Genomic DNA, 57,142 nt, shown 5'->3' with positions numbered 1-57,142 from the left:
GCGACCGCCAGCGGGCCGGTAAACTCCAGCGCGACGGCAATCCCCAGCGGGATGGTCTGGATGGAGAGGTAGAACATATAGTTCATTGCCCCGAGGGACAGACCATAAAAAAGCAGGGGAAGACGTTGCTCTTTTTTGAAGCGCAGACGCCAGGGTTTGAAGATGACGACCAGTATCGCCGTTCCCAGCACGATACGCAGGGCTGTTACCCCGGGCGCACCCACCAGTGGAAAAAGCGATTTTGCCAGCGAAGCACCGCTTTGGATGGACAACATGGCAATAAGTATGACGGCTACCGGCAACCAGACCGACGACGTGCGGGATAACCCAGGCATCCTTTCTCCTGTCAGCTAATGTCAAGTGGAGTAAAGGTTGCAGTGTAAAGGAAATATACAGCTACGGTTGAGACTACGTTGAAAAAAAAGACCCATGAAATCCGTAAAATGGTTAAGCGCTGGTGGATTTATCACCTGAAAGATTAGGAATAATCTGGATGAATGTAACGGCGCAGACGCGCAATATGGGCGTTTAGTAGGAAAAATAGCATGTGATTTGAAAGAGTTAGCTGAGGTTGGAAACGTTCTGTTACAGGAAAGGCCTCATTAGACATCACGAATCACAAAGAGTTTCGCAAAATTTTTTGATATATTTAAAACTTACGGACTTACTTGAAGCACATTTGAGGTGGTTATGAAAAAAATTGCATGTCTTTCAGCACTGGCCGCTGTACTGGCTGTTTCCGCAGGTACCGCTGTAGCTGCTACTTCTACTGTAACTGGTGGTTACGCTCAGAGCGATATGCAGGGCGTGATGAACAAAACCAACGGTTTCAACCTGAAGTATCGTTACGAGCAGGATAACAACCCGCTGGGCGTGATCGGTTCTTTCACCTACACCGAGAAAGATCGTACTGAAAACGGCGCATACAACAAAGGCCAGTACTACGGTATCACTGCTGGTCCAGCTTACCGTCTGAACGACTGGGCGAGCATCTACGGTGTTGTAGGTGTTGGCTACGGTAAATTCCAGCAGACCGAAAACCAGGGTCTGAACCGCACTGCAAGCAACAGCGACTACGGCTTCTCCTATGGCGCAGGCCTGCAGTTCAACCCAATCCAGGACGTGGCTCTGGACTTCTCCTATGAGCAGAGCCGTATCCGCAACGTTGACGTTGGCACCTGGATCGCGGGCGTAGGTTACCGCTTCTAATCACTTCGGTGAGCTAATAAAAAATCCGCCCAATGTGGCGGATTTTTTTTTAGCTTTTTCCCTCTCCTTGTGGGAGAGGGCCAGGGTGAGGGCATCAGACCGCACGAGATCGCACAGCTTACTTACTCTTAATATCAAAAATATCGGTACCCAGATGGTTATAGTCAACTTTCTGTAACTTGAAGTTGGTAACGTACACTGGGGGCGCTTTCTTGCTGGAGATAAACGGGTAATCATTTTTTATCTCTTTGGCCTTAATCCCCGTCCACTGCGAGAAGAACTGCAGGAAATCATTCGCCGAGCGCCGCGCTTTGATAACGCGATGCGTTTTATCATCACTCGACAGCACCATAAACGGTACCTGGAAATTCTGCTGGAACTGGTCGTCGTGCGCCAGATACTGCACTTCTTTGCCACGCTCTTTAAACGCCAGCCCGTGATCCGAGAAATAGACCACAGAGAAGCTTTCGCCCGTATTGCGCAGCTGATCGTAAAGCTTGCTGAGCAGCTCGTCGGTTTGCGTCATGGTATAGAGATAGCAAGAGGTCTCTTTCGACTGCACAAACTCCGCGTATTTACCGCCAGTGCGATCGCAGGCCTGCGGGTGCGATCCCATCAGGTGCAGAACAATCAGCTGCGGCTGGGTGCGCTGGGTAGCAAAGACCTGCGCCGTCATCTTCAGCAGCGCCTCGTCTTTGGTGTTTTTGTCGGCTTCAAAATCACCGCTCTTCAGGAACTGCACTTCGTCAGCACGCTTAGCAATACTGGCGATGGCGGTGTCGTATTCGCCAATTTGCCCCTGATTGGAGAACCACCAGGTCTGAAAACCGGCGCGGTTGGCCAGCGTGACAAAATTATCCTGAAACTGAGGTTTGCCATCCACCACGCGGTTCAGCGTCAGGCCGAGCGATTTCTGCGTCGAGCCGCTGGCCGCCACATAATCGGTAAACAGGGTGCCGTTGACAGAGCTGGCAAACGGTGTGTTATTCCAGTGCCCGCCGAATGCGCCCAGCGCGTCGCGACGTGCGCTCTCGCCAATCACCACCACATAGGTATGGTATTTCGGCTTAACCGCCAGCACGTTCCAGGTGTCTTTCATATTGGAAAGTTCAGCCATGCGCGCCTGCTCGTCGAGAACCTCTTTATTGTTCACGACGACGTCTTTAACGAAACGGAACACCGGATAGCCCGTATCTTTTAGCTTGAACACGCCGCCCCAGGCCAGGTTTTGCACCGGCGCAACGAAAAACGTCCCCACGCTAAACGCCAGGCACAGAGACTCCATTTTTCCCCATGATCTCTTCGCGTCTGCTTTGCGACGAACCGCGATGACGCCAAGCGCAAAGATAAAAAGGCCGACGACGTAGCTGTACCACGGGAAGATCGTCAGGATCTCCGTCGACTCTTCCATATTGGTGGAGTGCAGCGCCAGCAGGGTGTTGAAGTTTGGCGCGCCGTAGGCCTGGCCAAACGGGAAATACATCGCAGCAATCAGCGAACAGACCCCTACCAACGCTTTCTGCACGCGCGGGGCCGCTCGCCACAGCACATGCAGGATGCAGGTGAAAGCCACTGCATAAAGCAGGCTGAAGGGATAGCCGAGCGCAAAGTTAATCAGCAGCGACTGCAAAAAGTAAAATCCCGTCCACGGGCTTAAGGCCCGGCTGCGGGTAACGATGGTATCTATCAGGGTTACATTCATAGGTCACTATCACAAAAACGCCATGTGCTCACCCTGGCGCCAAGGGTCAAAGCCTGCCGGACAGTGCGTGGAAAGGGAATGAGAGGTCCGCTTCAGCGAGCCGCAAATTGTGCAGGGCTGCAAGAAGATAGTGCGAGCGTGAATTAAGGTCAACAGTTGCTAAACAGATGTTTTGCGAAGTGGGCTGCAAATCCGCAAAAATTATCGGGAATTGGTCAGTTTACAACGGAAGTGTGACAGAAAAATGAAGCGGCGTACCGCAACGCCGCTTAGTGGGAAGGTTTGTCGTCCTGATGCGGTTTGTTGTTAAACATATCGCACAGCATGTTCAACAGCATTAAGCGCACTTTAAAAGGAGAGTGGGTAAACACGGTCATGCACCTCTTGAATTCGTTCATGAGACCTCCTGATGTTTGATCCCTTCGATCCGTGAAGGGTGACTGCATTACATACAGATATAGCACAGGCTATATTGTATAGCTATGGCTATTTCGTTAATTTTTTGTGCTTGTGGAGGGATGGTTTACAATGTGCGCTCTCGATACCGGGCGCTGGAAGCGTCATCCCAATGAGGAAGTACAATGAACCGTCGCGCAGGTAAGCCAACCATTAAAAAAACGACGCAACTGGTGAATGTTGAAGAACATGTCGAAGGTTTTCGCCAGGTCCGTGAAGCGCACCGGCGTGAACTGATTGATGATTATGTTGAACTGATTTCCGATCTGATCCGCGAGGTTGGGGAAGCGCGTCAGGTCGATATGGCCGCCAGGCTCGGGGTTTCGCAGCCGACGGTCGCTAAAATGTTAAAACGTCTGGCCTCGGTAGGCCTGATCGAAATGATCCCCTGGCGCGGCGTGTTTCTGACGCCGGAAGGGGAGAAGCTTGCGCAGGAGAGCCGCGAGCGCCATCAGCTTGTCGAGAACTTTTTGCTGGTGCTGGGCGTCAGCCCGGAAATTGCCCGTCGGGATGCGGAAGGAATGGAGCATCACGTTAGCGAAGAGACGCTGGTGAAGTTTCGCGAATTTACCCTTAAATATGGTCCCTCTGCTGAATGAAAATCCCTGGACTGCAGGCCCTCTCACGTGATCGTTTCTTCCATCTCTTATTAATCATTGGCGCCGGGTTAAGCCTGTTTGTGCCGTTTGCGCCACAGGCCTGGTCTGCGGCGATTGACTGGCGCACCATCATCACCCTGAGCGGGTTAATGATGCTGACCAAAGGGGTCGAGCTGAGCGGCTATTTTGACGTCCTGGGGCGTAAAATGGTGCGCCGTTTTGCCACCGAGCGCAGGCTGGCCCTGTTTATGGTGTTCTCCGCCGCGGTGCTGTCGACGTTTCTGACCAACGATGTGGCGCTGTTTATCATCGTACCCCTCACGCTCACCCTGCGTAAGCTTTGCGAGATCCCGGTCAGCAGACTGATCATCTTTGAAGCGCTCGCCGTTAACGCCGGTTCTCTGTTGACGCCCATCGGCAACCCGCAAAATATTCTTCTCTGGGGACGTTCCGGTCTGTCATTCGCCGCCTTTACCTGGCAGATGGCGCCTCTGGCGCTGGTGATGATGTTGTCGCTGCTGGCGGTCTGCTGGTTCGCGTTTCCGGATAAAAAGCTGCAATACCATAGCGGGACCACGGGCCCGCAGTGGCAGCCGCGGCTGGTCTGGAGCTGCCTCGGGCTGTATATCGTCTTTCTGTTCGCCCTGGAGCTGAGGTATGAGCTGGCGGGCGTCTTGCTCGTCGCCGCGGGCTTTGTCGTGCTGGCGCGGCGCGTGCTGGTGAGCGTGGACTGGACGCTGCTGCTGGTCTTTATGGCGATGTTCATCGACGTGCATCTGCTTATTCAGCTTCCCGTGCTGCAAAACGTTCTGCACAGCGTCAGCACGCTGTCGCAGCCGGGACTGTGGCTGACGGCGATTGGCCTGTCGCAGTTTATCAGCAACGTGCCTGCCACCATTCTGCTGCTCAACTACGTTCCGCCGGACACGCTGCTGGCCTGGGCGGTGAACATCGGTGGGTTTGGGCTGCTGCCCGGCTCCCTGGCAAACCTGATCGCCCTGCGCATGGCCAACGACCGTCGCATCTGGTGGCGCTTCCACCTCTGGTCGATCCCGATGCTGCTCTGGGCTGCGGCGATCGGTTTCGGACTATTCCTTCTCATATAGTGCGCAATTTGTCAGTTTTTCCTGGCAAATGTATAGCAACGTCCTAGCTTTAGTGAACGGCATAGTGTGATGCCGCTCACTGACAGGACCGTTGCTGAATTATGGCAGAAGAACAAAATCCACCTGCTGACGAGCAGGATAAAAACAATAACGAGCGTAAACGCCCGGGCAAAAAACCGTTAATTATCCTTGGCATCGTGGTCATCGTGATGGTGATCGTGGCGCTGGTCTGGTGGTTTTTAACCCGCAACGAAGAGACCACCGACGACGCCTTTACCGACGGCGACGTGGTGACCATTGCCCCCAAAACGGCGGGCTACGTTACCGAGCTACGCGTGCGGGATAACCAGCGCGTGAAGAAAGGGGATGTGCTGGTGGTGATCGATCCGCGTGATACCACCGCCCAGCGCGATCAGGCTCAGGCTCAGCTTGGGCTGGCTATCGCGCAGCTGCATCAGGCCCAGGCGCAGCTGGCGCTCTCAAAAGTGCAGTATCCCGCCCAGCGTGACGAAGCCAAAGCGCAGGTGTTGAAAGCGCAGGCCGATCTGGCGAACGCGCAGGCAGAGTACCGGCGCCAGCGCGGCGTCGACCCGCGCGCGACCACCCAGCAAAGTATTGATTCTGCGAACGCTCAGCTGCGCAGTGCCCAGGCTGGCCTTGCCAGCGCACAGGCGCAGCTGGAAGTGGCGGAGCAGGTACAGCTGCAAATCCGCCAGCAGGAGACCAACGTCGAAGCCCGCGAGCGTCAGGTCGAACAGGCCAAAGCGCAGCTGGAAACCGCGAATCTGAACCTCTCTTACACCGAAGTCCGCGCCCCGTTCGACGGTTTTGTCACCAAACGCAACGTGCAGCCCGGCACGCTGGTTCAGGCGGGCACCGCGCTGTTCTCGCTGGTCTCCCCGAACGTGTGGGTGGTGGCGAACTTTAAAGAGTCCCAGCTTGAGCGCATGAAGCCCGGCGATAAGGTTAGCGTCTCCGTGGATGCCTGGCCTGATATGGAGCTTGAAGGCCATATCGACAGCATCCAGCAGGGCAGCGGCTCGCGCTTCTCCGCCTTCCCGTCGGAAAACGCCACCGGTAACTTCGTGAAGATTGTTCAGCGCGTACCGGTAAAAATCGTCATTGATAAAGGTCTGGATCCGAACAAGCCGCTGCCGCTGGGGCTGTCGGTTGAACCGAAGGTCACCGTGGAATGACGGATCATAGCCACGATAACTGGAAGCCCGCCAGTAACCCGTGGGCGGTGGCGATTGTCGTCACCCTGGCGGTGTTCATGGAAATTCTGGACACCACCATCGTCAACGTCGCGCTGCCGCACGTGGCGGGGTCGCTCTCGGCCAGCTACGACGAATCCACCTGGGTACTGACAAGCTACCTGGTGGCGAACGGCATCGTGCTGCCCATCTCGGCGTTCCTGAGCCGGCTGTTTGGCCGCAAGCAGTTCTTCCTCATTTGCATCGTGATGTTCACCATCTGCTCGTTTCTGTGCGGCATTGCCACCGAGCTGTGGCAAATCATCCTGTTCCGCGTAATGCAGGGCTTCTTTGGCGGCGGGTTGCAGCCCACCCAGCAGTCGGTGCTGCTCGACTACTTCAAGCCGGAGGACAGGGGCAAAGCGTTTGGGCTTTCCTCCATTGCGATTATCGTCGCGCCGGTGCTCGGCCCGACGCTGGGGGGCTGGATCACCGACAACTACTCCTGGCGCTGGGTGTTCTTTATCAACATCCCGGTGGGGATTGTGACGGTGCTGGCGATCTACCAGCTGCTGGAAGATCCGCCGTGGGAGAGCAAATCAAAAGAGAAGCTGACCATCGACTGGACGGGGATCGGCCTGATCGCCCTCGGTCTGGGTTGTTTGCAGGTGATGCTCGACCGGGGCGAGGATGACGACTGGTTCTACTCGAACTTTATCCGCACCTTCGCGGTGCTGACGCTGGTCGGCATTATCGGCGCAATCTACTGGCTGATGTATGCCAAAAAGCCGGTGGTGGATCTGCACTGCATGAAGGACCGCAACTTCGCGATCTCCAGCCTGCTGATGGCGGGGATGGCGATGATCCTCTACGGCAGCTCGGTGGTGATCCCGCAGCTGGCGCAGCAGGATCTGGGCTATACCGCCACCTGGTCCGGGCTGGTGCTCTCGCCCGGCGCGGTGCTGATCGTGCTGACCATCCCGCTGGTGCTGAAGCTGATGCCGGTGGTGCAGACGCGCTGGATCATCGCCTTTGGCTTTACCTGCCTGGCGGTGTCGTTCTTCTGGTCGCGCACGCTGACGCCGGATATTGACTTCGAAACCCTGGTGCTGTTCCGCAGCGCCCAGTCGATTGGTCTGGGGTTCCTGTTTGTGCCGCTCACTACCATCGCCTTCATCTCGATACCGAGACGGCTCAACGCCGATGCGGCGGCACTGTTTACCATGTTCCGCAACGTGGCGGGATCCATCGGGATTTCGCTCTCGACGGCGGCCATCACCGAGCGCGCGCAGGCGCACAGCGCGCACCTTGCCTACCACGCCTCGCCGTTTAACGAGCAGTTCCAGCTGGCGATTCGCGAAAGCGCCCAGGCGATCCAGAACTTCACCACCCAGGTGGGCGATCCGACCGGGATTGCCACCGGGCGGATGTACCAGACGATGATCGAGCAGTCCCGCTTCCTGGCCTACATCGACGTCTTCACCATTCTGAGCGCGGTGGCCTTGTTACTGATTCCGTTTTGTTTGTTGCTCTCGCCGGTTAAGAGCGAGGGGAGTGCAGGAGCACACTGATGATACACAGACGTTTACACCCCCTGATGATAATGATGCTGCTGGTGGGCTGCGCCGTCGGGCCGGACTACCAGCAGCCTGCGCCACCCGCCGTTACGCACTGGAACGATAAGGGCGACAGCGCGGTAAAATCGCAAACCACCTCCGCCGCGACCAATCCGCGCTGGTGGAAAACCTTCGGCTCGCCGCAGCTCGACAGTCTGGTTGAACGCGCCATCGCCGGAAACCTGACGTTGCAGCAAACGGTACTGCGCATTGCCGGGGCGCGTGAACAGATTAACCAGGCGGGCGGGGCATTTTTCCCGTCGGTGAACGGCAATCTGCAGGCGACGCGCCAGCAGCTCGGGCTGGAAGGGGAGCTAAAATCCCACGGCGTGTACGACCAGCTGGATAATGTCAACCCTGAACTCAGAGGCGCGCTGGGACCGCTGACACAGCCGATTAACCTTTATCAGGGCAGCTTCGACGCCCAGTGGGAAATCGACCTCTGGGGCAAGGTGCGCCGTCAGGTGGAAGCCGCCGAGGCGCAGCAGAAGGCCGCCATCGAACAGCGTAACGATGCGCTGGTGTCGCTGGAGGCCGAAGTGGCGCGGGCGTGGCTACAGCTGCGCGGGGCGCAGAGCATCATCGCCACGCTCAATACGCAAATTGAGAGCGCGCAGCAGACGCTGGATCTGACCGAAAGCCGCCAGCGCGGCGGGCTGTCGCCGCAGATGGACGTGGAAAATGCCCGGGCGCAGCTGGGTAATCTTGAAGCCCAGCTGCCGCAGTATCAGGCCCAGGAACGCCAGGCGATGAACGGGCTGGCTATTCTGCTCGGCAAGCCGCCGGGGGCGCTGGATAGCGAGCTGCAATCCGCACAGCCAATGCCCGCGCTGCCGGATATCGTGCAGACTGGTATACCGTCCACGCTGGCGCGCCGCCGTCCGGACGTGCGCGAAGCGGAGGCCAACCTTCATGCCGCCACGGCGCAGATTGGCGTCTCGGTGGCCGAGCTGTTCCCGAGCTTTACCCTCTCCGGACAGTTTGGCCTGCGCAACAGCGAATCCGGCTGGCTGACCGACTGGAGCAGCCACTTCTACAGCTTCGGCCCGCAGGTCTCCATCCCCATCTTCCAGGGCGGTCGACTCGTCTCCAGTGTGAAGCTGGCGCGCGCGCAGCAGGGGGCGGCGGTGCTGGACTATCGTCAAACGGTGCTCACCGCGCTCGGCGATGTCGAAAATGCCCTGGTGAGCTATCGCACCGACCAGCAGCGTGAGGCGGGCCTGGCGAAAACCATTGATGCCCTGCAAAACGCCTTTGATTTAGCCAGCGACAGCTACCGCCAGGGGATCGCCAGCTTTATCGACGTGCTGGACGCCCAGCGTCAGCTGGCGCAGGCCGAGCAGCAGCGCGCGCAGGCGCAGGTACAAAGCGCTCTCGATCTGGTGGCGCTCTACAAGGCGCTCGGCGGCGGCTGGGAGCCGTATCAGCAGGTGCAGCTCCCGGACTACAGCGTCTTTGGCGACGCCCCGCGCGGATAAATATTCAGAGGATTGGGCAAGAAACGGACAGGAACGCCACATTCGCGATGGCTGAGGGGCGGGTATAACTATCGGGTACCCAATCGACATGCGAGGATTATCTTATGCGTTATCAAAAACTGGGCAACACCGGTCTGTTCGTTTCTGAACTGTGCCTCGGCACCATGACCTTCGGCGGAGAAGGCGGCATGTGGGGCAAGATTGGTCAGCTCCAGCAGAGCGAAGCAGAACAGCTGGTGGGCCGCGCGCTGGACGCGGGTATCAACTTTATCGATACCGCGGACGTTTACTCGGAAGGGCGCTCGGAGGCGATCCTCGGCCAGGCGCTGAAAAACCTCAACGTCCCGCGCGAGAATGTGGTGGTTGCCACCAAGGTGTTCGGCGAAACGGGCACTGCGGGGGTGAACTCGCGCGGCAGCTCGCGCTATCACATCATCAGCAGCGTGAAGGAGAGCCTGCGCCGCCTGCAGCTGGATCATATCGATCTCTATCAGCTTCACGGTTTCGATCCGGCCACGCCGATTGAGGAGACGCTGTATGCGCTGGATAACCTGGTGCAGCACGGCCACGTGCGCTACATCGGCGTCTCGAACTGGGCGGCGTGGCAGATAGCCAAAGCGCTGGGCATTTCCGAGCGACTCGGGCTGGCGCGTTTTGCGTCCCTCCAGGCGTATTACACCATCGCCGGGCGCGATCTTGAGCGCGAGCTGGTGCCGATGATGCAGAGCGAAGGCGTCGGGCTGATGGTCTGGAGCCCGCTGGCGGGCGGCCTGCTGAGCGGAAAATATGGCCGCGACGGGCAGAGCGAAGCCGGTAGCCGCCGTCTGGCGTTCGACTTCCCGCCGGTGGACAAAGATCGCGCCTTTGACTGCGTGGACGTGATGCGCGTGATTGCCGAAAGTAAGGGCGTATCCGTGGCGCAAATCGCGCTGGCGTGGCTGCTGCACCAGAAGGCGGTGACCAGCGTCATCATTGGCGCGAAGCGCGTCGATCAGCTTGACGATAACATTGCTGCCACCGGGATCCGCTTAAGCGAAGACGAGCTTAAACAGCTGGATGCCGTCAGCGCGCTGCCGCGTGAATATCCGGGCTGGATGCTGGAGCGTCAGGGGGAGTATCGTCGCAATCAGCTTGCGCAACAATAACGCTCCTCATCCCCGGCGGCGCTTCGCCTGCCGGGGATGATATCGAAGAAATGACGATAAGCTGCTTTTGCCGATTCAACGATGTGCTGTGGCGGTAATCAGCAGCCGTCTTTGCAGGTTGCGGCTGGGTTTTGCTCAAGGACTCTTACCAGCAGGGCTCGGGGCTCTCTGACCACATCTGTTCCAATTGCCAGTACTTTGCCGTCCCGTTCTGCTGAATACTTCGCGACAACATCACCGAAAGCATTTCGCTGCAGGGCGACCTCTTGTCCTGCTTTTACCGTGTCGCCGGGTTTAACGAAAACTTCCGCAAACCCACCCGTAGTTGCTCGTATGGAACTGATCGCATTACCAATATACGTTTTATTGCTGCTGGCGGTTGCGCCGATTTTGCCTTCAATCACCTTGTAATGGATCAGTACATTGAGGGCACCCTCTAAACCCCGGGCAATCATATCCTGCTGGTAAATCCTCGGCTCTCCCGTCTCGGCCGTTATTGCCGGGATACCATTTTGAATAAAGGTGGTTTCCATTGAGCCGGCTTCGCCGGGGTCTTTCTTAATTTGATCTGCCGGAAAAAGTTCCGCAATTGTCCGGGCATCCGCATTGCGGTAGTCGGCATAAATGAACAGCGGATAAGCCGTTCCGGTAGACTGGGTGTGATAGTCAATCGCCAGGTCGACATTCCCCTTGTAAACCTTGTTCCACATCATCCATGCCTGACGCTCAGCAGGGTTACCCGTTTCTTTTCCTGGATGGACGCGATTGTAGTCGATCGTTTCACCCCCATCGGTTGAAACAGACCATGTCCGGGAGACTCTCTCAAGGCCAGAACGGTTTGGGCCAATGATGCCAATAACGCTGCCGTTCATTTTTTCGGGGGCCAGTTGTTCCATCACTTTTTGTACGATGCGCACGCCGTTTAGCTCATCCCCGTGGACGCCCGCCTGCAGAAGGACTTTCTTCCCGTCCGTTTTCCCTTTTGCCACCATTATGGGTACATACCAGCGCTGTCCCGTTCCTGTCTCAACCCCCTCGAACATCAAGCGATGTTGTCCGGCTGGCAGGTCTGATACATCCAGCGTAGAGATAACCGGCACTCCCTGCACTTTATCACCCGTATACACCGTTGCCGCGTGAGTCATTGAGCCGGGCAACGCTAAGCTAAGAGCGAATGCGATACGGCGAGTAGATATCTTCATGAGCGTCATTTTCCATTTGATAGGGTTGAGATTTTTATGTTCCGGCCTGAGCCGTGGTTCGTGCGCATTAAGTTAATAATGATTTTATGAGGCCAGCCAGTGGCACGTTCGGGAAATGTGATTCTGCATAGGCTAACGCTCAGGCCTAAATAACAAGAATTCGCTATTCATTTTTCCTGCTCAGCGCTTCTTTCCGACATTCCTCACAAAAAACGATCCTCCCCTTTGATCGAAATTTCATCTTCGCCTATATGACTAGTCATAAGAATTTAAATGACTAGTCATATAGGGAGAGAGCATGAACAATTCACTGCCGGCCAACTTTTTATGGGGCAACTCGGTGTCCAGCATGCAGACGGAAGGGGCCTGGAACGAGGGTGGGAAGGGGATGTCGGTGTACGACATTCGTGAAGCCGGAGAAAACGTCTCCGACTGGAAGGTGGCGACCGACTCCTACCATCGCTACCGGGAAGATTTCGACCTGATGCAGGATCTGGGCATGAACTGCTACCGCTTCCAGATCTCCTGGAGCCGCGTCTGCCCGCAGGGCGACGGCGCGTTCAACGACGAGGGCATCGCCTTTTACGACCGCTTTATTGACGATCTCATCGCCCGCGGCATCGAGCCGATGGTCTGCCTCTACCACTTCGACATGCCGCTGGCGCTGGCGCAGGAGTACAACGGCTTCAACGATCGCCGCGTGGTGGAGGCTTTTATCCGCTACGGAAAAAAGATGATCGACTGCTTCGGCGACCGGGTAAAGTACTGGCTGACCTTTAACGAGCAGAACATCTTCCATATGCCGGAAGCGTTCCGCATTTCCGGCTATATGAAAGGCGAGAAAACCCTGCGCGAGCTGTATGAGCTTCAGCACCATGCGATGGTGGCGCACATGTCGCTGACCGAATACCTGCACCAGACGAAACCGGGTCAGCTAATGGGCGGCATGCTGGCGCACCAGCTGATCTATCCGGCCACCTGCAAGCCGCGCGATATCTTCTGCGCCCAGCAGTATGACGAATTCCTCAACCAGAACCTGCTGCGCGTCTTTGCCGGCCAGGGCTACAGCCCGGCGGTGATGGCGGTGGTAGAGCAGGAGGGCTTCGGTGATATCTATCGCGCCGACGATCTCGCTCTGTTTGCCCGCACGAAAAATGACTTTATGGCCTTCAGCTACTACGCCAGCAAAACGCTGGACAGCGACGCGATCCCGAAAGGCACGCCGGTCAACTATTACCTGCTGCACGGTGAGAAAAATAACCCCTACCTGAAGGCCACCGAGTGGAACTGGCAGATCGATCCGCTGGGCTTTCGCACCATCATCACTCGCTATGCCAACGACTGGCGCCTGCCGGTCTTCCCGATTGAAAACGGTATTGGGGTAATTGAGTCCTGGGACGGGGTTAACCCGATTGAGGACACCTACCGCATCGACTACCACCGGGCGCATATCGAGGCCATGAAGGAAGCCATATTCGAGGATGGCGCAGAGGTCATTGGCTATCTCGGCTGGGGGTTAATTGACATTCTCAGCTCGCAGGGGGACATGCGTAAGCGCTACGGCGTGGTCTACGTCAACCGAGAGAATCACGACCTGAAAGACCTTAAGCGCGTGCCGAAGAAGAGCTACGCGTGGTTAAAACAGGTTATCCATACCAACGGACGCGAGATGTAAGCCGTACGCTGCCGGGCCGTTTTTGTGACTGATTGATGGGAACACTCCGCTATGTCTGAAACAAAAATCACACCGCACATGCAGTCCTTTGTCGATAAATTTGTTGAGTTCTCGGCGCGCCTGGCAAACCAGGTGCACCTGCGCTCCCTGCGCGACGCCTTCGCCACGGTGATGCCGATTTTCATCCTCGCCGGTCTGGCGGTGCTGGTGAACAACGTGGTGTTCCCGTGGATTTTTGAGGGCGACACGCTCACACAGTTTAAGGTGTGGGGCGAGGCGATTATTAACGGCACGCTGAACATCGCCGCGCTGCTGCTGGCGCCGATGATTGCCTGGTCGCTGGCGCGCAACAAAGATTTCGACAATCCGGTCTCGGCAGTGGTTATCGCCGTCAGCAGCTTTATCATCATGATGCCGATGCGCTTACAGGTTACGCCCGTTGGCAGCGACGCTTCGGTCAGCGTGACGCAGGTGCTGACGTTCGCCAATATCGGCTCCACCGGGATTTTCGCCGGGGTGCTGATTGGCCTGCTTTCCACCGAGCTGTTCATCGCCATTTCGCGGCTGAAGGCGCTGCACATTTCGCTGGGGGAAAACGTGCCCCCGGCGGTGAGCAAATCCTTTACCGCGCTGATCCCAACCATTCTTACCTTGTCGGTGTTCGCCGTGCTGGCGGCGCTGCTGGCGAACGTGCTGCATACGGATCTGATCCATCTCATTACGACCTTTATCCAGCAGCCGCTGCGGCTGATCAACACCAGCCTGCCGGGGACGATTTTCATCTACAGCTTCGGCAACTTCCTGTTCACGCTCGGCATTCATCAGTCGGTGGTCAACAGCGTGGTGCTTGAGCCATTCCTGCTGATTAATACCAACGAGAACATGCTGGCCTTCGCCAACGGACAGCCCATCCCGCACATCATCAACAATATTTTCGTGCCGACGTTTGGCATGGTGGGCGGCACGGGCAGCACGATCTCGCTGCTGATCGCCATCTTTATCTTCTCGCGGCAACAATCGGCGAAGCAGATGGCGCGTCTGTCGCTGGCGCCGGGCTTATTCAACATCAACGAGCCGGTGATTTTCGGCCTGCCGATCGTCTTTAACCTGCCGCTGATGATCCCGTTTGTGCTGCTGCCCGCCATCGGCATTTACTTCGCCTGGCTCTGCACCACGCTGGGGTTAATGTCCCGCTGCGTGGTGATGATCCCCTGGACCACGCCGCCGATCCTCAGCGCCTGGCTGGCGACGGCGGGGGACTGGCGCGCCGTGGTGGTCCAGTTGGCAATCATCGTATTTGGTGTATTCTTCTACCTGCCTTTCCTCAAAATTGCCGAGCGAGTGGCCTTGAAAAACAGCGGGATAGAAAACTAACAGAAAGGAAGGACGATGGCGGCGAAGTACATCACCATAGCGCGGGAAATTAAGAAACGCATTATCAGCCAGCAGTACGCCGCCAACGAACCCCTGCCGGATCAGTTTGCACTGGCGGCGGAGTTCAGTACCAGCCGGATGACTATTCAGCAGGCGATGCGCCAGCTGATCGTCGAAGGGCTGGTCTACACCCGCCAGGGGCAGGGGACGTTCATCCGCAAAAACTTCCTCCAGCTCTCGCAGTGGGATCTCTCCGGCAGCGACTACTTTGGCGCGACCAAAACCTGGGCGCATCTGGGTACGGTCACGAGCCAGGTGGTGCATTTCGAACTGCGCTTCCCGAACGAAAAAGAGCAGGCGTCGCTGATGATTAACGCCGATGCGCCGATCTACGACTTCATTCGCCTGCGTTTACTGAACGGCGAACCCATGTCGCTGGATTCCACAGTGATGCCGATGAATCTGGTGCCGGGCCTGACGAAAAACCACCTTGAAGGTTCGGTGTTTCAGTACGTTCAGGAAACCCTGGGGCTGAAAATTATGGGGTCATACCGGGTCGTGCGGGCTCTAAAGCCCAGCGCGCTGGACAGAGAGCATCTGGTCTGTGAGGAAACCGATCCGGTGCTGGAGGTGGAGCAGGTCATTTATCTGGAAGATGGCACGCCGCTGGAGTATGCCCACTGCCACTATCGCTACGACCACGGCGGGATTGTGATTGTGAATAACGGATAAAAAAAAGCGGGCCTTGAAGCCCGCTTTTTTGATGCGCGTGATCAGTTCAGACGCACCGGCATACCGGAACGGTTCTGAATCGCTTGGTCGACGATGGTGGTTTCCACGTCTGGCTGAGAGGTCACTGACTGCACCGCGCTGTTCAGCGTAATCGGCACGATCTCGTTGTTATTGATCTGGTCTTCGCTGGTGGAGAGCGGGTTGTGCACTTCGATGTAGCGGCTGCCGTCTGGCTCAGACGTCGCTTTCACCGGTTCGTTGATGAACTGCACGCGCGTACCGACCGGCACGTTTTCGAAAAGGAACTTGATGTCGTCGTTACGCAGGCGCACGCAGCCGTGGCTCACGCGCAGGCCGATACCGAAGTTGGCGTTGGTGCCGTGGATGGCGTACAGACGACCAATGTACAGCGCGTACAGGCCCATCGGGTTATCCGGGCCGGCTGGCACAACGGCGGGCAGCGGCTCGCCCGCAGCGATGTATTCCGCGTGCATTTTGGCGGTAGGGGTCCAGGTTGGGCCCGCTTTCTTACGCTCTACTTTGGTGGTCCAGTTCAGCGGGGTGTCTTTACCCAACTGGCCGATACCGATTGGCAGCACGATAACGGTGTTAGTGCCTTTCGGGTAGTAATACAGGCGCATTTCGGCGCTGTTAATCACGATGCCTTCATGAACGGTATCCGGCAGGATCAGCTGCTGAGGAATATTCAGCACGGTACCTGCTTTTGGCAGATACGGGTCAACGCCCGGGTTCGCTTCCAGCATGTTGGACAGGCCCAGCTGGTACTGCGCGGCGAAATACTCCAGCGGCTGAGAGTTACCCTCAGGCACCGTCACCACCTGGTTTTGACCCACCAGACGGCTTCCGTCTGTCGGCAGGGGATACGTCACCGCAGACGCGGTCTTACAAAAACCTACTACGGCTAACGCCGCCGCAAAAAGCGTTGTTAATTTCATGTTCATGTTGTGCGAGGTATCTAAGCCATTCAGGCGATGAGTTGATAAGTCTGAATCTGTGATGGGAGCGCATTATATGTGCATTCCCGCTAACAGGGAATTCAGATGTGTACGAAATCACATTTTTTTCGATTTTGTTAAAGTTTAGTGGATTGCCGCAACACGGGATCTCAATTCGGAATTGTGGCATAATGCCGTGTTTATCACACTTTTCGCAGGAATCTCTCCGTGTTAGTTACCAGCAACGTCACTATGCAGTTTGGCAGTAAGCCGCTGTTCGAAAACATTTCCGTCAAATTTGGCGGCGGCAACCGTTACGGCCTGATTGGTGCCAACGGTAGCGGAAAATCCACCTTTATGAAGATCCTCGGCGGCGATTTAGAGCCGACGCTGGGCAACGTGTCGCTCGATCCGAACGAGCGTATCGGTAAGCTGCGTCAGGATCAGTTCGCCTTCGAAGAGTTCACCGTGCTCGACACCGTGATCATGGGGCACGCGGAGCTGTGGGAAGTGAAGCAGGAGCGCGATCGTATCTACGGTCTCGCCGAAATGAGCGAAGAAGACGGCTATAAAGTGGCCGATCTGGAAACCCAGTACGGCGAAATGGACGGCTACTCTGCGGAAGCCCGCGCGGGCGAGCTTCTGCTGGGCGTGGGTATTCCGGTTGAACAGCATTACGGCCCGATGAGCGAAGTCGCGCCAGGCTGGAAGCTGCGCGTGCTGCTGGCACAGGCGCTGTTCTCTAACCCGGACATCCTGCTGCTCGACGAACCAACGAACAACCTGGATATCGACACCATCCGCTGGCTGGAGCAGACGCTGAACGACCGCGACAGCACCATGATCATCATCTCGCACGACCGTCACTTCCTGAACATGGTCTGTACGCACATGGCGGATCTAGACTACGGCGAGCTGCGCGTTTATCCGGGCAACTACGACGAGTACATGACGGCAGCCACCCAGGCGCGCGAGCGTCTGCTGGCAGATAACGCCAAGAAGAAAGCGCAGATTGCGGACCTGCAGTCCTTCGTGAGCCGCTTCAGCGCTAACGCCTCTAAATCCCGTCAGGCAACATCGCGTGCCCGTCAGATCGACAAAATTAAGCTGGAAGAAGTGAAGGCCTCCAGCCGTCAGAACCCGTTCATTCGCTTTGAGCAGGACAAGAAGCTGTTCCGTAACGCGCTGGAAGTTGAGGCGCTTACCAAAGGCTTTGATGAAGGCCCGCTGTTTAAAAACTTCAACCTGCTGCTGGAAGTGGGCGAGAAAATTGCCATTCTGGGCGCCAACGGTGTGGGTAAATCTACCCTGCTGAAAACCCTGGTGGGTGAACTGCAGCCGGACAACGGCACCGTGAAGTGGTCTGAAAACGCGCAGATTGGTTACTACGCGCAGGACCACGAATATGAGTTCGAAAACGACCTGACCGTCTTCGACTGGATGAGCCAGTGGAAGCAGGAAGGTGACGACGAGCAGGCGGTGCGCAGCATTCTGGGTCGTCTGCTGTTCAGCCAGGACGACATCAAAAAGCCGGCCAAAGTGCTCTCCGGTGGTGAAAAAGGCCGCATGCTCTTCGGCAAGCTGATGATGGAAAAACCGAACATTCTGGTGATGGACGAACCGACCAACCACCTGGACATGGAATCGATCGAATCGCTGAACATGGCGCTGGAGATGTATCAGGGCACCCTGATCTTCGTCTCTCACGACCGTGAGTTCGTCAGCTCACTGGCGACCCGCGTGATCGAAATTACGCCAGAGCGCGTGGTGGACTTCAGCGGTAACTACGAAGATTACCTGCGCAGCAAAGGTATCGACGGCTAAAAAAAAGCCGGGTGGCGGCTTCGCCTTACCCGGCCTACGTTCTATTCCCTCTCCCACAGGGAGAGGGCTAGGGTGAGGGCATCAGGCCGTACTACACCACCCATTCGCTCCCTTCAACCCCGTTCACCCGCAGCGTACGTTTTTCCCCTACAGGTAATGACACCTTCAGCGCCTTCCACGCCGGACGATAATCCCCGCGCGCGTTGACCTTCAGGTTGATGGTTGCACCATCACACTCCATTTCCCATTCCACCCACAGCGCATTGCCCTTCTGATAGCCCCAGCTTTCACCGTCGTCTTCAAATAGCAGCCCCGTGGTTGTGCCGACGCCTTTAACCGGGAACAGCTTCAGCTCGCGGGTCGTATCTTTTTCAGCACTAACATGCGTGATGCGCTCGCTAAGCGGCAGACCGGCTCCGGCGCGCACCAGCAGCGGCAGTTTTTCCAGCGGCGCGTCGAGAACGATCGACTGGCCGCCGGCGAACCACGCATGGGTGTAAAAATCGTACCAGCCCGTTTCGTTATCTGGCAGCCAGACGCGGCGCTCGCGCTGCCCGGCTTCGACGACGCTGGCCACCAGCAGGTCGCGGCCCAGCAGGAAGTCATCGCACTCTTCGAAGGTCTGCGCGTCGTGCTCGTGGTCGAGGAAGGTCGGACGCAGCATCGGCTCGTCGTCGGCGTGCGCCTGCCAGAGCAGGGTGTAGAGATACGGCAGCAGGCGGTAGCGCAGCTCAATCGCGCCGCGAATGGCAGGCGTGACGCCCGGATACATCCACGGCTCGTTCACCGTATGGTCATCGTTCCACGAGTGAATGGTAAAGCGCGGATGCATCACGCCGTTCTGCACCCAGCGCACGAACAGCTCGGCGTCCGGCTTGTCGCCGGAGAAACCGCCCACGTCGTGACCGACGTTGAATAATCCGGACAGGCTCATGCCCAGCCCCATGCGGATGTTATAGCGCAGGGTGTCCCAGTTAGTGCGGTTGTCGCCGCTCCAGGTCTGAACGTAGCGCTGCATCCCGGCGCAGCCGGAGCGGGAGATGAGATACGGGCGTTTTTCCGGCGCAAAGCGCTGCTGCGCTTCCAGCGAGGCGCGCATCATCAGCAGCGGCATCACCGGGCGAATGTGCTTGATGGCGATCTCCTTGCCGAAGCCAAAGCAGCGGGCTTCACCGTCCCACACTTCATACTCGTTGTTATCGTTCCAGGTGGAGTCGATGCCCATCTCCAGCAGCTGCGTGGTCACGCCGTTCTGCCACCACTGCACCGTCTGCGGGTTGGTGAAGTCGAGGTGCGAGCCTTCGTCATCCCAGAAGCTGGAACGTTCAGGCGCATCGGTTTCTGAATCACGGATGAACAGGCCGCTCTCCGCCACTTCGTTATAGCGGGGATGATCCTGCAGCAGGCACGGCTTGATATTGGCCGCAAGCTTCAATCCCGCGTCGTGGAAGGCCTGGCTCATCGCCTTCGGCTGCGGCACTTTGTCGTAGTTCCAGTTGAAGACGTAGCGCTTGCCGTTGATGGAGGTATAGCCGGACGAGAGCTGGAACGAATCGCACGGAATGGCGTGCTCTTCGCACAGGCGGATGAAGTTCATCAGCTGGTTTTGCGCGTCCGGTGCGTCGGTGTAGTGCATGGTCGAGCCGCTGTAGCCCAGGCTCCACTTCGGCCCAAACAGCGTTTTCCCGGTCAGGCGCACGAAGGCTTTGGTGACGTCCAGCGCGCGCGCGCCGGTAAAGAGGTAGTAATCAATATCGCCCGCTTCCGCCTGCCAGCGGCGATAGGCGGTGTGATAGTTGTCGATCTCGTTGCCCAGATCCAGCCAGCAGCTGCTCAGGTTGTCGTAGAACAGGCCGTAGCTCACGTCATCGCGGCGGGTGAGGGTAAACGGAATGTGCTTATAAAGCGGATCGGTGCTGGCGGCGTTATAGCCCATGGCGTCCAGGTTGCGCATCTCGTAACGTTTGCCGTTGCGCTGCAGATCGCCCGCTTTCTCACCCAGGCCGTAGAAACGCTCGTCCTTGCGACGGCTCAGATAGTGCGCCACGCCGTCGCCGTGGGCGTTCAGCAGGTAGGCGCTGGTCGGGCGATCCTGGACCAGCGGCTGCCATTCGCCCGCATCATTGCGGTAGTGCCACTCCAGCCACAGGGGCTGGTGGACGGTGACGCGCAGCTGCTCGGTTGCCACCGTCACTGCGTCATCCTGCTGCGTCAGGGTCCAGGCCGGGCAGGAGAAACCGCTCAAGTCGTCACGACGACGGCCTTCCCATGGCACGTCTTGTTCCGGCGCGATGCTCCAGGTGCGGTCCAGCGCCAGCTCGCCTTTGCGCTTAATCAGCACGCGGAACAGGTTCTGTTCCAGCACGTACAGGCACAGGCGGTGCTGATTATCGACCAGCAGCTCCAGATGATTTGCAGACTGCTTATCAACGGTCCAGTTTTTCAGGGTTTTCATATGCAATACATCCACTATCAGGCGCGCTTGGCGCGACGTTCAGCAATAAATGCCACCAGGAAGAGAGCGCCAATCAGGTCAAAGAAGCCCATGGCAATAAAGAGCGGGTTGAAGCCGATTTTGTCGGCGGTCACCCCGATTAATAGCGAGAACAGGAAGCTGGCGATCCACGCCGCCGAGCCGCGCATGCCGTTGACGGTCGCCATCTGGCCTTTGTCGAAGGACTCCACCACCAGCGCGCTCAGCATGCAGGAGATAATCTGGTGCCCGAAGCCGCCGATGGAGATCAGCACGATGGTGATATACGGGTCGCGAGTCACGGCCACGACGGCCAGCGAAATCATCAGAAACGCGCCGGTGACGGAGCTTGCCACCACCGAGTTCACGCGGGAGCAGCCGAACCAGCGGGTGTACAGGCGCGTCAGGTAGCCGCTTGCCACGCTGCCGAGGTCGGCGGCCAGGAAGGGCAGCCAGGCAAACATCGCGATCTGCTTCAAATCCATGCCGTGCTCTTTGGCGAGGTACAGGGGTACCCAGAAGCTCAGCACCGCCCAGGCGGGTTCTGCCATAAAGGCCGGGATGGCGATACCGTAGAAACGTTTGTTTTTTGAGACGGTTTTCAGCGCGGTCAGGAAGGGGAGCTTAACAGCAGGCGGTTCGTTATCCTGCTTGATAAACGCCAGCTCGTCGCGGCTCAGGTTCGGGTGCTGTTCCGGGTTGTGGTAGAACGCCCACCAGAGGATCACCCACAGCAGCGCCAGCACGCCGGTAAACATAAACGCGCCCTGCCAGCCGAACGAGGCGTGAGCAAAGTAGATGATAGGCGGGGCCAGCATCGCGCCGATGGAGAAGCCCACGCCTGCCCAGCCGGCGGCAACGGGACGCTCTGATTTCGGGAACCATTCGCCGATGGTTTTGGCATTCGCTGGCGTGGCGGCAGCTTCGGAAGCACCCATAAAGAAGCGCAGAATCGCCAGGTGCAGCCAGCTTCCGGCGCCCGCGTGGAAGATACACATCAGCGCCCAGATCCCGGCGCAGACCATAAAGCCAATCTTCAGGCCGATAACGTCGATCAGCCAGCCGCACAGGGGCTGGAAAATGGTGTAGGCGATCTGAAACGCGCCGACTATCCAGGAGTACTGCTCGGTGGTGATCCCGAGGCTCTCTTTCAGTTCCGGGGCGAGGATCCCCAGTGAGTTACGGGTGATGTAGTTAACGGTGACGCCAAGTAAAAACAGCACCAGCACGTACCAGCGCAAATTCTTAATGACGCGACGGCTTTTGCTTGTCGCAACGGTGTTATTGATGTCCTGACTCATTTTACTCTCCACAAGACGGACGGTAAGGGGACGGAGGTTCAGGTGTCACACAGATTGTTATGCCTTTGATTTCTATCCGCTTAGAATGCTTAAGTTGCTATACAACTAGTATGGAAGCTGTGTGACAAGTTCACCTTAGGGAAGAAAATGAAAGGGCAAAAGTGGATTTTGTGCAAAATTTCTCATAACTGACGTAAACCCTCTGGCATGATGGTCTTTATGTCAGTTATTGCCTGATGAACACGCTATGAAAATTTTTTCATTTCGCAAGTGGAGCCAGATCACAAAATGGACAAAAGGCTAAAAATCACCGAAATCGCCGCCCGTACCCAGCTCTCCATCAGTACGGTTTCCCGTGTGCTGGCAGGCAAAGCGAATACCAGCGAAAAGGCGCGGGCTAAGGTGCTGGCGTGCGCGCGGGAGCTGGGGGTAATGGACGGCATGGCGGCGGGGCGTCTGCTGCTTAACAGCCTGGTGGTTTTTGCCCCTCAGCGTGCCTTCGACGAGCGGTCCGACATCTTTTACTACCGCGTGATCCAGAGCGTGAGCAAAGGGCTTGCCTCGCACGAGGTTCGGCTGCGCTACTGCGCGCTGGAGGAGAACGACAGCGACGCCCAGATTTTTCTGGCACGCATGAACGAGCCGGATACCCAGGCGGCCATTCTGCTCGGTATCGACGATCCGCATATCCACGATCTGGCGGTGGATGTGGGGAAACCCTGCATGCTGATTAACTGCCGGGACCGCCGCATGCGCCTGCCTGCCGTTGCCCCGGATCACCGTGCGATTGGCGAGCGGGCGGCGGAGTACCTGTTCGAGATGGGGCACCGCGAGGTGATGAACGTGCTGTGCCTGCGTCGCTACACCATGGAGCTGCGCCTGGCGGGGATCCGCGACGCGTGGCAGTCCCACAACCTGGCGTTCAAGGACAAGCGCGATCTGCTGGTGGTGCCAAGCTTCAGCGCCAGAGAGACGGAGCAACTGGTGAGCGAGTGGCTTAACCAACAGAAGGGAAAAGACCTGCCGACGGCGTTCCTGGTAGGCGGGGACTTTATGGCGGCAGGCACCATCAGCGCGCTGCAAAATCACGGTCTGCGCGTGCCGCAGGACGTCTCGGTGATGAGCATTGACGGCTTTAATCTGGCGGCGATTCAGGATGTGCCCTTAACGGCGGTGCATGTTCCCCGCGACGAGCTGGGAACGGAAGCGGTGCATATGCTCCAGCAGCGGCTGATGCGCCCGGATGCCCCGGTAGGAACATTGCTGCTGAACGGTACGCTGGCCGTGCGGGAATCGGTACGGCGGATACGTCAGGGGAAACGACGCACCGCCGTGGAGCGGGAAGGGCTGTACGACAGTTAAGCCATGCCCAGCGCGCGCTTACCGTGGATGTTGAGATCGTTCACGGTAAAACGGTCCTGCCAGCTTTTTTCATAATCCTCGCGCGGGAAGTCTCCCGGCGACGCGCCGGTTTCCAGCGCTTCCTTGACCTTTTTCGCATAGGCGAGGTTCTTCTCGCACATTGGCGCGGCGGGGATGTACATCACGTTGCCCCAGCCCTGCTGATTTTCCACCGGCGCGACGGAGTGGATCACGTCGCAGTGCCACCACACGGAATCACCGGCCTCCAGCGCCGGAATGCTGGTCAATGCTTCGACAAGCAGCGGGTGCCACTTCTCGGAAATCGGCAGCACGCGCCCCGGCGCCACGCCGCAGAGTTCGTCTTCCGGCACGTCGTCCAGCAGAGGACGCAGCAGAATGTAGGCCATTGCTTCCGGGATCGGCACCACGTGCAGCAGCCCCTGGCCGGGGATCATGTCCGACAGCGCCGTCCAGCCCTGGAAGGTGCGGAACACCGAGCACTTGGTGGTGTTATCCACGGTGTATTCTTCCACTTCGGTACGGTGCGCGGCGTTCCACGGATCGTATTTCTCGACGTTGCCGTCAAACACGCGGGCAAACACCTGCTGGTAAGCCGGCAGCAGCCAGCGCTCCAGCGCGCCGGAATCGGTATGCGCCCCCAGCCCTTTGGAGGTGGTTCCCGGCGGACGGCGGCGAATGCGGTCCGGATAAATCACGCTGACGTCAGGGTTAAACCACTGCTTGCCGTTGCTCTCGAATGTCCATAAACGGTTCAGGAACGACTGCACCTGCGCCATCTCTTCACTCTGGCGCGCCTGCATTTGCGCCTGGGACCAGTAGATCGGGTAAATCTCCGGACGGGAGGCGGTTAAGGTGCCGAAAAAGTTGTCGCCCGGCCCTTTGTATACCTCGTCAAACTTGTTCAGATCGAGGTAGTCGAGCATCGACCGATCCCACGCCAGCGCCTGCTCGCGGGGGAAATGACCTTTAATCACCGCGCAGCCGCGGCGCTTAACGGCCTCGCGCTGAGCGTCGGTAATCGTGCCGTTTTTCACATCTGCAAACGGAATCACCGGCCAGACGGATTCGCCTTTATTTTTCAGGGCGTTGATCTCCGCCACGCGGGTGGCGATTTTATCGCTGAGCTTGTCGAACACCGCCTGCACGTCGCCGATCTGCGCGCGTAACTCACGTTTTAACTGACGGATTGCCGCTTTGTGGTCCGCTGGCAAGGTTTCACTGGTAAAGGTCATAACTGCCTCGCATCTTTCATTCGAAAGTAAAAATGTCTACAAGTGATACTTTAAGTTAAAAATAAGTTAATGCAAGTTTAAAAACTTGACGCGAGCCACAGGTCGGAAAAAGAGTGAGAGGCCGGAGCGGGGCTCCGGCGAGGAAAGGATCAGACGTCGAAAGGAGAGTGGTTGTCGAGCACGGCCTGAATGACGTTCAGCGCGCCCTGATGGTTGTTATCGTCGGTGCTGTAGCGGCTAATGTCTTTAATGCTCTGCGCCGCGTTGCCCATCGCAAAAGAGTATTTCACCAGCTTCAGCATCTCGGCATCGTTGCCGCTGTCGCCAATGCCGACGCACTCCTGCGGGGAGATTTTCCAGCGTTTCAGCAGGCGGCTAATGCCGTTGGCTTTGTGCAGGCCGGGGATAATCAAATCGACAAAACCGAAACCGCTGGTGACCGGCTTCATGATGCCGTCCAGGGAGACGTGCAGTTTATCGACAAGGTTCGGGATATCGCTGTCCGGCAGGTTCAGGGAGAACTTAAACAGCACGTCGTCGATTTCGCGGTAATCGCTGATGCGTTTTAAGCGGTGATAGTGCTTTGACATCAGCGCCACGAAGGCGTCCGGGGCTTTGTCGCTGACGTAGGCGCTCTCCAGACCGCAGGCTACAAAGTTCAGCCCTTCGTCTTTCAGCAGTTCGCCAATAACGATCTGCGACTCATGGCGGGTCAGCTCGCCGTGGAAAACCTGTTCGCCGTGGTCAAACACCAGCGCGCCGTTCTCCGCCACGAAGGAGATCTGCTCTTTCAGCTCGGGGAAGAAGGAGATGAGCTGGTAATACTGGTTGCCGCTGGCGACAACAAATTCAATATCGCGGGATTTAAGCTGTTCAAACTGTGCCTGGAAGCGGTCACGATCGTACTGCTTGGCATCATCAAGGAAAGTTCCGTCCATATCGGTGACGATAACTTTAACGGTCATACTGTGCTCCTGGGTCACTGCGTTTTGAAACATTCTAATAACAAGGTGACGGGGAGCACAAATTTAATTTCGAATGAAAGTCAGAATGCCCGGTAAGCGCAGCGCCACCGGGCGTTTTCTTACAGCGTATGCTCAGTACGGGCGATAATATCGTCCTGCGCATCCGGCGACAGGGCGGTGAAGAACGCCGAGTAACCCGCAACGCGTACCACCAGGTCACGATACTGGTCAGGGTGTTTCTTCGCTTCCAGCAGCGTTTCGCGCGAAACGATGTTGTACTGAATATGCCAGCCCTTGTGCACCTCGAAGAAGGTACGCAGCAGTACCATCAGCTTCTGGCGATCGCTGTCGTTTTCCAGCGTCGACGGGTTCAGCTTCTGGTTAAGCAGCACGCCGCCCAGGATCGCCTCGGTAGGCAGTTTACCCACGGAACCGATGACCGCCGTTGGACCAAGGTGGTCGGTACCGGAAGCCGGGCTGGCCCCTTCCGCCAGTGGGGTATGCGCCTTACGTCCGTCCGGCGTCGCCATCGTCGCCGCGCCGAACGGCACGTTAGCGGAGATAGACGACGTGCCCGCGTAGTAGTTACCGCCAATCGGGCCGCGGCCGTAGCGCGGGTTGTGGTACTGCCTCAGCTCCTCAATGTAGGTCTGATAGGCTCGGGTCAGCAGCATGTCCACGCTGTCGTCGTCGTTGCCGTACTTCGGCGCGCCGTTGATCAGGCGCTGGCGCAGCTGCTCGTGGGTCAGCCCGTCGAAGTCATCTGCCAGCGCCGCCGCCAGCTGCTGCTGACCGATAGCGCCCTGCTCAAAGACCAGCTTCTTCACCGCCGCCAGGCTGTTGCCGAGGTTGGCGATACCCACCTGCAGGCCGGAGACCCAGTCATATTTCGCGCCGCCCTGCTTAATGCTTTTCGCGCGTTCGATGCAGTCGTCCACCAGCGCCGAGCAGAGAATGTCGTGGACGTTCTCTTCCAGCATGGTATCCACCACGTACTCGATCTCGATGGATTTGCGGGTGTAGTAGCGGATCTGGGTATCCCACGCTGCCATCACCTCCTCGAAATTGTCGAAGTTGCCGGCTGAGAGCGCTTTTTCCTGCGGCAGGAACACCTTGCCGCTGGTGGCGTCGCGGCCGCCTTCCAGCGCCGCCAGCATGACGCGGGCGAAGTTGATAAAGCTCATGCCGGTGCAGCGGTAGCCCCACTTGCCGCCTACCGCGGTTTCGATACAGCCGATGGCCGCGTAGTCATACGCATCGTCGCGCTCCACGCCAAGCTTGATAAATTCCGGGATCACAATTTCATCGTTGTTAAATGCCGGCATCCCGAAGCCGCAGCGGATCACCTGCACGCAGGCGTCGAGGAAGTCGTTGCTCATGCCCGCGTGATAGCGCACGCTCAGGTTCGGCTGGGTGGAGCGCAGGCGACCGCAGGATTCCAGAATCGCGTAGGAGAGCGGGTTCACCGCGTCCATCGGCTCGCCGTTGACCAGCTTCTGACCACCAATGGTGACGTTCTGGTACAGCGGGCTGCCGGCAGAGGCTTTGGAGTGCGAGCCGGAGCGGATTTTATTCACTTCCAGCAGCTTCAGCCAGCAGCTGTGCAGCAGCTCGATGGCGTGCTCGCGGTCCAGACTCTGGTCCAGCTCCACGTCGCGGCGGTAGTACGGATAGAGATACTGGTCCATACGCGCGAAGGAAACGGAGTGGCCGTTGGACTCAATCTGCAGGATCAGCTGAATGAAGTAGCACAGCTGCAGCGCCTGCCAGAAGGTTTTTGGCGGCTCGTGGGCAATCACGTCGCAGTTTTCCGCCATCGCCAGCAGCTCGTCGCGGCGGCTTTCGCGGGTTTCCGTAGACGCCATCTCACGCGCCAGGTCGGCGAAGCGTTTGATGTGCAGGCTGACGGCTTCCAGCACGATATCAATTGCCTTCAGGAACTGATCGCCGCGCAGGTCTTCCAGCACCGTCAGGTTGATGCGCGAGCGGCGCTCGTCCACTTTGGCGCGCAGGCCGTCGAGACCTTTCTCCAGCACCAGCGGGAAGTTTACCGCCAGGTGCGCGTCGCCGGAGGTCATGTTGCCTTCGGCTTTGATGATGCCGGTTTCCAGCAGGCCTTTCTGCTCGTCGGTGAACATGCCATAGCAGCGATCCTGCACCGTCTGGCCGCGCCACCACGGGCAGATTTCATGCAGCACACGCTTGTTTTCTTCACTCACCGCGAAGCCCGCACCCGGACGGTCCGCCAGATCGTCAATCTCTTTCTCAATCCAGGAGACGGTATATTCCGGGAAGATCGGCGCGGCGCGCACTTCGCTTGCCTGGTTGCCGATAATCAGCTCGTCGTGCTTGATCCAGATGGTGCGTTCCGCCAGGTGATGTGCCAGTGCCAGGGCGCGACGCACCGGGATCGGCTTGTCCATGTGCTGCTGGTACATTTCGGTGTAATGCTGCGCGCGCTCGGTACAGACCGGCGGCTTGACGATATGCACCAGCGCCATTTTATGCGCTTTAATACGTTCGCTGAGGGTGTTGAGATTCAGGGTGGTCATAGGTTTATCCTCGTAAGGTCGCGGTTAACCCTTTCTGGCAGGCGTACTGCTGCGCGAAATCCAGCAGGGCAGGGTTATCCAGCGGTTTGTCAGGGGCAGAGTAAGGTTGGCTGAGCAGGGTGTATTTGTTCATGCCCAGCGTGTGATACGGCAAAAAATGAATATCATCGACGCCGAGTTCGTCGGCGGCGAAGTTGGTAATGGCTGTGATGGACGCTTCATCGGCGTTAAAGCCCTGGATCAGCGGCACGCGGATGGTGATCTTTTTCCCGGCAGCGGCGAGGCGCTTCAGGTTGTCCAGGATCCGTTTGGCCGAACCGTCGGTCCACTGTTTGAACACCGCTCCATCGACGTGCTTAAGGTCGGCAAGGAACAGATCGACGTACGGTAATGACGGCTCGATATAGTGCCACGGCACGTGAAGGCAGGTTTCGACGGCGGTGTGGATACCCTGTTCGTGGCTGGCCTTGAACAGGGCGTGCGCCAGCTCCGGGTTCATAAACGGCTCGCCGCCGGAGAGGGTGATCCCGCCGCCGCTGCGGTCATAAAAAGGTTTGTCGCGCAGCACGGTGGCCATGATCTCGTCCACCTGCTTCTCTTCACCGCAGACGGTAAGCGCCTGCGTTGGACAGCAGTCGGTGAGGGCGTTAAGCGTCTCTTCACTCAGCTTTTCGCGGTGGATGACCAGGCCATTGAGCGCGCGTTCGATACAGCCCGGTGCCGCCAGCTGACACAGGTCGCAGCCTTCCAGACACAGGCGCGCGTCAAACAGCACGTCCCGGCTGCGCGAGCGGCTTTCCGGGTTCTGACACCAGCGACAGCCCAGCGAGCAGCCTTTCAGGAACACCACGGTTCGAATACCGGGGCCGTCGTGGGTGGAATAACGCTGAATATTGAAGATCATATTTTTGCCCTCAAGTTGCATATGAAGATTAAATGACTTTCGAATGAAAGTTATCTTGATTCAGGTCAACTCTTGAGCAGGTTTTATCGTGATAGGGTAAGTGCAGGCTAATTTTTGAGGGTGACATCATGGAACTTTATCTCGACACATCTGACGTTGCGGCAGTCAAAAAGCTGGCGAGTATCTTCCCGCTGGCGGGCGTGACCACCAACCCAAGCATTGTGGCGGCAGGAAAAACGCCGCTAGATGAGCTGCTGCCCGCGCTGCACGACGCGTTGGGCGGTAAGGGCCGTCTGTTTGCGCAGATAATGGCAACCACCGCCGAAGGAATGGTGGAAGACGCGCGCAAGCTGCGCGCTATCATTAACGACCTGGTGGTGAAGGTGCCGGTGACCGCGGAAGGGCTGGCGGCCATTAAGATGCTGAAAGCGGAAGGGATCCCGACGCTGGGCACGGCGGTGTATGGCGCCGCGCAGGGGATGCTGTCCGCCCTGGCCGGAGCAGAGTATGTGGCCCCTTACGTTAACCGCGTGGACGCGCAGGGCGGGGACGGGATTCAGACCGTAATTGAACTGCAGCAGCTGTTGGCGCTGCACGCGCCGCAGTCAAAGGTGCTGGCCGCGAGCTTTAAAACCCCGCGTCAGGCGCTGGACTGCCTGCTGGCAGGGTGCGAGTCCATCACGCTGCCGCTGGACGTCGCGCAGCAGTTTATTACTTCCCCTGCGGTGGATGCGGCGATCGTGAAGTTTGAGCAGGACTGGCAGGGAGCGTTTGGACGGACGTCTATCTGACGGGTGCGGCCTGATGCCCTCACCCCAACCCTCTCCCACAGGGAGAGGGAGCAAACACTAAAACGGCAACCTGAAGGTTGCCGTTTGCTTTAACCTCCGCAAACCTCACACCCCGGATTGCGTATCAGCTTCATCTCGCGGAACTGGCAGGTCATCGCGTCATACATCACGATTTTCCCCGCGGCAGGCGTGCCGTAGTGTGCCAGCACTTTGATCGCTTCCATTGCCTGCAATGAGCCAATCACGCCGACCAACGGCGCCATCACGCCCGCCTCGACGCAGGTCAGCGCATTCTCGCCAAACAGACGGCTCAGGCAGCGGTAGCAGGGTTCACCATCCGCGTACGTGAAGACGCTGATTTGCCCCTCCATGCGGATTGCCGCGCCGGAGACCAGTGGGGTTTTGTGGGCAAAACAGCCCGCGTTCAGCTGGTTACGGACGGCGACGTTATCGGTGCAGTCGAGCACCAGATCGTGCTGCGCAATCTGCGCGAACAGCGCGTCGTCATCCAGCATCGCGTCAATCAGGGTGAACTGAACGTTGGGGTTGATGCGCGCCAGCGCCGTGCGGGCAGAGCCCACTTTCGGCTGGCCAACCGTCGCGTCGCTGTGCAGCGTCTGGCGCTGCAGGTTGGACACCGAGACGGTATCGAAATCCAACAGCGTCATCCTGCCCACGCCCGCTGCCGCAAGATACTGCGCGGCGGCGCAGCCCAGCCCGCCGAGACCGACGACCAGCACATTGGCTGCCTTAAGCGCTTCCTGGCCCTCGAAGTCAAACCCGCGCAGCACGATCTGGCGGTTGTAGCGCATCATCTCCTGGTCGCTCAGCTCCACCGTCATGTCAGCCTCCGAACAGGTGGTTAAAGCGCTCAACCTCAACCCATTCGCCGGCTTCCACGTTGCCGCGCTCGCGCTCCAGCACGATGAAGCAGTTACCCAGACTGAAGGAGCTGAAAATGTGCGAGCCCTGATGTCCGGTGGTGCTCACTTCGAGCTCACCGTCCGCGCCGCGTGCCAGAATGCCGCGCTGGAAATCGAGACGACCCGGCGATTTTTTCAGCCGCGTAGCGGCACGCACGCGCAGGCGTTCCGGCAGCGGGCTGGCTTTGTTGCCGGAAAGCTTCGCCAGCAGCGGGATCGCCAGCTGGTAGAAGGTGAGTGCCGCAGAGACCGGGTTACCCGGCAGGCCGCAGAACCAGCTGTGCGGAAGCTTGCCAAACGCGAACGGTTTGCCCGGCTTAATCGCCAGCTTCCAGAAGGCGATTTCGCCCAGCTCTTCAAGAAGGGTTTTGGTGTAATCCGCTTCGCCCACGGAGACGCCGCCGGAGCTGATGACCACGTCGGAGGATTTGTCCGCCTCGATAAACGCCGCGCGCAGTTTTTCCGGGTCGTCTGGAATGATGCCGAGGTTAATCACCTCGCAGCCCAACTGCTCCAGCATCAGGTGTACCGCCAGGCGGTTGGTGTCATAAATCTGGCCGTCCTGCAGCGGCTGGCCCGGAAGCTGCAGCTCGTCGCCGGTGGAGAAGACCGCTACGCGCACCTTGCGGACAACGTCAACTTCCGCGATGCCGAGCGACGCCAGCACCGGCAGTTCACCTACCGTCAATTTCTGCCCGGCGGCAAAAACGGTCGCGCCGAGGGTGATGTCTTCGCCCGTGCGGCGGATGTTCTGGCCCGCTTTAACGTTCGCGGTAAAACGCACCCCGTCGTCGGTCTGCTCGGTCTCTTCCTGCATCACCACGGCGTCGCAGCCCTGCGGAACCGGCGCGCCAGTCATGATGCGCACGCAGGTGCCCGCAGGCCATTCGCCGACAAACGGCTGGCCCGCAAAGGCTTTACCCGCCACCGGCAGGGCGTTACCCGTCTGGAGATCCGCCAGGCGTACCGCGTAACCGTCCATCGCGGAGTTATCGAACCCCGGCACGTTCATCGGCGAGACGATATCGCGCGCGGCAATACGACCAAAACAGCGCACAAGCGGCAGCGTCTCAACGTCATGCAGCGGAGAAATACGGTCAAGCATCTGCGAGAGTGCCGTCTCAAGCGGCATCAGTCCGGCGGTAAAATCCATGGTGGGCTCCTGCGGAGTAACAACGAAAGCGCCCATTATGGCAGAAAAGTGCGGCTAACTGTATGACCCGATGGGTGTACGCTTTACATCACTGTTGCGTCTTTCTATATTCAAAAATCATCTGAAGTTTCATCGACGATAATGATATTTATAGAAAAAGCCGCGAATCAGGCTAACGGGTGATGCGAATGGTTAATGCGGTAATCGCAATTCATGGCGGCGCAGGGGCAATCACCCGTGCACAGCTCAGTCCCGAGCAGGAAAAGCGCTACATTGACGCGCTGTACGCCATTGTGGAAACGGGCCAGAAAATGCTGGAAGCGGGCGAGAGCGCGCTGGATGTGGTCACCGAGGCGGTGCGCCTGCTGGAAGAGTGTCCGCTCTTTAATGCCGGAATAGGTTCGGTCTTTACCCGGGATGAAACCCACGAGCTGGACGCCTGCGTGATGGACGGCGTCACCCTGAAGGCGGGCGCCGTGGCGGGCGTGAGCCATCTGCGAAACCCGGTGCTGGCGGCGCGTCTGGTGATGGAGGAGAGCCCGCACGTTCTGCTGGCGGGCGCTGGGGCGGAAAAATTTGCCTTTGAGCACGGAATGGAACCGGTATCGCCGGATCTGTTTTCCACGGAAGAACGCTATCAGCAGCTGCTGGAAGCCCGTACGGCGGGCATAACGCAGCTTGACCATACTGCGCCGCTGGATGAAACCACCAAAATGGGCACGGTCGGCGCGGTGGCGCTCGATAAAGCCGGTAACCTCGCGGCGGCGACGTCAACGGGCGGCATGACCAACAAGCTGCCGGGACGCGTCGGCGACAGCCCGCTGCCCGGCGCGGGCTGCTATGCCAATAACGCCACGGCAGCGGTGTCGTGTACCGGCACCGGGGAAGTGTTTATTCGCGCCCTCGCGGCCTACGACATCACCGCGCTGATGGATTACGGCGGTTTAAGCCTGAGCGAGGCTTGCGAGCGCGTGGTGATGGAAAAATTACCTGCCCTGGGCGGCGTCGGCGGGCTGATTGCGGTCGATCGTGAGGGCAACGTGGCCCTGCCGTTCAACAGCGAAGGCATGTACCGCGCCTGGGGCTATGCCGGTGATGAGCCGAGCACGGGCATCTATCGTGAATAAGGGGGCAGCGCGTGCCGCACACTGAAGAACTGGACAACCGCGAGGTGCTGGCTGTCCATCAGCTGAATATTGCGTTTCAGGAAGAGCGGCAGTTCATCCCCGCAGTACAGAATTTATCGTTCTCGCTCAGGCGCGGCGAGACGCTGGCGATTGTTGGCGAATCCGGCTCCGGTAAATCGGTCACCGCGCTGGCGCTGATGCGCCTGCTGGAACAGACGGGCGGGCAAATCAGCAGCGAGAAAATGCTCCTGCGCCGCCGTAACCGTCAGGTCATCGATTTAAACGAGCTGAGCGGCGCGCAGATGCAGGGCGTGCGCGGGGCGGATATCGCGATGATCTTCCAGGAGCCGATGACCTCGCTCAACCCGGTGTTCCCGGTCGGGGAACAAATTGCCGAGTCCATCCGGCTGCATCAGGGGCTGAGCGGCGATGAGGCGCTCAAAGAGGCCCGACGGATGCTGGAGCTGGTACGCATTCCGGAGGCGCAGGCCATTCTGGGGCGCTACCCGCATCAGCTTTCCGGCGGCATGCGCCAGCGGGTGATGATTGCCATGGCGCTCTCCTGCCGTCCGGCGGTGCTGATCGCCGATGAGCCGACGACGGCGCTGGACGTGACGATTCAGGCGCAGATCCTGCAGCTCATCAAAGTGCTGCAGCAGGAGATGGAGATGGGGGTGATTTTCATCACCCACGATATGGGCGTAGTGGCTGACATCGCCGATCGGGTGCTGGTAATGCATAAGGGCAATGCTGTGGAAACCGGTGCGGTCGAGCAGATTTTCCATGCCCCCGAGCATCCTTACACCAAAGCGCTGCTGGCGGCGGTGCCGCGGCTTGGAGCGATGAACGGCAGCGATTTGCCGCGTCGTTTTCCGCTGATTTCCCTGGAGGCGACAGAGCCGCAGGAGGATGAAGGCGAGCAGGACACCGTGGTGTCGGGTAAACCGATACTCGAAGTGCGCAATCTGGTGACCCGCTTTCCGCTGCGCAGCGGAATTTTCAACCGCCTGAAGCGCGAAGTGCATGCGGTGGAAAACGTCAGTTTTGATCTCTGGCCGGGTGAAACGCTGGCGCTGGTAGGAGAGTCCGGCTGCGGGAAATCCACCACCGGGCGGGCGCTGCTCAGGCTCGTGGAGACCCAGGAGGGGACGATAACCTTTAACGGTGAACGTATCGACACCCTGCCAGATAATAAATTACAGGCGATACGGCGAGATATTCAGTTTATCTTCCAGGATCCGTATGCCTCTCTCGACCCGCGCCATACGGTAGGGTACTCAATTATGGAGCCGCTGCGGGTGCATAACCTGCTCGACGGCGAGGCGGCGCAGCGTCGTGTGGCCTGGCTGCTGGAGCGAGTTGGCCTGAAGCCGGAACACGCCTGGCGTTATCCGCACGAGTTTTCCGGCGGGCAGCGGCAGCGTATCTGCATCGCCCGCGCGCTGGCGCTGAACCCGAAGGTGGTGATTGCGGATGAATCCGTCTCGGCGCTGGATGTCTCGATCCGGGCGCAAATTATCAACTTACTGCTGGATTTACAGCGGGATATGGGCATTGCCTTCCTGTTTATCTCGCACGATATGGCGGTGGTAGAGCGTATCAGCCACCGCGTGGCGGTGATGTTTATGGGGCAGATCGTGGAGATTGGCCCGCGAAGGGCGGTGTTTGAGAATCCGCAGCACCCCTACACCCGCAAGCTTATTGCGGCGGTCCCGGTTGCCGATCCCGCGCACCGCCACGGCCAGCGCGTGCTGCTGCAGGATGAGATGCCGAGCAACATTCGTAAACGCGGCGAAGCCGTGGAGCGCGTCACGCTGCGTGAGGTTGGTCCGGGCCACTTCGTGGCTCCGCCGCGCCAGGACAATGCCTTCTCACGGTTATAACTTACAACAGGCAGGAGAACACAATGGTTACATTTGTAGCGCGTAGATGGTTGTTAGCCGCGAGCGTGACGGCAGCCCTGGCCGCTGCCCCCGCGTTCGCCGCCAAAGACGTGGTGGTTGCCGTAGGCTCCAATTTCACCACGCTCGATCCGTACGACGCCAACGACACGCTCTCCCAGGCGGTGGCGAAATCGTTCTATCAGGGGCTGTTTGGTCTCGACAGAGAGATGAAGCTGAAAAATGTGCTGGCGGAGGGGTACACCGTATCCGACGACGGGCTGGTCTATACCATCAAGCTCCGTTCCGGCGTGAAATTCCAGGACGGGACTGATTTCAATGCGGAGGCGGTAAAGGTCAACCTCGACCGTGCCAGCAATCCTGAAAACAGCCTCAAGCGCTATAACCTGTATAAAAATATCGCCAGCACCGAGGTAGTCGACCCGGCAACGGTAAAAATCACCCTGAAAGAGCCATTCTCCGCGTTTATCAATATTCTGGCGCATCCGGCGACGGCGATGATCTCGCCCGCCGCGCTGAAAAAGTACGGTAAAGAGATCGGCTTCCACCCGGTGGGAACCGGGCCGTACGAGCTGCTCACCTGGAACCAGACCGATTTCGTGAAGGTGAAAAAATTCGCGGGATACTGGCAGCAGGGTCTGCCGAAGCTGGACACCATCACCTGGCGTCCGGTGGTGGATAACAACACCCGCGCGGCAATGCTGCAAACCGGCGAGGCGCAGTTTGCCTTCCCCATCCCGTATGAGCAGGCCGCCATTCTGCAGAAAAACAGCAAGCTGGAGCTGGTTGCCAGCCCGTCTATCATGCAGCGCTACATCAGCATGAACGTCACGCAGAAGCCGTTCGATAACCCGAAGGTGCGTGAAGCCATCAACTATGCCATTAACCGTCAGGCGCTGGTGAAGGTCGCTTTTGCGGGTTATGCCACCCCGGCCACCGGCGTGCTGCCGCCGTCTATTGCGTATGCGCAAAGCTATCAGCCGTGGCCGTACGATCCGGCTAAAGCGCGCGAGCTGCTGAAAGAGGCGGGTTTCCCGAACGGCTTCAGCACCACGCTGTGGTCGTCGCACAATCACAGCACCGCCCAGAAGGTGCTGCAGTTCACCCAGCAGCAGCTGGCGCAGGTGGGGATTAAGGCGCAGGTCACCGCGATGGATGCCGGGCAGCGTGCGGCAGAAGTGGAGGGGAAAGGGCAGAAAGAGAGCGGCGTGCGGATGTTCTACACCGGCTGGTCGGCCTCGACCGGTGAAGCCGACTGGGCGCTGTCGCCGCTGTTTGCTTCGCAGAACTGGCCGCCAACCCTGTTCAACACCGCGTTTTACAGCAATCCGCAGGTGGACAAAGACCTGGCCGATGCCCTGAAAACCACCAAACCGGAAGAGAAAGCCCGCCTCTACAAGGACGCGCAGGACATTATCTGGAAAGAGTCGCCGTGGGTACCGCTGGTGGTGGAGAAACTGGTCTCAGCCCATAACAAAGCGCTGACCGGGTTCTACATCATGCCGGACACCGGCTTTAGCTTTGACGATGCGGATTTAAAATAAACCTCATGCTGAATTATGTTTGTAAACGTCTGCTGGGGCTTATCCCGACGCTACTGATAGTGGCGGTGCTGGTGTTTTTGTTTGTCCATATGCTGCCGGGCGATCCGGCACGTCTGGTAGCCGGGCCCGAAGCGGATGCCACCGTCATTGAACTGGTGCGTAAACAGCTGGGCCTCGACCAGCCGCTGTATATGCAATTTCTGCACTATATGTGCAACGTTCTGCAGGGCGATTTTGGTATCTCGATGGTGTCGAGGCGCCCGGTGTCGGAGGAGATTGCCAGCCGCTTTATGCCCACGTTCTGGCTAACGATTGCCAGCATGGGCTGGGCGGTGGCGTTTGGGCTGGGCGCGGGGATTATTGCGGCCGTCTGGCGTAACCGCTGGCCGGACAAGCTCGGCATGGCTCTGGCGGTGACCGGCATCTCCTTCCCGGCATTCGCGCTGGGGATGCTGCTGATGCAAATCTTCTCCGTCGAGCTGGGCTGGCTGCCGACCGTCGGGGCCGATACCTGGAAGCATTACATTCTGCCCTCCATGACGCTGGGCGCTGCCGTTTCGGCGGTGATGGCCCGCTTTACCCGTGCCTCGTTCGTGGACGTGCTGAGCGAAGATTATATTCGCACCGCGCGGGCGAAAGGAGTCAGCGAGAAGTGGGTCATTCTCAAGCACGGGTTCCGCAATGCGATGATCCCGGTGGTGACGATGATGGGGCTGCAGTTTGGTTTCCTGCTGGGTGGCTCTATCGTCGTGGAAAAGGTCTTCAACTGGCCGGGGCTGGGGCGCCTGCTGGTCGATTCCGTCGAGATGCGCGACTACCCGGTGATTCAGGCAGAAGTCCTGCTTTTCTCGCTGGAGTTTATTCTTATCAACTTAGTGGTGGACGTGCTCTACGCCGCCATTAACCCGGCCATCAGGTATAAGTAAGATGCGATTGTTGAACTGGCGGCGTCAGGCCGTTTTGAACGCGATGCCGGGGCTGAAACCGGAGCATGTCCGCACCCCGTGGTCCGAATTCTGGCGACGTTTTCGCCGTCAGCCGGTCGCAATGGCGGCGGGGCTGTTCGTGCTGGTGCTAATTGCGGTGGCGATCGTTGCGCCGTGGGTAGCGCCGTTTGATGCGGAAAACTACTTTGACTACGACCGCCTGAACGACGGCCCCTCAATGCTGCACTGGTTCGGCGTGGACTCGCTTGGCCGCGATATCTTCAGCCGCGTGCTGGTAGGGGCGCAAATTTCTCTCGCCGCCGGGGTAGTCGCGGTGCTGATCGGTGCGGCTATCGGTACCGTGCTGGGGCTCGTCGCCGGGTATTATGAAGGCTGGTGGGACCGCATCATCATGCGCATCTGCGACGTGCTGTTTGCTTTCCCCGGCATTCTGCTGGCGATTGCCGTTGTCGCCATTATGGGCAGCGGCATGGCGAACGTCATTATCGCGGTGGCGGTCTTTTCGATTCCGGCCTTTGCCCGCCTGGTGCGCGGCAACACGCTGGTGCTGAAGCAGCAGACGTTTATTGAATCCGCCCGCAGCATGGGAGCCAGCGATACCACCATTCTGTTCAGCCATATTCTGCCCGGGACGGTGTCGTCCATCGTGGTCTATTTCACCATGCGTATCGGCGTGTCGATTATTTCGGCGGCCAGCCTGTCGTTTCTGGGGTTAGGGGCACAGCCGCCGACGCCGGAGTGGGGCGCGATGCTGAACGAGGCGAGGGCCGATATGGTGATAGCGCCACACGTGGCGATCTTCCCGAGCCTAGCGATTTTCCTGACCGTGCTGGCGTTTAATTTGCTGGGGGATGGGCTGCGCGACGCGCTGGATCCGAGGATAAAGGGGTAGTGCAGTGAAATGTGCCGGGTGGCGGCTACGCCTTACCCGGCCTGTAAAAGATGTGCAGTGAGATTAAACCCGGCTACCCCACAGGTCATACTCGTCCGCGTTTTCAACTTTGACGCGAATAATATCACCTGGCTTAACGTTGGTTTCGCCGTTCAGGTACACCGCGCCGTCGATTTCAGGGGCGTCCGCCATGCTGCGGCCAATCGCGCCTTCTTCGTCCACTTCGTCGATGATAACCATGATCTCGCGGCCCACTTTTTCCTGCAGACGCTCGGCAGAAATCTGCTGCTGAAGCTGCATGAAGCGGTTCCAGCGCTCCTCTTTCACCTCTTCCGGCACCTGGTCTGCCAGCTCGTTGGCGGTTGCGCCTTCCACCGGGCTGTATTTGAAGCAGCCTACGCGGTCCAGACGGGCTTCTTTCAGGAAGTCGAGCAGCATCTGGAAATCTTCTTCGGTTTCGCCCGGGAAGCCGACGATAAAGGTGGAGCGCAGGGTCAGATCCGGACAGATTTCACGCCACTGCTTGATGCGCGCCAGCTGGCGGTCAACGGAGCCAGGACGTTTCATCAGCTTCAGGATACGCGGGCTGGCGTGCTGCAGCGGGATATCCAGGTACGGCAGAATTTTGCCTTCCGCCATCAGCGGGATCACATCGTCAACGTGCGGGTACGGGTAGACGTAGTGCAGACGTGTCCAGATACCGAGCTTAGCCAGCTGCTCGCACAGGCCCACCATGCTGGTTTTCACCGGCTCGCCGTTGTGGAAACCGGAGCGGTGTTTAACGTCCACGCCATAAGCTGAGGTGTCCTGGGAGATGACCAGCAGCTCCTTCACGCCCGCATCGGCCAGACGTTTCGCTTCCGCCAGCACTTCGCCAATCGGACGGCTCACCAGATCGCCACGCATGGACGGGATGATGCAGAAGGTGCAGCGATGGTTGCAGCCTTCAGAAATTTTCAGGTAGGCGTAGTGACGCGGCGTCAGCTTCACGCCCTGTTCCGGCACCAGGCTCAGGAACGGGTTGTGCTTTGGTTTTGGCACGTAGTGATGAACATGTTCCAGCACCTGCTCGTAGCTGTGCGGGCCGGTGATCTCCAGCACCTTCGGGTGCACTTCGCGGATTTGGTCCACTTTCGCGCCCAGGCAGCCGGTAACAATCACTTTGCCGTTTTCGGTCAGCGCTTCACCGATCGCTTCCAGTGACTCCTGCACCGCGCTGTCGATAAAGCCGCAGGTGTTAACGATCACCATATCGGCGTTGTCGTAGCTTGGCACCACGTCATAGCCCTCGGTGCGCAGTTCGGTCAGGATGCGTTCTGAATCCACCAGGTTTTTCGGGCAGCCCAGGGAGACGAAGCCGATTTTCGGCTGGTGCGTAACATTGCTCATAGGTTAAAAATTCATCAATTATGGAGTTATCAGGGCGGGATTTTACAGCGTATCGCGGGGGATTTATACACTCTTTGCAAGGCGGATGCGCCAGGCCGAGGTTGTAACATTGTAAATAATGTTAATCAGTTAAGAATAATTGATCTCAGGCATTAAACTGTACAAAAAATGACCTTATTCTGAATGTGCAACATGGCTGACAGAGGAGGAAATAGCATGTCCGTTGACAGACTGAAACGCGATCTGCTTAACAAGCTGATCAACGCCCGAATCGACCTGGCCGCCTATCTGCAGCTCAGGAAGGCAAAGGGCTATATGTCAGTCAGCGAAAGCGAACATCTGCGTGATAATCTGTTTGAACTGTGTAATTTCATGCGTGAAAAAGCACCGACCCTGAAGGCGGAATACGATGAATGCGAGCTGATGGCGTTGCGTCGCGCCGCTGAGGTGCTCTCCATTGCAGGGGTATGTTTGATGAACGGACGCCACGACTGCCCAAATTTTATCGCTGTTAACGCGGAGAAGCTTGAAAACTGCCTGACAACGCTCTCTCTTTGCATCATGTGTCTTAACAAGCACGAGACGCTTGCACAGCACTGAGTTCGGGGGGAGACAACTCCCCCCATCTGATTAAGCTTTTGTAAAAGTGGTAACACGCCCGGAGGTAATGGCTAATCTTTATGCCATATGCCGAAAAAGGAGCGCTTTATGCCTCGATCCTCGTTGATTTTCCTGCCTGCATTGTTCATTCCGTTTTCGCTTCTTGCTGCGCCAGAGGCGGTAAAGGTTGAGGTGCTGCAAAACCGACTCGATCACCCCTGGTCGATGGCGTTCCTGCCGGGCAATGACGGTTTACTGGTCACTCTTAAGGGCGGGCAGCTCAAGCGCTGGCAGGCCGGGAAAGGACTTTCCGATCCCATTGTCGGCGTGCCGAAGGTGTGGGCGAACGGCCAGGGAGGACTGCTGGACGTGGTGCTGGCGCCTGATTTTGAAAAGTCGCGCCGCGTCTGGCTGAGCTACGCCGAAGCCGGGCGTGACGGCAAGGCCGGAACGGCGGTGGGCTATGGCCGCCTGAGCGACGATCTTTCCCGCATCGAGGGATTCCAGGTGGTGTTCCGCCAGATGCCGAAACTCTCTACCGGTAACCATTTTGGTGGGCGACTGGTGTTCGACGGCAAAGGGTATCTCTTTATTGGACTCGGCGAGAACAACCAGCGCCCGACGGCGCAGGATCTGGACAAGCTGCAGGGTAAGGTGGTGCGCCTCACCGAAGACGGTAAAGTGCCGCCGGATAACCCCTTTGTGAACACCTCCGGCGCGCGGCCGGAAATTTGGTCCTACGGCATTCGTAACCCGCAGGGGATGGCGATGAACCCGTGGAGCGACACGCTGTGGCTGAACGAGCACGGCCCGCGCGGCGGGGATGAAATCAACATCCCGGAGAAGGGCAAAAATTATGGCTGGCCGCTGGCAACGCACGGCATTAACTACAGCGGGCTGAAAATCCCGGAAGCCAAAGGCGAGCACGTTGAGGGAGCCGAAAAGCCGCTGTTTGTCTGGAAAGTGTCGCCCGCGGTCAGCGGCATGGCGTTCTATAATAGCGACGTGTTCCCGCAGTGGAAAAACAAGCTGTTTATCGGGGCGCTGAAGGAAAAGGACGTTATCGTGCTGAGCGTGGACGGCAATAAGGTGACGGAGGACGGGCGGATCCTGGGCGACCGGGAGCAACGTATTCGCGATGTGCGGGTGGGGCCGGATGGCTATCTGTATGTCCTGACCGACGAAACGGACGGGCAGCTGTTAAAAGTCAGCCCGTCCGGTGCGTAATCAGGTGACCGGGATCATCACCACGTTACGGTACGCCGGGCGCTCGCCAAGCTGCTTAAGCCAGCGGTCAAGGTTCGGGCGCGGCGTCCATTTCAGACCGAGGTTGGTCAGGTTCCAGACGAACGGCGCTACGGCAATGTCCCCCACGCCGAACGTATCGCCGGAGAACCAGGCGTGCTTCGCCAGCTCATCGTCCATCATCGCAAACAGGTTTTCGCAGGCATCCTGCGCGGCATGAATGGCGGGGTAGTCGCGCTCGGCTTCAGGGGTTCTCACCAGCCCCATCAGGATCACGCGGTGAACGGGAGAGAGCGTCTGATTTGCCCAGTCCATCCACTTCTCACCCTGCGCGCGCTGCGCCGGGTTTTCAACCCACAGGCGGCCAAGACCGTACTGGGCGGCGAGGTAACGCACAATGGTGTTGGACTCCCAAAGGGTTGCGTCTGTTTCGTCATCGCGCAGCAGCGGCACCAGGCCGTTCGGGTTCATCGCCAGATAGTCGGCCTCTTTGTTCACGCCGAACGACATGCCAGCCATGATTTGGTTAAACGGTAAATCCAGTTCCTCCAGCGTCCAGAGCACTTTCTTAACGTTGGTCGAATTATTCCTGCCCCACAGCGTAATCATATTTACTCCTGTTGAGTGTGAATCTGGGTCGGCTTTTTGCCATGGTGAGATAAACCTAACAATTACGCAACAGAAGACAAAAAAATCGCCTGAATCAAAGCGTAAAGGAATGTTATTGCATAAACTTTAATAACTTTACCCTCGTTGGGTTTCTTTAACCGTTTTAGTGCGCTATTACTCATCGCTTCTTGCGACACGGTGATGTGACGTAATTTTTGAATGGACACTCGGGTGGCATTTATGACGCGAAAAATGACTTCTCTGCGCAGCCTGGCGGCAGGCTCTGCGCTCCTTTTCCTGTTTGCACCAACACTCTACGCGGCTGAACAGGCTGCGCCCGAAGCGCCGCCTGTGGACGCGCGCGCCTGGATCCTGATGGACTATTCCAGCGGTAAAGTGCTGGCGGAAGGCAATGCGGATGAGAAACTCGATCCGGCCAGCCTGACCAAAATCATGACCAGCTATGTGGTCGGGCAGGCGTTAAAAGCGGGCAAGATCAAGCTGGACGATATGGTCACCATCGGGAAGGATGCCTGGGCGACCGGCAACCCGGCGCTGCGGGGCTCGTCTGTGATGTTCCTGAAGCCTGGCGATCAGGTCTCCGTCTCCGATCTGAACAAAGGGGTAATCATTCAGTCGGGAAATGATGCGTGTATCGCGCTGGCCGACTACGTTGCCGGCAGTCAGGATTCTTTCATTGGTTTGATGAATGGCTATGCGCAAAAACTCGGCTTAACCAACACCACCTTCAAAACGGTCCACGGCCTGGATGCGCCGGGACAGTTCAGTACCGCGCGCGACATGGCGCTGCTGGGAAAAGCGCTGATCCACGACGTGCCGGATGAATACGCCATCCACAAAGAGAAAGAGTTTACCTTCAACAAAATTCGCCAGCCGAACCGCAACCGCCTGCTGTGGAGCAGCAACGTTAACGTGGACGGAATGAAGACCGGCACTACGGCCGGCGCGGGCTACAACCTGGTGGCCTCCGCGACGCAGGGCGACATGCGCCTGATCTCGGTGGTGCTGGGCACCAAAACCGACCGCATCCGCTTTAACGAGTCAGAAAAACTGCTGACCTGGGGCTTCCGCTTCTATGAAACCGTGACGCCGATTAAACCGGATGCCACGTTCGTCAGCCAGCGCGTCTGGTTTGGTGATAAGAGCGAGGTGAATCTGGGGGCGGGTGAGGCCGGTTCCGTGACCATTCCACGCGGTCAGCTGAAAAACCTGAAAGCAAGCTATACCCTGACCGAACCGCAGCTCACCGCGCCGCTGAAAAAAGGCCAGGTGGTCGGGACGATTGATTTCCAGCTAAACGGTAAGTCGATTGAACAGCGTCCGCTGATTGTGATGGAAGCGGTGGAAGAGGGCGGCTTCTTCAGCCGGATGTGGGATTTCGTGTTGATGAAATTCCATAGCTGGTTTGGCAGCTGGTTTAGTTAAGTTTTATGCCGGGTGGCGCTGCGCTTACCCGGCATAACCTCAATACATCAACTTCACCTGCTGTGCCTTTGCATGGGCCACAATCTCGTCATCGGGGCGGCAATCGCTGACGATGGCGTCAAACTGCGCCAGCTCACCCATTCTTGCCGAACGCACCTTGCCAAACTTACTGTGATCGACCACCAGCACATGATACTGCGCGGCATTTAACGCCCAGTGCTTGACCGGCAGCTCCTCCAGATTAAAGCAGGTTGCACCCTGGCGCACGTTCACGCCTGCGGCAGAATAAAACGCGATGTCCGGGCATAAATTGCTAAGCGTGTCCTGCAGGTTAAGCGGTTTAAAGATGGCGTTGCTGGCGTGAAACTCGCCGCCGCAGAGGATCACCCGGCACTCGGGTTTCTCCTGAAGCGCCAGAAAGGTGTTCAGGGAGTAGCACACCGCGGTAAAGGGAATACTGCTGTCAATGGCTTCGATAATCCACGGCGTAGTGGTGCCGCAGTCAAAAAACAGCGTCTGGTGCGGCTGAACCAGCGTAGCCGCAAGGCGCGCGGCTTTACGCTTCTCTTCAACCAGACGCGTCTTCTGGTCGCTGATCAGATAATGGCTGGCGCTGCGCGGCTCAAGGACGATGTACCCGCCCAGCAGTACCACGGGGGCGCTGTCGCTGTTCAGATCGCGACGAATGGTCATCTCTGAGACGCCGAGGAGGTTGGCGGCTTCCTTCAGATGCAGCTTATCGCTGCGCTTCAGCGCCTGCAGCAGCTGAGCAATGCGGTCATCGCGTCGTGTTTCCATAGTTCCTCGGGATAAAAAAGTGAGCCCCCGCAGGGCGGGGGCTCAGTGTAACCTGTCCGGTTGGGGTTAGTCACGTATCCAGCCCTTGCGGATCGGGATGGCAAAAATGGCGCGATAGAGCGAAGAGAGCCCGCGGTAGAGCGCCTCACCGAAGAGATTCCACAGGATAGCCGCGCTCACGCAGCCAATCAGCCCCACCAGGAAACCGCCCACCATATCCAGCGGCCAGTGGACGCCAAGATAGACGCGCGACCAGGCGATAGCCACAGCGGCCACCATCAGCACCGCACCCGACCACAGGCGATGCCAGAACAGGAAAGCCAGCGCGAAGGTGAAGATAACCGTACCGTGATCGCTCGGGAAAGAGTCATCCGGCGCGTGGTGCAGGAAGGTGTAGCCAATGCGATCGACAAAAGGACGATCGTGCGGGAACGCGTGGCCGAGAAGATAGCTGACCAGCACGCTTACCCCGAGCGCCATCGCGACTTTGATCACCAGCTGGCGCTGAGCCTTAACCTGGCTGCGCGGCCCCCACAGCCAGAGAATGGCAGCCAGCGCAGGCACGATGCTGATAAGGTCTTTCGCCAGAAAGGTGGCAAAATCAATCATCCACTCTGGCGAGGCCGGGGTGGCGTTGATCAGATAAAACAGCTGATAATTCAGATTCTCTAGCATAGCGTAATCACTCTTTTGCAAACCGGGTGGAAACCAGCCCGTAGACCGCCACCTGGGAAAACCAGACCCACCACCCGGCCCACAGGTTGTGAGAGAAAAAATGTGCCCCGCGCATCACCTGGCCGAAGCCCATCGCCAGACCCAGAACCGCGCCAAGGACCACAAAGCTCCAGGCGAGACGCGGACGCTCGCGCCAGAAGGCAAAAAACAGCCCCATCACCATAAAGCCGCTGGAAGAATGGCCACCCGGGAAGCAGCGGCCCGGACCGCTGTCTGCCGGAACAGCACTGAACAGGGGGTAAGACACGGCCTTACCGCCATATTCCACCAGATCCCACGGGCAGCTGTGGTGGCTGATGCTTTTCAGCACGCCGACCACCAGCGCGCCAAGCCCCATCAGCAGCGCGGCTGTGACAAGCCTTGCGTTACGTTTGTAAGCGCCGTAAAGCAGCGCCACGGCGCCTAAGGCAATCGCAATGTACTTCGCCAGACGATGGTTCAGCAGATCCAGTAGGTGGTCTTTCTGCAGCGGGAAAGTCTGTGTCGCCGCGTCATACCAAAAACCGGTGATCCATCTGTCGAGCGCTTCATCGCGCGATAGCCACGTAAACACCACGGCAAGCGCTACTAGCACCAAAAGCTGATAACCATAAAAGCGGGACGGTAAGCGGTAAAGCTGTTTTGTCTTATTAGTCTGTAAGTTAGACAATTCTGAACGGCTGGAAGTGAGTGCCATAATTAGGGATCAGTGACGAGTAATCGCGCTATCATAAATCTGTCAACTTAAGGAAACCTTAAACGAAGACGATATGTGCTTTATTTCTGTTTCTCCTCGATAAATCACTATCTCGGATTACGGCATTTCATTAAACTCGTCGCGATTTTGTCATTATAAAGAGATTGCATGTTAAACCGTTCTTCTTCTGGTTCACGTCTGGGTCGTCAGGCGTTGCTTTTCCCTCTGTGTCTGGTGCTCTACGAATTCTCTACCTATATCGGCAACGATATGATCCAGCCCGGTATGCTGGCCGTTGTGGAGCAGTACAACGCGGGAATCGAGTGGGTGCCGACCTCCATGACCGCCTATCTGGCTGGCGGCATGTTTTTGCAGTGGCTGTTAGGCCCGCTGTCGGATCGTATTGGCCGCCGTCCGGTGATGCTGACGGGCGTGGTGTGGTTTATCGTTACCTGCCTCGCCACGCTGCTGGCGCAAAACATTGAACAATTTACCCTGCTGCGTTTCCTGCAGGGGGTGAGCCTGTGCTTTATCGGCGCCGTGGGGTATGCCGCCATCCAGGAGTCGTTTGAGGAGGCGGTGTGTATAAAAATTACCGCGCTGATGGCTAACGTGGCGCTGATCGCCCCCTTACTCGGGCCGCTGGTGGGGGCAGCGTGGGTGCACGTTGCGCCGTGGGAAGGGATGTTTGTGCTCTTTGCTGTTCTCGCCGCCATCGCGTTCTTCGGCCTGCACCGCGCGATGCCGGAAACGGCTACCCGTCTGGGCGAAAAACTCTCGCTGAAAGAGCTGGGCCGGGATTACAAAGCAGTGTTGCAAAATGGCCGCTTTGTGGCGGGGGCGCTGGCGACCGGATTCGTTAGCCTGCCTCTGCTGGCGTGGATCGCGCAGTCACCGGTTATTATCATCAGCGGTGAAAAGCTCAGCAGCTACGAGTACGGCCTGCTGCAGGTGCCGATCTTTGGCGCGTTGATTATCGGTAACCTGGTGCTGGCCCGTCTGACGTCTCGCCGCACCGTGCGTTCACTGATTATCATGGGCGGCTGGCCGATTGCGGCAGGGCTGATTCTGGCGGCGGTAGCGACCGTCGCGTCATCCCACGCCTACCTGTGGATGACGGCGGGGCTGAGCATTTATGCCTTCGGAATTGGTGTGGCGAACGCTGGCCTGGTGCGCCTGACCCTATTTGCGAGCGAGATGAGTAAAGGTACGGTCTCTGCGGCGATGGGCATGCTGCAGATGCTGATTTTTACCGTCGGTATCGAGGTGAGCAAGCACGCTTACGCGCTGGGCGGCAACGGGTTGTTCAGCCTGTTTAACCTCGCCAACGGCGTGCTGTGGGTTGGCCTGATGGTGGTATTCCTGAAGGACAAACGTGTCGGAAACGCCCTGCAACCATAATCTTTTTTTCCCTCTCCCCTTTGGGGAGAGGGGCGAGGCCGCCAGACCGCACGCGGTCAATTAAACGGTGCCTCCCCGTTCAACACCTTCTCAATCACGTTTAAAACGCCTTCCTCGTTATTATGCGGTGCTTCAAAGCGCGCCTCCGCTTTAATATGCGGTTTGGCATTTGCCATCGCAAAGCTGAACCCGGACTGACGCAGCATCTCCACGTCGTTGCCGCTATCACCAAAGGCCACCACTTCGCTGTCCTCGATGCCCCAGCGCGTTTGCAGGATCCGCAGGCCGTTGGCTTTATGCACGCCGGGGATAATCAGGTCAATGCTGCCGTGACCGGTGGTGACGGGCACCATAATGTCACTTAGCTTTTCATGCAGCAGCGCCTGAATGCGCGGAATTTCGTCATCGGAAACGTTGAGCCCGAACTTGAAGAAGATGTCGTTCAGGCTGTTGAAATCCTGCACCCTTTCGAGGCGGTGATAATATTTTGACGCGATATCAATGAAGGCATCGTCATAGGCTTTAAGCGTGTAGGCGCTGCCTTTCCCGCAGGCGATAATCTCAATGCCGGGAACATCGTTTAAGACGGTGGCCACGGTGCTGAAATGCGCTTTTGTCAGCTCGCCGTTGAACACATCTTCCCCGGCATCGACCACCCAGCCGCCGTTTTCGGCAACAAAGGCAATTTCATGCGCGATCTCCGGGAAGAACGAGATCAGCTGGTAATACTGGTTGCCGCTGGCGACAACAAAGCGAATGCCTTGCTCCTTCATGCGCGCATATTGCGCCAGAAAGCGCGGGCGGTTATAGGTCTTGGCATCACTCAGGAATGTGCCATCCATGTCGACGGCGATCAGTTTAACGCTCATATCCCTTCTCCATTGACGTTTGTTCCGTTTCCGGCTTTGCCACCGCGCGCGCCACCAGCGCCGCGATAATCACCAACCCTAACACCACCAGCATGGCGCTGCGCAACCCGTAGTGCTCACCGAGGAAACCGAGCAGCGGCGGCCCGACCAGGAAGGCGAGGTAGCCCGTGGTCGCCACCACGCTGACGCGGGTCGGGGCATCCGGGCCGGTGTCGCTGGCGGCCGAAATAGTCAGCGGGAAGCCGAGCGACGCGCCCAGACCCCAGAGGATGACCGAGACTCCGGCAATCCAGTCCACGTCCACAAAGACGATCATCGCGATACCCAGGCCGCCGAGCAGGGCGCTGGCGCGCACTACCGCCACGCGGCTGTAGCGGTCGATAAACCAGCCGCCGGTGAAGCGCCCTACGGTCATCCCCAGCGTAAACCCGGCGTAAATCAGCGAGCCGGAGGTCGGACTAAAGCCGTGGCCGTCCACCATCAGCAGCGGCAGCCAGTCGTTGGCAGAACCTTCCGCGAAGGCCATCGCCAGCACCACCACGCCGATGAGCATCAGCTGGAAATCGCGGTAGAAGGGCAGCCCTTTTTCCGTCGAATGCTGTTCTTCAGCGGAATTCTTGCCGGTACCGTTCGGGATCGCCCGAATGCCGGTCAGGATCGGAATGATGCATACCAGCGCCGCCAGCAGGATATGCAGATTCGCGCTCATGCCAAAGGCCGTCAGCGCCATCCCGACGCCCGCACCGGCGAGCGTGCCGAGGCTGTAAAATCCGTGCATCATGGGCAGCACGGTTTTGTTCATCTCGCGCTCGACCGCCGCCCCTTCAACGTTTATCGCTACCTCCGCCGAACCGAAGCTGCCGCCAAACACCGTCAGCCCCAGCGCAAACAGCACCGGCGAAGCAAACCACAGCGCCACGCTTAGCACGATCATCCCAATTACCGCGAAGCACATGGTGGTGCGGATCACCGCCCGCGTGCCAAAGCGCTTCACCAGCCACGCGGAGCAGAGAATACCGCTCATGGAGCCTATCGACAGACCGAACAGCACGATGCCCATCTCCGCGGTAGAGACGGACAAAATATCGCGAATGGCGGGCGTACGTGTGGCCCAGGAGGCCATCAGCAGACCGGGAATAAAGAAGAACATAAACAATGCCCACATGCGTAGTCGCAGGGCGTTGCGGGAAGAGGTCAGCGTCATTGGGGTAGCACCAGAAGTACAACAGTAGCGACAACACTAGCAAGTTTGTGTACATTTGTACACAAACCAGGTGAGGAATTTATGAGCAGACCACCGAACGATCCGCATCGACGTGAAAAAATTCTCCAGGCGACGCTGGATACCATTGCCGAACACGGGATTCACGCCGTCACGCACCGCAAAATCGCCACCTGCGCGGGCGTGCCGCTGGGGTCAATGACCTACTATTTCGACGGCATGGAGCCGCTGCTGGAGGAGGCCTTCACGTGGTTTACCCGGCAGATGTCGCAGCAGTACCGGGATTTCTTCGCGGGCGTCACCGGGCCGGAGATGGCGTGTGAATCCATCACCACTCTGATCCACAGCTCGCAGGTGACCACGCCGCACAACATGGCGCTGATGTATCAGCTTTACGCCTTTATGCACCGCAGCGCGGCGCTCAAAACGGTGATGCAGGACTGGATGAAAATGAGCCAGACCACGCTGGAGCAGTGGTTCGACCCGGTCACCACCCGTGCGCTGGATGCCTTCATCGAAGGGATGACGCTGCACTATGTGACTGACCGAGAGCCATTAAGCCGGGAGGAAATTCGGGCGATGGTGGGGAGAATTGCGGGCGAGGGGAACCCTTAGGCATCACTCGCCCTGCCTGTTTTACCTGTGTTCGATTTTTTTCCCGCTGGCGTCCACGACGGCTTCGCCATCCTCTTTACTAAACGCGCCTTTCTGCGCGTCCGGCAGAATGTCGAGGACAACTTCAGACGGGCGGCACAGGCGGGTGCCCAGCGGCGTTACCACAATCGGGCGGTTAATCAGAATCGGGTATTGCTGCATAAAGTCGATAAGCTGGTCGTCGGTGAAGATATCTTCGGCCAGGCCGAGCTGTTCATAGGGCTCCACGTTTTTGCGCAGCAGATCCCGCACCGAAATCCCCATATTAGCAATCAGGGTGGCCAGCTTATCGCGCGACGGCGGGGTTTCCAGATAGAGGATAATCTCCGGCTCCGTGCCGCTGTTGCGGATCATCTCCAGCGTATTGCGCGAGGTGCCGCAGGCTGGGTTGTGGTAGATGGTGATGTGGCTCATATCAGTGGCTCATTACAGTGTGAAGGAGAGACGTAGCGCCAGCGCGGCGAGCGTCACAAACAGGACCGGCAGCGTCATGATGATGCCCGTCCGGAAATAGTAGCCCCAGGTAATCGTCATGTTTTTCTGCGCCAGCACGTGGAGCCAGAGCAGGGTGGCGAGGCTGCCGATAGGCGTGATTTTCGGCCCCAGATCGCAGCCAATCACGTTGGCGTAAATCATCGCGTCCTTGAGCAATCCCGTCGCCATGCTGCCCTCAATGGAGAGCGCGCCAATCAGCACCGTGGGCATATTGTTCATTATGGATGACAGGAACGCGGTGATGAACCCGGTTCCCAGCGTGGTGGCCCACAGTCCGTGTCCGGCCAGGCTATTCAGCACGCCAGTAAGATAATCCGTCAGCCCGGCATTGCGCAGGCCATACACCACCAGATACATCCCGAGCGAGAAAATAACAATCTGCCAGGGTGCGCCGCGCAGCACTTTTCCGGTGTTTATTGCATGTCCCCGTTTTGCGACAGCGAATAAAATCAGCGCGCCGACGGTGGCGATGGCGCTGACCGGAATGCCGAGAGGTTCAAGCACAAAGAAGCCGACGAGCAGAAGCAGCAGCACGATCCAGCCCGTTCTGAACGTCGGGAGATCGTGAATGGCCCGCTCGGGCTCCTGAAGTTTCGCCAGGTCATACTCCGGGGGAATTTCCTTGCGGAAGAAAAGATGCAGCATCACCAGCGTTGCGACAATCGCGGCAATATCAACGGGGATCATCACCGAGGCGTATTCGCTGAACCCCAGCTTAAAGAAGTCTGCCGACACGATGTTGACCAGGTTGGAGACAATCAGCGGCAGGCTGGCGGTATCGGCGATAAAACCTGCCGCCATCACAAACGCCAGCGTGGCCTGCTTGCTGAACCCCAGCGCCAGCAGCATGGCGATGACGATAGGCGTCAGGATCAGCGCCGCGCCGTCATTGGCAAACAGCGCCGCCACGGCCGCACCCAGCAGCACGATATAAGTAAACAGCAATCGCCCGCGACCATTTCCCCAGCGGGCAACGTGCAGCGCCGCCCACTCGAAAAAGCCGGACTCATCCAACAGCAAGCTGATAATGATGACGGCGATAAACGTCGCCGTGGCGTTCCAGACGATATTCCAGACCACAGGTATATCGTTAATGTGAATTACCCCGCTGGCCAGCGCCAGCACGGCGCCAATGGTCGCGCTCCAGCCGATACTGAGCCCTTTGGGCTGCCAGATGACCAGTACCAGCGTAAACAGAAAAATTGCCCCTGCCAGAAACATCTTTTACTCCGTTATATCTGTTTTTGTGAATGTATTGTTATCAGCACGAGCCTGGAAGTCGGTTTTTAAGCTTCATGCGCGTCTCTTCCCGCAGGCAGTTCCAGCTGGTGTCGATAACGGCTGCCGCCCATGCCGGCATGTTGGGAGAGAGACGGTAATGGACCCATTTGCCCTCGCGACGATCGATAACCAGCCCGGACTCGCGCAGCAAGGCCATATGGCGGGAGACTTTCGGCTGCGGTTCGCTGGTGGCGGAGCAGAGATCGCAGACACACAGCTCGCCCGCTTCACGGAGCAGCATGACGATGGCGAGTCGCGTTTCGTCGGAGAGGATTTTGAAGAGCTGGAGCGGGTGGAGCATTTAGTCATCCTGAATGTCTTTTATCATATGCATTAAATCATATATGTTTGTGGCGAGCGAGAGAAAAAGCTCATACAGGAGCGGGGTGTTCAAAAGAAGCTGTTAGAGGATATGTTGGAGGTCAAAATAGTCGTTATGGCTTGCCGGGACTACTCCTGACACCCGGAGGAAAGAAACCGCCCCCCTGAGACGGTTTCTTTTTATCTGCTCTCCTTCAACGTTCTTTTGTGCTCAGGCGCAACAGCGATCGTTCCATGTGTCACGGTAAATGATATTCCCCTCCGTGTACTTCCAGGAGATTGCTTCATAACGCAATTCGAGCGTTTCAAGGTGGGTGCTGCTCATCCCGTTAGGGGTCAGAAAGGGTGCCACTGTTGTGAACTTAACCTTTTCCATCACGATATTGAAATACTCGGCCTCGATACCGGACTCCAGAATGCGGTACATCTTAATGGTTCCTTTCTTCATCACTCGCCCTTCGCACACGGCGCGGTAAAGAAGCGGGGTAGTCTGATCAAACTCTTTGACTATCGTGATGGGACGATGGACGCGCGTGCCGGTGAGCTTGCCCCAGCTTGGGTCAACCGGAATGGTTACACCGTGGGTGAAAGATTTTAGCTCGATGGAACCGGGACGCGTGGGCATCGTGCAGCTACCAATAATCGGGGAGCCGTTCTCGTCTTCAAGCCATAGGTGTGCGGGTGTAGACATGTAATTTCCTTATTAGTAAACGTGAAGCATTGTTGGTCCTCAATGCCATATCCAGTAAGCCAGTCCCAGTATGACCAGGTAAAACAGAAGGATGAATCCCTGGCTAACCTCAGGGAAGTAAACATCAAGGACATAGCCGAAAATGAACGTGAGGATAATGGGAACATAGGTCCAGAAGAAAAACTGAGCCTGAGATTTAAGCCAGCGTCTCAGAAAGCTCATCAGTGTCTACCCATTAGCTTCAGGATCGAGTCCGCAGCACCATAAGGGCTTTGGCTATCAGTCCATTGTTGGGTTAGCACGCCCGCGCGCATAAACGCAGGCTCCACCAGGAAATACATCATCTCCAGCTCCCGTAGATACAACGCTTGATAGTAGGCGGGATGCATCACCTGCAGGCGGCGAGCGCTTTCAGCGGCCTTTTGCACAACCCCGTATATCCCAAGCCCGCCAAGAGCGGCACACGTTAACCCTGAAACGACCTTTACTCCCGAAGGTGGAATGGTCACGTAGAGGCAAACAGTCGATGCGACGCCCGCAGAGAATGAATACGAGGTTAGCGTGCTGGTGGATATGTAAACGTTAGCGCGTATTAGAGCATGCTGTATTGCGGCTAATTCTGCCGGGGAAAAATCCTTAACCAGCTCCTCAACGTACGTATTGATTATGTCAAACACGATGTTCCAGCGAGAAACGAGATGGAATATGCCTTTTCGGAAGCGAGCATCCTCCAGATTTTGTCTGGTACAGACATCGTAATATTCATCGGTAAAGCAGGAGGTGTAGTACAGCAGACGTTGGGCACCGGCACCTATATGACTCAGATGATTCTTTACTTCTTCACCTACCGCGCGTACCGCCCGATCCAGTTTCATTGCCAGTATCTTTTGGCTCTGAAGCTGGCGGACGATCTCTTCAGAATGGTACATGCTTGCTGGCCTCGCACTTCAGCTCAATCGAGAGATCTTTTGCTGCATCCCCTTAGACCGGCACGATCAGTACAACTGCCATTATTGCGCTTGAAAACTTCATTCCTGTTCCCTCCGAAATGTGTATCTATCCACTCCAGAGTATTCTCGTCACTTGTATGGAAGATCAAAGCAGATCATGTTTACAACAAGCAGGTTTTTTTAAGATTATGACCTGATATTGTTTAACCTAAATACAATCTGTCTGGCGTTCGAGGTGAAAATATATGAGTTCGATATTGAATGACTCGTTCCAAAATCCGAGAGGAATGCAGAAAGAATTATCTTACTGATACTAACCCGCAGCTGGCAGGTTTTTTTATTACCTGTTACAGCCACATAAAAAGTTCTGCTGCGACGATGTCGCCATGTAAGGGAAAGTGGTGGGGTAACTGATTGATTTTATTGGTTCTTAATTTCAGGCAACAAAAAAACATTTATGTAGAAGGGGTAGTGAAAACAATGACTTGCATTGGAATCAATGAGTTAGGTTAGTGGTAAGGGGTGGCGATTACGGGGAAATGCTAATTGCTACCGCCACTTTGTCGCCACTTGGCTCATCGTAGCTTACTTTAAACGCCAAGGCCCTTTCTCTTCGACTTGCTCTACCGTTCCTTCCGACTCAAGTTCGCGGAGAAGGGCAACAGCCCAGTATTGTTGCTGCGTACTTGGGGCTTTCGGGTAATCCCCCCAGTCGAGGCCGCAAAGGCGAAATACCTCTGATTGCTTAACTCCCTTACCATTTATGCGTCCATCTTGGTGCTTTGCCAAAGCAGCAAGAGCCAGTTCTTTTGCTTTAGTACGTAGCTCTAACCCCTGTTTCTGTAACTCATTCATAATCATTTTATCCTTGATAATCAAGACCGCCCTAATATTAGTCCCCAACTATCAGGTATTCACGTTAGTAGCGTCAATAGGTAGATGATACATGGTTGCCAGGGAATTGAATCGTAGGGCCGTTTCCAGATCATCAGGTACCAAGTGGGCATAGCGCATGGTCATTTCTATGTCGTGGTGACCTAGGATTTTCTGGAGCGCAAGGATGTTCCCACCGGACATCATAAAGTGTGCTGCAAATGTATGGCGCAAAATGTGGGTAAGCTGTCCGCGTGGAAGCGCAATGGAGGTTTTCTCCATCACAGATAAAATCGGAAGTAGCAATCAGTAAAGAACTTGAAACCATCCAGGGCAATGATTTCCTTGTGCAGCTTTCTACTGATCGGGATACTCCGGTTCTTCTTGCCCTTGATCCTAACGAAAGTGCTCCAGTATTTGGTGACCTCATAACGGGTTAAGTTCGCGTTTGTCACGGTAATGCGCGAACAATTTGGAACTGAGATCTGTAGTAAAATGGTTTCCTAGTGTATCGACCATCAGGATCAGCGTGCCATAAACATGCTTGCCAGCGGTCAGGGACATGCCGTGCAGTTTGAACCAGAGTTCAACCACGTCTTTCAGAGTCCAACGAGCTGCCAACTAGGCTAACCAAGGTTTCGATGCTATCTCATCCATAACATGACGTTCATAAGTCAGTGCCTCCCCCTTAGTGGCGAACTGTTTGCGCAAACGCCGTCCATCGGGTCTTCCAAGATAGCACTCGCAAAACCATCTGCCTGATTCAAGTTTTCTGACCGTCATGTTCACCTCTGAAAGTTCATTACTTTCAACTGATTTTTTATGCAGTTGTCAATGTATTATTGATTCAGAGTCATACTTTCACTAGAATTAATTATTTATCAGCGAGGGAAGATTTCAATTTTTCTTTCGCTGTTTCAAACAATGTAGTTATTCCCGGTGGTTGATCGGTATGATCAGAAAAAGCAGAATCACCAGACATATTCCAATCTTTGAATACTAAAACTGCGTCCTCTTTGGTTGCTGTGGAACCATAGATTTGCAGAAAAACTTGTCCAAACATTAAGGCATGTCTTCTGTCTTTTCTACGTATAGACTCATGGGTATACTTTTTGGAATTGCTTAAGCAGATGAATGAAAGCCATGAAAGAATAGATATTCCTAATAAACCACGAGTGAAAGAATAAAATAATTCGAATCCTTTTAATTCATCAAAATTAATTGTTACTGTCAATGATAAAAGAGAAGCTAGAACAGCGGCTATCCCGAAAAATCCACCACAACCAGCCCATACTTTAGACATCAAAATGAAATGATTATCATCTGAACTAAGTTCGGTTTTTACGCTGTTTACATAACCAGGTATTTTTTCGTCAATTCGTTTTTGTTGAACAAGGCTTTGAAGTTCAGTGTTGGAATTAACTAATTTAGTTATTTCTTTTGCACCTGTCTCAATGAGTTTTTTTGCTTCAGCAATATCTTTCTGTAGTTCGGCATTCGTTGTTAAAAGTTGATTATTCAGTTCTTCAAGTTCAATGATTCTATGATTTGTTTTGCTATTTTGGTTTGATAGGGATTCATTAGTATCATAATAATATTTTAAATACTTATTTTTATAATCTTTATCATTTGATTTTATTTCTTCTTCAGACGGTTCAGTTTTAAAAATGAATCCAAGAAGCTCATTTTGAAACTCGTGAATTCTTCCTCTCAGAATCAACCATCTTAATTTTTGATAGTCATCAAAGGATAGTGCATTTTTATACTGATCGAGGAGTTCAGTATTTTCTTTTATGATTTTCTCTTCATTGTCGATATTTCTTTCATTAGTACTCATTTTAATTCCTGCTAAAGGTGGTCTATCAGTATGCTTCTGCATTTGGCGATAACTTTTATATCATCTACAGACCATTCAAAATCGATTAAAATGCTGCTGACGTTAATTTTTCCAAATGGAATTCTGGTTCTTGTACAAATGCTAACTTAACTTCAATTTCAGCTAACCATTCCCATAAATTAACTCGCGACATTCTGATTCGTCAATATAAATTTTGTCAACATCAGATACACAAGAAATATGACTGTGGTTTTTAGGAAGTAATACCTTATCGATAGAGTAGTAATTTTCATCGTGTAAGACACCTTCAATGATTTTTTGTGACTGATTGAAGAAATATCATCATTCAACTCTGAATTTTTGGATCCGATTCCGCTGGCTAACCAGCTTAAGGATATACCTGTTTCAAGAGCATATAGGATTATCCAGTCAGCAGGGAACGTATCCCGCATATATCTTTTAGCCAAAGTGCTTTTAGAGACATCTAGGTGATCGGCTAATGCCTGTCGCGTTGTAAAACCATACGCCTCTATCAAGCATTCAATCGCAGCCTTGCCACCCTGATTGGGATTTATTTTGATCTCGTTTGGGTACTTTGATGTTGCCATGTCTCGTATGCGATCCCAGTATCAATTTTGTTTCCAATTGGGCGATTGTCACGTTGACAAGCGGCTCACCACAAGCCAATAGGAGAT

Annotated in this window: 51 protein-coding genes and 1 pseudogene (1 of these 52 only partly in view); 23 read left to right on the top strand and 29 right to left on the bottom strand. The window is 56.9% G+C overall.

Annotated features, from left to right (window positions below; all coding sequences use genetic code 11):
• Window positions 1-335, bottom strand: partial view of a threonine/homoserine exporter RhtA gene (gene rhtA, locus ACTJI7_RS05275; RefSeq protein ID WP_041910716.1) — the beginning only. Its footprint begins 553 nt before the window's first position; 335 of the gene's 888 nt are visible here — the first part of the coding sequence; it begins with the start codon at window positions 333-335; the stop codon falls past the left edge of the window.
• 355 nt (window positions 336-690) lie between these two features.
• Here rhtA and ompX point away from each other — a divergent pair, with 355 nt between their 5' ends.
• Entirely contained in the window at window positions 691-1,209 is a 519-nt protein-coding gene (ompX, locus tag ACTJI7_RS05270; protein WP_028012448.1) for an outer membrane protein OmpX, read from the top strand.
• A gap of 118 nt (window positions 1,210-1,327) precedes the next feature.
• Here ompX and ACTJI7_RS05265 read toward each other — a convergent pair whose 3' ends face one another.
• Both ACTJI7_RS05265 and mntS read right to left on the bottom strand, forming a co-directional pair.
• Entirely contained in the window at window positions 1,328-2,911 is a 1,584-nt protein-coding gene (locus ACTJI7_RS05265) for a phosphoethanolamine transferase (RefSeq protein WP_045259968.1), read from the bottom strand.
• Between the two features lie 269 nt (window positions 2,912-3,180).
• Complete coding sequence (mntS, locus tag ACTJI7_RS05260; protein WP_014831181.1) at window positions 3,181-3,309, bottom strand: manganase accumulation protein MntS; 129 nt, start codon at window positions 3,307-3,309, stop codon at window positions 3,181-3,183.
• A 183-nt stretch (window positions 3,310-3,492) separates the two neighbouring features.
• On the opposite strand from mntS, the gene mntR reads away from it, so the two are divergent.
• The 6 genes from mntR to ACTJI7_RS05230 all read left to right on the top strand — a co-directional run bounded on the left by mntR (window position 3,493) and on the right by ACTJI7_RS05230 (window position 10,504).
• Window positions 3,493-3,966, top strand: coding sequence for a manganese-binding transcriptional regulator MntR (mntR, locus tag ACTJI7_RS05255; RefSeq protein ID WP_008501176.1), 474 nt, complete (start codon window positions 3,493-3,495; stop codon window positions 3,964-3,966).
• On the top strand, window positions 3,963-5,072 hold the full coding sequence (locus ACTJI7_RS05250; protein WP_028012451.1) for an anion transporter: 1,110 nt from the start codon (window positions 3,963-3,965) through the stop codon (window positions 5,070-5,072). Before mntR ends, ACTJI7_RS05250 begins: the two co-directional genes overlap by 4 nt.
• Before the next feature lie 101 nt (window positions 5,073-5,173).
• Complete coding sequence (locus tag ACTJI7_RS05245; RefSeq protein WP_041910714.1) at window positions 5,174-6,268, top strand: HlyD family secretion protein; 1,095 nt, start codon at window positions 5,174-5,176, stop codon at window positions 6,266-6,268.
• Window positions 6,265-7,836 (top strand): DHA2 family efflux MFS transporter permease subunit, encoded by a 1,572-nt coding sequence (locus ACTJI7_RS05240; RefSeq protein ID WP_028012453.1) that lies wholly within the window; start codon window positions 6,265-6,267, stop codon window positions 7,834-7,836. Before ACTJI7_RS05245 ends, ACTJI7_RS05240 begins: the two co-directional genes overlap by 4 nt.
• On the top strand, window positions 7,836-9,359 hold the full coding sequence (locus tag ACTJI7_RS05235) for an efflux transporter outer membrane subunit (RefSeq protein WP_045259969.1): 1,524 nt from the start codon (window positions 7,836-7,838) through the stop codon (window positions 9,357-9,359). Before ACTJI7_RS05240 ends, ACTJI7_RS05235 begins: the two co-directional genes overlap by 1 nt.
• 104 nt (window positions 9,360-9,463) lie before the next feature.
• Complete coding sequence (locus ACTJI7_RS05230) at window positions 9,464-10,504, top strand: aldo/keto reductase (RefSeq protein WP_136343020.1); 1,041 nt, start codon at window positions 9,464-9,466, stop codon at window positions 10,502-10,504.
• A 98-nt stretch (window positions 10,505-10,602) separates the two neighbouring features.
• Here the strand turns inward: ACTJI7_RS05230 and ACTJI7_RS05225 are convergent, their stop codons facing one another.
• A complete protein-coding gene (locus ACTJI7_RS05225; protein WP_440669809.1) occupies window positions 10,603-11,706 on the bottom strand; it encodes a succinylglutamate desuccinylase/aspartoacylase family protein in 1,104 nt (367 codons plus the stop codon).
• Between the two features lie 298 nt (window positions 11,707-12,004).
• Between ACTJI7_RS05225 and ACTJI7_RS05220 the strand changes: the two genes are divergently transcribed.
• The 3 genes from ACTJI7_RS05220 to ACTJI7_RS05210 are packed head-to-tail and all read left to right on the top strand — an operon-like array spanning window position 12,005 to window position 15,487.
• Entirely contained in the window at window positions 12,005-13,381 is a 1,377-nt protein-coding gene (locus ACTJI7_RS05220) for a glycoside hydrolase family 1 protein (RefSeq protein ID WP_045259971.1), read from the top strand.
• Between the two features lie 51 nt (window positions 13,382-13,432).
• Window positions 13,433-14,755, top strand: coding sequence for a PTS sugar transporter subunit IIC (locus ACTJI7_RS05215; RefSeq protein ID WP_045259972.1), 1,323 nt, complete (start codon window positions 13,433-13,435; stop codon window positions 14,753-14,755).
• Window positions 14,756-14,770: 15 nt separating this feature from the next.
• Window positions 14,771-15,487 carry a GntR family transcriptional regulator gene (locus ACTJI7_RS05210; protein WP_025912880.1) on the top strand — a complete coding sequence of 239 codons (717 nt, stop codon included), beginning with the start codon at window positions 14,771-14,773 and terminating at the stop codon, window positions 15,485-15,487.
• A 41-nt stretch (window positions 15,488-15,528) separates the two neighbouring features.
• Here the strand turns inward: ACTJI7_RS05210 and ldtB are convergent, their stop codons facing one another.
• Entirely contained in the window at window positions 15,529-16,449 is a 921-nt protein-coding gene (ldtB, locus tag ACTJI7_RS05205) for a L,D-transpeptidase (RefSeq protein WP_008501186.1), read from the bottom strand.
• 222 nt (window positions 16,450-16,671) lie between these two features.
• Between ldtB and ACTJI7_RS05200 the strand changes: the two genes are divergently transcribed.
• Window positions 16,672-18,267 carry an ABC-F family ATPase gene (locus tag ACTJI7_RS05200; protein WP_047368156.1) on the top strand — a complete coding sequence of 532 codons (1,596 nt, stop codon included), beginning with the start codon at window positions 16,672-16,674 and terminating at the stop codon, window positions 18,265-18,267.
• 91 nt (window positions 18,268-18,358) lie between these two features.
• Here ACTJI7_RS05200 and ACTJI7_RS05195 read toward each other — a convergent pair whose 3' ends face one another.
• Complete coding sequence (locus ACTJI7_RS05195; protein WP_045259974.1) at window positions 18,359-20,722, bottom strand: glycoside hydrolase family 31 protein; 2,364 nt, start codon at window positions 20,720-20,722, stop codon at window positions 18,359-18,361.
• A gap of 17 nt (window positions 20,723-20,739) precedes the next feature.
• Window positions 20,740-22,041, bottom strand: a complete 1,302-nt coding sequence (locus tag ACTJI7_RS05190) for an MFS transporter (protein WP_045259975.1) — start codon at window positions 22,039-22,041, stop codon at window positions 20,740-20,742.
• 288 nt (window positions 22,042-22,329) lie between these two features.
• On the opposite strand from ACTJI7_RS05190, the gene ACTJI7_RS05185 reads away from it, so the two are divergent.
• Complete coding sequence (locus tag ACTJI7_RS05185; protein WP_045259976.1) at window positions 22,330-23,403, top strand: LacI family DNA-binding transcriptional regulator; 1,074 nt, start codon at window positions 22,330-22,332, stop codon at window positions 23,401-23,403.
• On the opposite strand, the gene ACTJI7_RS05180 is transcribed toward ACTJI7_RS05185, so the two are convergent.
• The 4 genes from ACTJI7_RS05180 to ACTJI7_RS05165 form a co-directional block, all read right to left on the bottom strand.
• Entirely contained in the window at window positions 23,400-24,656 is a 1,257-nt protein-coding gene (locus ACTJI7_RS05180; RefSeq protein ID WP_045259977.1) for a DUF1479 domain-containing protein, read from the bottom strand. The two genes, ACTJI7_RS05185 and ACTJI7_RS05180, sit on opposite strands and share 4 nt — an antisense overlap.
• Before the next feature lie 149 nt (window positions 24,657-24,805).
• On the bottom strand, window positions 24,806-25,621 hold the full coding sequence (locus ACTJI7_RS05175; protein WP_045259978.1) for a Cof-type HAD-IIB family hydrolase: 816 nt from the start codon (window positions 25,619-25,621) through the stop codon (window positions 24,806-24,808).
• 119 nt (window positions 25,622-25,740) lie between these two features.
• Window positions 25,741-28,173 carry a formate C-acetyltransferase/glycerol dehydratase family glycyl radical enzyme gene (locus ACTJI7_RS05170; RefSeq protein ID WP_045259979.1) on the bottom strand — a complete coding sequence of 811 codons (2,433 nt, stop codon included), beginning with the start codon at window positions 28,171-28,173 and terminating at the stop codon, window positions 25,741-25,743.
• 4 nt (window positions 28,174-28,177) lie between these two features.
• Entirely contained in the window at window positions 28,178-29,077 is a 900-nt protein-coding gene (locus tag ACTJI7_RS05165; protein WP_047368162.1) for a glycyl-radical enzyme activating protein, read from the bottom strand.
• A 128-nt stretch (window positions 29,078-29,205) separates the two neighbouring features.
• Between ACTJI7_RS05165 and fsa the strand changes: the two genes are divergently transcribed.
• Window positions 29,206-29,868 (top strand): fructose-6-phosphate aldolase, encoded by a 663-nt coding sequence (gene fsa, locus ACTJI7_RS05160; RefSeq protein WP_045259981.1) that lies wholly within the window; start codon window positions 29,206-29,208, stop codon window positions 29,866-29,868.
• Between the two features lie 89 nt (window positions 29,869-29,957).
• On the opposite strand, the gene moeB is transcribed toward fsa, so the two are convergent.
• Window positions 29,958-30,710 carry a molybdopterin-synthase adenylyltransferase MoeB gene (gene moeB / locus ACTJI7_RS05155; RefSeq protein WP_440669803.1) on the bottom strand — a complete coding sequence of 251 codons (753 nt, stop codon included), beginning with the start codon at window positions 30,708-30,710 and terminating at the stop codon, window positions 29,958-29,960.
• A gap of 1 nt (window position 30,711) precedes the next feature.
• Window positions 30,712-31,944, bottom strand: coding sequence for a molybdopterin molybdotransferase MoeA (moeA, locus tag ACTJI7_RS05150; RefSeq protein ID WP_045259983.1), 1,233 nt, complete (start codon window positions 31,942-31,944; stop codon window positions 30,712-30,714).
• A 188-nt stretch (window positions 31,945-32,132) separates the two neighbouring features.
• Between moeA and iaaA the strand changes: the two genes are divergently transcribed.
• From iaaA to gsiD, 5 genes are read left to right on the top strand one after another with little or no spacing between them, the layout of a single operon-like run.
• Entirely contained in the window at window positions 32,133-33,071 is a 939-nt protein-coding gene (gene iaaA, locus ACTJI7_RS05145; protein WP_045260003.1) for a beta-aspartyl-peptidase, read from the top strand.
• An 11-nt stretch (window positions 33,072-33,082) separates the two neighbouring features.
• Complete coding sequence (gsiA, locus tag ACTJI7_RS05140; RefSeq protein WP_045630941.1) at window positions 33,083-34,954, top strand: glutathione ABC transporter ATP-binding protein GsiA; 1,872 nt, start codon at window positions 33,083-33,085, stop codon at window positions 34,952-34,954.
• Between the two features lie 23 nt (window positions 34,955-34,977).
• Window positions 34,978-36,516 carry a glutathione ABC transporter substrate-binding protein GsiB gene (gsiB, locus tag ACTJI7_RS05135; protein WP_126345167.1) on the top strand — a complete coding sequence of 513 codons (1,539 nt, stop codon included), beginning with the start codon at window positions 34,978-34,980 and terminating at the stop codon, window positions 36,514-36,516.
• A 5-nt stretch (window positions 36,517-36,521) separates the two neighbouring features.
• On the top strand, window positions 36,522-37,442 hold the full coding sequence (gene gsiC / locus ACTJI7_RS05130) for a glutathione ABC transporter permease GsiC (RefSeq protein WP_045630942.1): 921 nt from the start codon (window positions 36,522-36,524) through the stop codon (window positions 37,440-37,442).
• A gap of 1 nt (window position 37,443) precedes the next feature.
• Window positions 37,444-38,355 carry a glutathione ABC transporter permease GsiD gene (gene gsiD, locus ACTJI7_RS05125; protein WP_028012480.1) on the top strand — a complete coding sequence of 304 codons (912 nt, stop codon included), beginning with the start codon at window positions 37,444-37,446 and terminating at the stop codon, window positions 38,353-38,355.
• A 63-nt stretch (window positions 38,356-38,418) separates the two neighbouring features.
• On the opposite strand, the gene rimO is transcribed toward gsiD, so the two are convergent.
• Complete coding sequence (gene rimO / locus ACTJI7_RS05120) at window positions 38,419-39,744, bottom strand: 30S ribosomal protein S12 methylthiotransferase RimO (protein ID WP_041910688.1); 1,326 nt, start codon at window positions 39,742-39,744, stop codon at window positions 38,419-38,421.
• 216 nt (window positions 39,745-39,960) lie between these two features.
• On the opposite strand from rimO, the gene bssR reads away from it, so the two are divergent.
• Both bssR and ACTJI7_RS05110 read left to right on the top strand, forming a co-directional pair.
• Window positions 39,961-40,344, top strand: coding sequence for a biofilm formation regulator BssR (bssR, locus tag ACTJI7_RS05115; protein WP_028012482.1), 384 nt, complete (start codon window positions 39,961-39,963; stop codon window positions 40,342-40,344).
• Window positions 40,345-40,452: 108 nt separating this feature from the next.
• Complete coding sequence (locus tag ACTJI7_RS05110) at window positions 40,453-41,571, top strand: PQQ-dependent sugar dehydrogenase (protein WP_048957049.1); 1,119 nt, start codon at window positions 40,453-40,455, stop codon at window positions 41,569-41,571.
• Here ACTJI7_RS05110 and ACTJI7_RS05105 read toward each other — a convergent pair whose 3' ends face one another.
• The gene (locus tag ACTJI7_RS05105; protein ID WP_028012484.1) at window positions 41,572-42,198 is read right to left on the bottom strand and encodes a glutathione S-transferase family protein; all 627 of its coding nucleotides are present in this window, start codon (window positions 42,196-42,198) and stop codon (window positions 41,572-41,574) included. It lies immediately after the preceding gene.
• 240 nt (window positions 42,199-42,438) lie between these two features.
• Here ACTJI7_RS05105 and dacC point away from each other — a divergent pair, with 240 nt between their 5' ends.
• Window positions 42,439-43,644, top strand: a complete 1,206-nt coding sequence (gene dacC, locus ACTJI7_RS05100) for a serine-type D-Ala-D-Ala carboxypeptidase (RefSeq protein ID WP_032644979.1) — start codon at window positions 42,439-42,441, stop codon at window positions 43,642-43,644.
• 39 nt (window positions 43,645-43,683) lie between these two features.
• Here dacC and deoR read toward each other — a convergent pair whose 3' ends face one another.
• The 3 genes from deoR to ACTJI7_RS05085 form a co-directional block, all read right to left on the bottom strand.
• The gene (deoR, locus tag ACTJI7_RS05095) at window positions 43,684-44,442 is read right to left on the bottom strand and encodes a DNA-binding transcriptional repressor DeoR (protein ID WP_047368171.1); all 759 of its coding nucleotides are present in this window, start codon (window positions 44,440-44,442) and stop codon (window positions 43,684-43,686) included.
• A gap of 66 nt (window positions 44,443-44,508) precedes the next feature.
• On the bottom strand, window positions 44,509-45,117 hold the full coding sequence (gene ybjG / locus ACTJI7_RS05090; protein ID WP_193359471.1) for an undecaprenyl-diphosphate phosphatase: 609 nt from the start codon (window positions 45,115-45,117) through the stop codon (window positions 44,509-44,511).
• 7 nt (window positions 45,118-45,124) lie between these two features.
• Entirely contained in the window at window positions 45,125-45,853 is a 729-nt protein-coding gene (locus ACTJI7_RS05085) for a phosphatase PAP2 family protein (protein ID WP_047368172.1), read from the bottom strand.
• Between the two features lie 168 nt (window positions 45,854-46,021).
• Between ACTJI7_RS05085 and ACTJI7_RS05080 the strand changes: the two genes are divergently transcribed.
• Entirely contained in the window at window positions 46,022-47,254 is a 1,233-nt protein-coding gene (locus ACTJI7_RS05080; protein ID WP_048960865.1) for an MFS transporter, read from the top strand.
• A gap of 56 nt (window positions 47,255-47,310) precedes the next feature.
• Here ACTJI7_RS05080 and ACTJI7_RS05075 read toward each other — a convergent pair whose 3' ends face one another.
• Both ACTJI7_RS05075 and ACTJI7_RS05070 read right to left on the bottom strand, forming a co-directional pair.
• Window positions 47,311-48,123: a Cof-type HAD-IIB family hydrolase gene (locus ACTJI7_RS05075; RefSeq protein ID WP_059355492.1), complete on the bottom strand. Its 813-nt coding sequence runs from the start codon at window positions 48,121-48,123 to the stop codon at window positions 47,311-47,313.
• Window positions 48,113-49,327: an MFS transporter gene (locus ACTJI7_RS05070; protein ID WP_041910681.1), complete on the bottom strand. Its 1,215-nt coding sequence runs from the start codon at window positions 49,325-49,327 to the stop codon at window positions 48,113-48,115. Before ACTJI7_RS05070 ends, ACTJI7_RS05075 begins: the two co-directional genes overlap by 11 nt.
• A gap of 81 nt (window positions 49,328-49,408) precedes the next feature.
• Here ACTJI7_RS05070 and ACTJI7_RS05065 point away from each other — a divergent pair, with 81 nt between their 5' ends.
• Entirely contained in the window at window positions 49,409-49,960 is a 552-nt protein-coding gene (locus ACTJI7_RS05065) for a TetR/AcrR family transcriptional regulator (protein WP_028012492.1), read from the top strand.
• Between the two features lie 21 nt (window positions 49,961-49,981).
• Here the strand turns inward: ACTJI7_RS05065 and arsC are convergent, their stop codons facing one another.
• The 9 genes and pseudogenes from arsC to ACTJI7_RS05020 form a co-directional block, all read right to left on the bottom strand.
• Window positions 49,982-50,413, bottom strand: a complete 432-nt coding sequence (arsC, locus tag ACTJI7_RS05060; RefSeq protein WP_063154615.1) for a glutaredoxin-dependent arsenate reductase — start codon at window positions 50,411-50,413, stop codon at window positions 49,982-49,984.
• A gap of 12 nt (window positions 50,414-50,425) precedes the next feature.
• Complete coding sequence (locus ACTJI7_RS05055; protein WP_232948021.1) at window positions 50,426-51,715, bottom strand: arsenic transporter; 1,290 nt, start codon at window positions 51,713-51,715, stop codon at window positions 50,426-50,428.
• A 40-nt stretch (window positions 51,716-51,755) separates the two neighbouring features.
• Window positions 51,756-52,076 carry a metalloregulator ArsR/SmtB family transcription factor gene (locus ACTJI7_RS05050; RefSeq protein WP_126817720.1) on the bottom strand — a complete coding sequence of 107 codons (321 nt, stop codon included), beginning with the start codon at window positions 52,074-52,076 and terminating at the stop codon, window positions 51,756-51,758.
• Window positions 52,077-52,307: 231 nt separating this feature from the next.
• Window positions 52,308-52,787: an Hcp family type VI secretion system effector gene (locus tag ACTJI7_RS05045; RefSeq protein ID WP_192978643.1), complete on the bottom strand. Its 480-nt coding sequence runs from the start codon at window positions 52,785-52,787 to the stop codon at window positions 52,308-52,310.
• Window positions 52,788-53,008: 221 nt separating this feature from the next.
• Window positions 53,009-53,716: a hypothetical protein gene (locus ACTJI7_RS05040; protein WP_192978645.1), complete on the bottom strand. Its 708-nt coding sequence runs from the start codon at window positions 53,714-53,716 to the stop codon at window positions 53,009-53,011.
• A gap of 606 nt (window positions 53,717-54,322) precedes the next feature.
• Window positions 54,323-54,592, bottom strand: coding sequence for a hypothetical protein (locus ACTJI7_RS05035; protein WP_192978647.1), 270 nt, complete (start codon window positions 54,590-54,592; stop codon window positions 54,323-54,325).
• Between the two features lie 51 nt (window positions 54,593-54,643).
• Window positions 54,644-55,393: pseudogene (locus ACTJI7_RS05030) on the bottom strand (phage integrase).
• 91 nt (window positions 55,394-55,484) lie between these two features.
• Window positions 55,485-56,447 carry a hypothetical protein gene (locus ACTJI7_RS05025; protein ID WP_440669796.1) on the bottom strand — a complete coding sequence of 321 codons (963 nt, stop codon included), beginning with the start codon at window positions 56,445-56,447 and terminating at the stop codon, window positions 55,485-55,487.
• Between the two features lie 179 nt (window positions 56,448-56,626).
• Window positions 56,627-57,055 carry a helix-turn-helix transcriptional regulator gene (locus ACTJI7_RS05020; protein WP_226859116.1) on the bottom strand — a complete coding sequence of 143 codons (429 nt, stop codon included), beginning with the start codon at window positions 57,053-57,055 and terminating at the stop codon, window positions 56,627-56,629.
• Between the last annotated feature and the right edge of the window lie 87 nt (window positions 57,056-57,142).

It is taken from the genome of Enterobacter sp. 22499, from assembly GCF_052044815.1.
Taxonomy (GTDB): Bacteria; Pseudomonadota; Gammaproteobacteria; order Enterobacterales; family Enterobacteriaceae; genus Enterobacter; species Enterobacter bugandensis.
This window is presented reverse-complemented; position numbering and strand designations above follow the sequence as displayed.

Coding starts and splice junctions, on each gene's coding strand:
- ACTJI7_RS05040 (WP_192978645.1), bottom strand. CDS start 53,716: ATGTACCATTCTGAAGAGATCGTCCGCCAGCTTCAGAGCCAAAAGATA.
- ACTJI7_RS05195 (WP_045259974.1), bottom strand. CDS start 20,722: ATGAAAACCCTGAAAAACTGGACCGTTGATAAGCAGTCTGCAAATCAT.
- ACTJI7_RS05025 (WP_440669796.1), bottom strand. CDS start 56,447: ATGAGTACTAATGAAAGAAATATCGACAATGAAGAGAAAATCATAAAA.
- ACTJI7_RS05080 (WP_048960865.1), top strand. CDS start 46,022: ATGTTAAACCGTTCTTCTTCTGGTTCACGTCTGGGTCGTCAGGCGTTG.
- mntR (WP_008501176.1), top strand. CDS start 3,493: ATGAACCGTCGCGCAGGTAAGCCAACCATTAAAAAAACGACGCAACTG.
- ACTJI7_RS05165 (WP_047368162.1), bottom strand. CDS start 29,077: ATGATCTTCAATATTCAGCGTTATTCCACCCACGACGGCCCCGGTATT.
- ldtB (WP_008501186.1), bottom strand. CDS start 16,449: ATGAACATGAAATTAACAACGCTTTTTGCGGCGGCGTTAGCCGTAGTA.
- ACTJI7_RS05075 (WP_059355492.1), bottom strand. CDS start 48,123: ATGAGCGTTAAACTGATCGCCGTCGACATGGATGGCACATTCCTGAGT.
- ACTJI7_RS05190 (WP_045259975.1), bottom strand. CDS start 22,041: ATGAGTCAGGACATCAATAACACCGTTGCGACAAGCAAAAGCCGTCGC.
- ACTJI7_RS05245 (WP_041910714.1), top strand. CDS start 5,174: ATGGCAGAAGAACAAAATCCACCTGCTGACGAGCAGGATAAAAACAAT.
- rimO (WP_041910688.1), bottom strand. CDS start 39,744: ATGAGCAATGTTACGCACCAGCCGAAAATCGGCTTCGTCTCCCTGGGC.
- ACTJI7_RS05230 (WP_136343020.1), top strand. CDS start 9,464: ATGCGTTATCAAAAACTGGGCAACACCGGTCTGTTCGTTTCTGAACTG.
- ACTJI7_RS05065 (WP_028012492.1), top strand. CDS start 49,409: ATGAGCAGACCACCGAACGATCCGCATCGACGTGAAAAAATTCTCCAG.
- gsiD (WP_028012480.1), top strand. CDS start 37,444: ATGCGATTGTTGAACTGGCGGCGTCAGGCCGTTTTGAACGCGATGCCG.
- ACTJI7_RS05215 (WP_045259972.1), top strand. CDS start 13,433: ATGTCTGAAACAAAAATCACACCGCACATGCAGTCCTTTGTCGATAAA.
- ACTJI7_RS05105 (WP_028012484.1), bottom strand. CDS start 42,198: ATGATTACGCTGTGGGGCAGGAATAATTCGACCAACGTTAAGAAAGTG.
- ACTJI7_RS05250 (WP_028012451.1), top strand. CDS start 3,963: ATGAAAATCCCTGGACTGCAGGCCCTCTCACGTGATCGTTTCTTCCAT.
- iaaA (WP_045260003.1), top strand. CDS start 32,133: ATGGTTAATGCGGTAATCGCAATTCATGGCGGCGCAGGGGCAATCACC.
- ACTJI7_RS05055 (WP_232948021.1), bottom strand. CDS start 51,715: ATGTTTCTGGCAGGGGCAATTTTTCTGTTTACGCTGGTACTGGTCATC.
- ACTJI7_RS05070 (WP_041910681.1), bottom strand. CDS start 49,327: ATGACGCTGACCTCTTCCCGCAACGCCCTGCGACTACGCATGTGGGCA.
- fsa (WP_045259981.1), top strand. CDS start 29,206: ATGGAACTTTATCTCGACACATCTGACGTTGCGGCAGTCAAAAAGCTG.
- ACTJI7_RS05170 (WP_045259979.1), bottom strand. CDS start 28,173: ATGACCACCCTGAATCTCAACACCCTCAGCGAACGTATTAAAGCGCAT.
- moeB (WP_440669803.1), bottom strand. CDS start 30,710: ATGACGGTGGAGCTGAGCGACCAGGAGATGATGCGCTACAACCGCCAG.
- ompX (WP_028012448.1), top strand. CDS start 691: ATGAAAAAAATTGCATGTCTTTCAGCACTGGCCGCTGTACTGGCTGTT.
- ACTJI7_RS05110 (WP_048957049.1), top strand. CDS start 40,453: ATGCCTCGATCCTCGTTGATTTTCCTGCCTGCATTGTTCATTCCGTTT.
- deoR (WP_047368171.1), bottom strand. CDS start 44,442: ATGGAAACACGACGCGATGACCGCATTGCTCAGCTGCTGCAGGCGCTG.
- mntS (WP_014831181.1), bottom strand. CDS start 3,309: ATGAACGAATTCAAGAGGTGCATGACCGTGTTTACCCACTCTCCTTTT.
- arsC (WP_063154615.1), bottom strand. CDS start 50,413: ATGAGCCACATCACCATCTACCACAACCCAGCCTGCGGCACCTCGCGC.
- ACTJI7_RS05185 (WP_045259976.1), top strand. CDS start 22,330: ATGGACAAAAGGCTAAAAATCACCGAAATCGCCGCCCGTACCCAGCTC.
- ACTJI7_RS05050 (WP_126817720.1), bottom strand. CDS start 52,076: ATGCTCCACCCGCTCCAGCTCTTCAAAATCCTCTCCGACGAAACGCGA.
- gsiC (WP_045630942.1), top strand. CDS start 36,522: ATGCTGAATTATGTTTGTAAACGTCTGCTGGGGCTTATCCCGACGCTA.
- ybjG (WP_193359471.1), bottom strand. CDS start 45,117: ATGCTAGAGAATCTGAATTATCAGCTGTTTTATCTGATCAACGCCACC.
- ACTJI7_RS05225 (WP_440669809.1), bottom strand. CDS start 11,706: ATGAAGATATCTACTCGCCGTATCGCATTCGCTCTTAGCTTAGCGTTG.
- dacC (WP_032644979.1), top strand. CDS start 42,439: ATGACGCGAAAAATGACTTCTCTGCGCAGCCTGGCGGCAGGCTCTGCG.
- gsiB (WP_126345167.1), top strand. CDS start 34,978: ATGGTTACATTTGTAGCGCGTAGATGGTTGTTAGCCGCGAGCGTGACG.
- ACTJI7_RS05175 (WP_045259978.1), bottom strand. CDS start 25,621: ATGACCGTTAAAGTTATCGTCACCGATATGGACGGAACTTTCCTTGAT.
- bssR (WP_028012482.1), top strand. CDS start 39,961: ATGTCCGTTGACAGACTGAAACGCGATCTGCTTAACAAGCTGATCAAC.
- ACTJI7_RS05085 (WP_047368172.1), bottom strand. CDS start 45,853: ATGGCACTCACTTCCAGCCGTTCAGAATTGTCTAACTTACAGACTAAT.
- ACTJI7_RS05235 (WP_045259969.1), top strand. CDS start 7,836: ATGATACACAGACGTTTACACCCCCTGATGATAATGATGCTGCTGGTG.
- moeA (WP_045259983.1), bottom strand. CDS start 31,944: ATGGATTTTACCGCCGGACTGATGCCGCTTGAGACGGCACTCTCGCAG.
- ACTJI7_RS05240 (WP_028012453.1), top strand. CDS start 6,265: ATGACGGATCATAGCCACGATAACTGGAAGCCCGCCAGTAACCCGTGG.
- ACTJI7_RS05220 (WP_045259971.1), top strand. CDS start 12,005: ATGAACAATTCACTGCCGGCCAACTTTTTATGGGGCAACTCGGTGTCC.
- ACTJI7_RS05210 (WP_025912880.1), top strand. CDS start 14,771: ATGGCGGCGAAGTACATCACCATAGCGCGGGAAATTAAGAAACGCATT.
- ACTJI7_RS05020 (WP_226859116.1), bottom strand. CDS start 57,055: ATGGCAACATCAAAGTACCCAAACGAGATCAAAATAAATCCCAATCAG.
- ACTJI7_RS05035 (WP_192978647.1), bottom strand. CDS start 54,592: ATGAATGAGTTACAGAAACAGGGGTTAGAGCTACGTACTAAAGCAAAA.
- ACTJI7_RS05180 (WP_045259977.1), bottom strand. CDS start 24,656: ATGACCTTTACCAGTGAAACCTTGCCAGCGGACCACAAAGCGGCAATC.
- ACTJI7_RS05045 (WP_192978643.1), bottom strand. CDS start 52,787: ATGTCTACACCCGCACACCTATGGCTTGAAGACGAGAACGGCTCCCCG.
- ACTJI7_RS05265 (WP_045259968.1), bottom strand. CDS start 2,911: ATGAATGTAACCCTGATAGATACCATCGTTACCCGCAGCCGGGCCTTA.